The sequence below is a fragment of the Simplicispira hankyongi genome (genome assembly GCF_003570885.1).
GTDB classification, from domain to species: domain Bacteria; phylum Pseudomonadota; class Gammaproteobacteria; order Burkholderiales; family Burkholderiaceae_C; genus Simplicispira; species Simplicispira hankyongi.
The window spans coordinates 227887-282945 of record NZ_QXJC01000003.1; the positions used below are offsets into that span (position 1 = coordinate 227887).

Consider the following 55059-nt stretch of genomic DNA (forward strand, 5'->3'; position numbering starts at 1 on the left):
ATCCCGTACTCGGCAACGATGTCTGGGATTGGCACGAGTCGCTCGCCCGCCATTCCGACCCCGGCTACGCCGAACAGGGCCAGCTCACCGTCACCTATTTGACCGATGCGCACCGCGCCTGCGCGCAGCGCATCAGCCACTGGATGCGCGACTGCGGCTTTGACGAAGTCGGCATCGACGCCGTGGGCAACGTGGTCGGCAAATACCACGCGGCCGTCGAAGCAAAAGCGGCCAAGACCCTGCTGACCGGCTCGCACTACGACACCGTGCGCAACGGCGGCAAGTACGACGGGCGCCTGGGTATCTTCGTGCCCATGGCCTGCGTGCGCGAGCTGCACCGCGCTGGCAAGCGCCTGCCCTTTGCCATCGAAGTGGTGGGCTTTGCCGAGGAGGAAGGCCAGCGCTACAAGGCCACCTTCCTGGGTTCGGGCGCGCTCATCGGCCACTTCAACCCAGCGTGGCTGGAGCAGCAGGATGCGGACGGCGTCAGCATGCGTGCCGCCATGGAACATGCCGGCCTGTGCATTGCCGACATCCCCAAGCTGCAACGCGACCCGGCGCAGTACCTGGGCTTCATCGAAGTCCACATCGAGCAGGGCCCGGTGCTCAATGAGCTCGATTTGCCGCTGGGCGTCGTCACCTCCATCAACGGTGGCGTGCGCTACGTCGGCGAGATGCTGGGCATGGCCAGCCATGCGGGTACTACCCCCATGGACCGCCGGCGCGACGCTGCAGCGGGCGTGGCCGAGCTGCTGCTGTATGTGGAGCAGCGGGCCGCGCAGGACGGGAACTCGGTGGGCACTATCGGCGTGCTGAACGTGCCCAGTGGGTCGATTAACGTCGTGCCCGGCCGCTGCCAGTTCACCCTGGATCTGCGCGCGCCGAATGACACGCAGCGCGACGCGCTGAGCAAGGATGTGCTGGCCCAGCTCGCCGCCATCGCCACTCGCCGCGGCCTGCACTATCGGCTGGAGGAATCCATGCGCGCCGCCGCCGCGCCCAGCGCAGCGCCCTGGCAACAGCGCTGGGAGCGCGCCGTGGCGGCCTCTGGCATCCCCGTGCACCGCATGCCGAGCGGCGCCGGCCACGACGCCATGAAGCTGCACGAAGTCATGCCCCAGGCCATGCTGTTCGTGCGCGGCGAGAACGCCGGCATCAGCCACAACCCGCTGGAATCGACCACCAACGACGACATGGAGCTGGCCGTGCAGGCCTTCGGCCATGTGCTGCACCAACTTGCCAAGGAACCCACATGACCGCCACGACCGCCGCCGCCCCCTACCAAGCGCTTGACGCCTGGATCGACCAGCATTTCGACGAGGAAGTGGCTTTCTTGCAGGCCCTGGTGCGCGTGCCCACCGACACGCCCCCCGGCAACAACGCGCCGCACGCCGAGCGCACGGCCGAGCTGCTAGCGCCCATGGGCTTCGAGGTGGAGCGCCACGCCGTACCGCAGGCCGAGGTGCAGGCGTATGGCATGCAGAGCATCACCAACCTGATCGTGCGCCGCCCCTACGGCCCTGCAGGCAGTGGCCGCACCGTGGCGCTGAACGCCCATGGCGACGTGGTGCCGCCGGGCGAGGGCTGGACGCACGACCCCTATGGCGCCGAGATCGTGGACGGCAAGATGTACGGCCGCGCCACCGCGGTCAGCAAGGGCGATTTCGCCAGCTTCACGTTCGCGGTGCGCGCGCTCGAAGCGGTGGCCAGGCCCACGCAAGGCGCGGTGGAGCTGCACTTCACCTACGACGAAGAATTTGGCGGTCTGCTCGGCCCGGGCTGGCTGCTCAAGCACGGCCTGACGCATCCTGACTTGCTGCTGGCGGCCGGCTTCTCGTACGAGGTGGTCACCGCGCACAACGGCTGCCTGCAAATGGAAGTGACGGTGCACGGCAAGATGGCGCACGCGGCCGTGCCCGACACCGGTGTCGATGCCCTGCAGGGTGCCGTGCATATCCTCAACGCCCTGTACGCCCTCAACATCGAAAACCGCAAAGTGCTTTCCGAGGTTCCCGGCATCACCCACCCGTACCTGAACGTGGGCCGCATCGAGGGCGGAACCAATACCAACGTCGTCCCCGGCAAAGTCACTTTCAAGCTCGACCGGCGCATGATTCCCGAAGAAAACCCCGCTGAGGTCGAGGCTGGCATCCGCACCTGCATCGCCAAAGCGGCAGGCGAATGCCCCGGCATCACGGTGGACATCCGCCGGCTACTGCTGGCCAATGCCATGACGCCGCTGCCCGGCAACCAGCCGCTGGTCAAGGCCCTGCAAAAGCATGCGGGCGAGGTGTTTGGCGAAGTGCCACCGGCCGTGGGCACCCCGCTCTACACCGACGTGCGCCTGTACGCCGAGCAGGGCATTCCGGGCGTGATCTACGGCGCCGGCCCGCGCACGGTGCTCGAATCCCACGCCAAGCGCGCTGACGAGCGCCTTGACCTGGAAGACCTGCGGCGCGCGACCAAGGTGGTGGCCCGCGCGCTGCATGACCTGCTGGCGCAATCGGCATAACGGCCTTCTGCACGCGGGGCCGCACCGCCCTACACTGGCCGGCGCCTTCTGGCATCCCGCCTGCTCCGCGCATCCGGTGTCCCTCGAAGGTCCGATCCAACCCGAGGAGACACCCCTATGAAACTCCGTCAGACCCTGCTGGCCAGCAGCCTTGCGCTCACGCTGCTCAATTTGGCCGCCTGCGGCTCCGCGCCGCAGGCGGCCGCGCCAACCGCTCCCACCGTTCAGCAAACCACTGCCGCCCAGGACGCGAGCGCCGCCTACGACTTCGACATGGACGTGTTCCACCCCGTGGTGGCGCACCACGGCATGGTGGCGACCGAGCAGGCACTGGCCTCACAGATTGGGCTCGACATCCTCAAGGGCGGCGGCAATGCCGTAGACGCGGCCGTCGGCATCGGCTTTGCCCTGGCCGTGGCCTTGCCCAACGCCGGCAACCTGGGCGGCGGCGGTTTCATGGTGGTGTATGACGCCAAGACCGGCAAAAGCGTGGCGCTCGACTTTCGCGAAATGGCGCCACGCGCGGCCACGCGCGACATGTACCTCGATGCCAAGGGCAATGTGGTGGACGGCAAATCGCTCTTCACGCACTATGCGGTTGGCGTGCCGGGCACGGTGGCCGGCATGGAACACGCCCTGAAGACCTGGGGCACGATGCCGCTGGCCAAGGTGGTGGCACCGGCCGCCGCACTGGCCGAGCAGGGCTACCCGGTCAGCGAAACCCTGGCCAAGGTGCTGCTGCAGACCAGGAAGACCATGGGCCAGTGGCCCGCCACGCAGGCGATCTTCTGGAAGAACGGCGAGCCGCTCAAGTCCGGCGACTTGCTGGTGCAAAAAGACCTGGCCGCCTCCATCCGCCTGATTGGCAGCGAAGGCGCCAAGGCGTTCTACGAGGGCGCGATCGCCACGAGAATCGCCGCCGAAATGGCATCCCACCCAGGCGCCCTCACGCTGGACGACCTGCGCAGCTACAAGGTGGTGGAGCGCGAACCCACGCGCGGCACCTACCGGGGCTATGAGATCGTCACCATGCCGCCGCCCTCCTCCGGTGGCCCACACCTGGTGCAGATGCTCAACATGCTCGAACCCCTGCCGCTGGGCGAGTGGGGGCCCAATAGCGCGCAGACCATCCACTACATGGCCGAGAGCATGAAGCTGGCCTACGCCGACCGCGCGCAATACCTGGGCGACCCCGATTTCGTCAAGATTCCGCTCAAGGGGCTGACGTCCAAGCGCTACGCCGCGCAGCTCGCCGCGGGCATCGACCCCCACCATGCACGCCCCAGCAAGAGCATCCAACCCGGCAAGCCCCAGCCCTACGAAAGCGACCAGACCACGCACTTCTCGGTCGTGGACCAGGCCGGCAATGCGGTGGCCGTCACCTACACGCTGAACACCAATTTCGGCAGCGGCATTGTGGCTGCCGGCACCGGCATCACGCTCAACAACGAAATGGACGATTTCTCCGCCAAGCCCGGCGTGGCCAACGCCTATGGATTGGTGGGGGGCGAGGCCAATGCGGTAGCGGCTGGCAAGCGTCCGCTCTCGTCGATGACGCCGACCTTGGTGCTCAAGGACGGCAAGCCGGTGCTGGTGACCGGCAGCCCGGGCGGCGCGCGCATCATCACCACCGTGCTGCAAACCGTGGTCAACACCATTGACTTTGGCATGAACCCGGCCGAAGCGGCCTCCACGCCGCGCGTGCACCACCAATGGACGCCCGACGAACTGCGCGTGGAAAAGGGCCTCTCCCCCGACACGATGGCCCTGCTGCGCCAGCGCGGGCACAAGGTCGTGGTCAAGGCCTCGATGGGGCGCACGCAGACCATTGGCCTGCGCGGCGGGGTGCTCTACGGCTATTCGGACCCACGCAATCCGGATGGCAAGACGCTGGGCTATTGAGGCGCTCTCATTCCCTTCACAAGCCGCCCCGCGCCGGGCGGCTTTTTTTGGGGTCATGGCAGTTGTGCGCGCGGCATGCAGAATCCGCACTTGCTATTGAATATATAGCTGCATGCGCTTTACCAGTAAGCGATAGAGGCATTTTTTACTAAAACTTTTTCCTCTTTTCAGGTGAGGAAGATCCGCAGCCAGAACCCAGATCGCGCGGGAGCGCAGGGTTTCTCTCTAGTCGAATCTTCTTATGGTTTGTATACACTTTTTGTATGGACTCAGCCGCCATGCACGGCTGAGCGTTGGCGGCCACCCTTTTTCTTCGCACCCCGCAAGGAATGTTTCATGCAAGCGACTGTTCACCCTGTTGACGAACACCTGCCGCTGGGCAGGCTGACTGCGCTGGGACTCCAGCATGTGCTGGTGATGTATGCGGGCGCCATTGCCGTGCCGCTCATCGTCGGGCGCGCCCTCAACCTCACGCCCGACCAGGTGGCCAAGCTGATCTCGGCCGACCTGTTCTGCTGCGGCCTGGTCACGCTGATCCAGGCGCTCGGCGCCACCCAATGGTTCGGCATCAAGCTGCCGGTGATGATGGGGGTGACCTTTGCCTCCGTCGCCCCCATGGTGTCGATGGCGCAGACCACGGGGGGCACCGCCGGCGCCGGGCTGATCTTTGGCTCCATCATCGGCGCGGGAGTCATATCGATCCTGATCGCGCCAGCGGTCAGCCGCATGCTGCGCTTCTTTCCGCCGGTGGTCACCGGCACCATCATTGCCGTGATCGGCATCAGCCTGATGCGGGTCGGTATCAACTGGATTTTTGGCAACCCGGTGGGCCCTACGGCGCCCGCCGTGGTCAACCCGGACTACGTCAAGTGGCTCAGCGAGGTGCAGGCCGCCGTCGGCGCGCCGGGCAGTTCGCTGCCGCCCGTCCCCAAGGGGTTTGCCGTGGTGCCGACCATTCCCAACCCCCGCTATGCCGACTTGACCGGCGTGGGGATTTCGGGGCTGGTGCTGGCAGCCATTTTGCTGATCGCCCGCTTTGCCAAGGGCTTTCTGGCCAACATTTCGGTGCTGCTGGGCATCGTCATTGGAGCGGTCGCCGCCGCTGCCATGGGGCTGATGAACTTTGACAAGGTCGCCAAGGCCGCCTGGTTCGACCTCATCCTGCCCTTCGAGATCGCCACGCCCATCTTCGACCCCATCCTGATCCTCACCATGACGCTCATCATGATCGTGGTGATGATCGAATCGACCGGCATGTTCCTGGCGCTGGGCGAAATGACCGACCGGAAGATCAGCCAGGCGGACCTGGCACGGGGCCTGCGCACCGACGGCCTGGGCACGCTGATTGGCGGCATCTTCAACACCTTCCCCTACACCAGTTTTTCGCAAAACGTGGGCTTGGTGGCGGTCACCGGCGTCAAGAGCCGCTTTGTCTGCGTGGCCGGCGGCGTGATTCTGATCATCCTGGGCGTACTGCCCAAGATGGGCGCGCTGGTGGAATCCCTTCCCACCGTGGTGCTGGGCGGCGCGGGGCTGGTGATGTTCGGCATGGTGGCCGCCACCGGCATCCGCATCCTGGGCGGCGTCGATTTCCGCGACAACCGGGCCAACGCCATGATCGTCGCCGTCTCCATTGGCGTGGGCATGATCCCGCTGGTGGCGCCCAACTTCCGCCAGTGGATGCCGCACGCCATCCACCCGCTGATCGAGTCGGGCATCCTGCTGGCGTCGGTCACGGCCGTTCTGCTCAACGTGTTCTTCAACGGCACCAACGGGGACACCTCGGCTGCCGTCCACGCTGCTCGCCAGGCCCAAGCCCACTGACTGGCGGCGGTGACAAGGCGCGGCCCCGGCAAGCCCGGCGCCGCGCTTTTTTACATCATGGGAAGCGGCCATCCGCAAACCATTGCTCTATGCTTGTAAGGCCTTTGCCTTCTGGAACCTGATATGACCGAACCCCTCAGCAACGCCGAAATGACCCTGCGCGACGCCGCGCGTGAATACCACCGCAACCCGACGCGTGGGAAGATTTCCGTCACTCCTACCAAGACGCTGTCCAACCAGCGCGATCTGGCGCTGGCCTATTCGCCCGGCGTCGCCTACCCGTGCCTGGACATCCAGGCCGACCCGTCGCTCGCCTTTGAATTCACCGCCCGCGGCAACCTGGTAGGCGTGGTCACCAACGGCACCGCCGTGCTCGGCCTGGGCAACATCGGCCCGCTGGCGTCCAAGCCGGTGATGGAAGGCAAGGGGTGTTTGTTCAAGAAGTTCGCCGGTGTCGACGTGTTCGACATCGAACTGGCCGAAAACGACCCGGACAAGCTGGTTGACATGATTGCCGCGCTCGAACCCACGCTGGGCGGCGTCAACCTCGAAGACATCAAGGCGCCCGAGTGCTTCTACATCGAAGAAAAGCTGCGCGAGCGCATGAACATTCCGGTGTTCCACGACGACCAGCACGGCACGGCCATCATTTCATCGGCGGCGCTGCTCAACGGCCTGGAACTGGTGGGCAAGGACATTGCGGCAGTGAAAATCGCCGTCTCGGGCGCCGGTGCCGCAGCGCTCGCCTGCGTGAACGTGATGGTGGGCTTGGGTGTGACGCGCTCCAATGTCTTCATGGTGGACTCCAAGGGCGTCATTTACGAAGGCCGCCCCGGTGGCTACGACGCCTCCAAGGCCCGCTACGCGCAAAAAACCGAGGCGCGCACGCTGGCCGACGTGGTGAGCGGCGCCGATGTGTTCCTGGGCTGCTCGGCCCCCGGCGTGCTCACGGCCGAGATGGTCAAAACCATGGCCGACAAGCCCATCATCCTGGCGCTGGCCAACCCAGAGCCCGAAATCCGCCCCGAACTGGCCAAGGCCGTGCGGCCCGATTGCATCATCGCCACCGGGCGTTCGGACTACCCGAACCAGGTCAACAACGTTCTGTGCTTTCCGTACATCTTCCGCGGCGCGCTCGACTGCGGCGCGACCAAGATCACCGAGGCCATGAAGCTCGCCTGCGTGCGCGAGATCGCCGACTTGGCGAAGGCGGAAATGAGCGACGAAGTGGCGGCTGCCTACGCCGGCCAGGAACTGCGCTTTGGGCCTGACTACCTGATTCCCACGCCGTTTGATGCACGTCTTATCTTGCGCATCGCCCCGGCAGTGGCGCGCGCAGCGCAGGAATCAGGCGTCGCCACACGCCCGATTGAAGACCTGGAAGCCTACCGCCAAAGCCTCACGCGCTTCGTCTACCAGACCAGCATGTTCATGCGCCCGGTCTTTGCCATCGCCAAGGCCCAGCCGCAGCGCGTGGCCTATGCCGAAGGCGAGGACGAGCGCGTGCTGCGCGCCGCGCAGTTTGCTGTGGACGACGGCCTGGCGCGCCCGATTCTGATTGGCCGCCCGGCCGTGATCGAAGCGCGCATCGCCCGCGCCGGTCTGCGCATCCAGCCGGGGCACGACGTCGAGGTCTGCAACCCCGAGGACGACCCGCGCTTTCGCACCTATTGGGAGAGCTACCACGCACTGATGGGCCGCAATGGCGCGACGCCCGAAGCGGCCAAAGCGGCGGTGCGCCGCTCGAACACGCTGATTGCCTCGCTCATGGTGCACCTGGGCGACGCCGACGCCATGCTCTGCGGCCTGGTGGGCAAGTTCGACAGCCATTTGCAGCACATCCGCGACATCTTTGGCGTGGAGCCCGGCGCCCATTGCCTGGCCACCGTCAACGCACTCATGCTGGACAAGCACACGCTGTTCATTGCCGACACCTACATCAATGACAACCCGGATGCCCTGCAGCTCTCGGAAATCGCCCAGATGGCCGCCAAGGTTGTGCACCGCTTTGGCCTTCCGCCCAAGGTGGCTTTCCTGTCGCACTCGAACTACGGCTCGTCGAGCCGGCCTTCGGCGCGAAAAATGCGTGAGGCGCGTGATCTGTTTGCCGCCGCTGCGCCCGACATCGAATGCGACGGCGAGCTGCATGGCGATGCCGCCCTGTCCGAGAGCATCCGCGCGCACAGCTTGCTGGATTCAACGCTGCACGGCTCGGCCAACGTGCTGATCTGCCCCAACTTGGATGCCGCGAACATTCTGTTCAATGTGCTCAAGACCACGGGCGGCCATGGCACCACTATCGGCCCCATTCTGCTGGGCGCAGCCGGCGCGGCCCATGTGCTGACACCCTCGTCCACGGTGCGCCGGGTGGTCAATATGACGGCGCTGGCTGCTGCGCACGCATTGGCAAGAAAGGGCTGAGCGCCCACATCGCCCGGCAACTGCGGGCGATCACGCCGCAAAAGCGCAGCTAGCCGCCTTCTGCGGTCGGCTCGCGCTCCATGAGCGCAGCGACGGCTTCTGCCGGCGAGAGCGTGCCGTCCAACAGCGCCACCACGCCCTCGCTGATCGGCATTTCCACCCCCAGAGCGCGCGCACGTTGCACCACGGTGCGGGCGCAGTACACGCCCTCGGCCACATGACCGAGCGAATCCACCGCTTGGGCCAGTGTCTGGCCCTGCGCCAGGAGCAATCCGACACGCCGGTTGCGGGAGAGGTCTCCCGTGGCGGTCAGCACCAGGTCGCCCAGGCCCGAGAGGCCCATGAAGGTTTCTGCGCGCGCACCCAGCGCGACGCCCAGGCGCGTCATTTCCGCAAGCCCGCGGGTGATGAGCGCCGCACGGGCATTCAAGCCCAGCGCCAGCCCGTCGCACAGGCCGGTGGCGATGGCGAGCACGTTCTTCACCGCACCGCCCACCTCCACGCCGACGATGTCGTCGTTGGCATAGACGCGCACACTCGGGCCGTGGAAGGCGCGCACCAGCGCATCGCGCACGGCCGCATATTCGCTGGCGGCCACCAGTGCTGTAGGCCGACCGGCCGCGACCTCTTGTGCAAAGCTCGGGCCACTCAGCACACCAGCTATTAAATCAGGAGCTACTTGCGCCTGTATTTCATGCCCTAGAAGCCCAAAAGACTGCGAATCCTGGCTGCTCGCCTCGAAGCCTTTGCACAACCAGGCGACCGGCGCGCGGCAGTCGCGCAAGCCGTGCAGCAACCCGCGCAGCGCCGCCATGGGCGCGGCGAGCACCACCAGGTCGGAGGCCTGTGCGCGTGCCAGCAAGTCGGCAGCGTCGCCGCTGGCCAGCCCAAGAGACGGGGGGAAGGCCACGTCGGGCAGATAGCGCGCGTTGCTGCGTGCGGCCTGCATGGCCTGCTCCTGCGCCCTGCTGTGCGCCCACAGCGTGACGGCGTGGCCATCGGGATGGGCGGCCGCACTGATGGCCACCGCCGTCCCCCATGCTCCAGCGCCACAAACTATTATTTTCATAGCTGTCTACACAAGAGAGGAAAGCGCTGGAGGCAAAAAAACCTAAGGCGATGCTGAATAAGTCACCGCGATGGTGCGCGCCGTGCATCGGGATGGGATGCAAGGCGCAAACCGCAGCCATAGCCGCAGCTATGGCGAGGATTTGCAACGCGGCAGACCGCCCGAGGTACGGATGCGCGGCGCGTGAGGGACTTGTTCAGCATTGCCCTAAATTACTGTGGCAGCGGAGGCGTCTCGCCGGCGCCAGCCGCCTGCGCCTGCTGCTGCTCGTACATGGCCTGAAAGTTGATTTCGGCCAGGTGCACAGGCGGAAAGCCGGCGCGATTCACGATGTCCGCCACGTTGCCACGCAGGTAGGGGTAGACGATCTGCGGGCAGGCGATGCGCATGATGGCGCCCATTTGCTCTTCCGGGACGTTGCGGATTTCAAAGATGCCGGCCTGCTTGGCCTCGACCAGAAACACCGTCTTGTCCTTGATCTTGGTCTGCACCGTGGCCGTGACCGCCACTTCGTAGATGCCGTCGGCGACTGGGCTGGCTTCCACGCCGAGCTGAATGTCCACGCTGGGCTGCTCGGCTTCGAGCAGGATGCCCGGCGAATTGGGCTGCTCAAGCGACATGTCCTTGAGGTAGACGCGCTGGATCTGGAAGATGGGGGTGTCGTTGTCGGCCATGGTGTGCTTGCTTTCAGCTCAAACCGGGCCTGGCCAGGAGCGGCAGGCCCAAAAACAAACCCGCTGCAGGAGCAACTCCCGCAGCAGGCACATAGGGCAGGATTATGCCGCGCCCAGCAAGGGCATCAGCTCGCCTCGGCTATCGAGCGCCACCAGGTCGTCGTGGCCCCCCACATGGGTGTCGCCGATAAAGATTTGCGGTACGGTGCGCCGGCCGGTGATCTCCATCATGTGCATGCGGGCTTGCGGGTCGGTGTCGATGCGGATTTCCTCAATCGTCTCGACACCCTTGGCCTTGAGCATCTGCTTGGCCCGGATGCAGTAAGGGCAAACGCCGGTGGTGTACATCTTCACGGCTTGCATGGAAGTCCTTTCATTTTTCAGGATTTTTCAACCGGCAGGTTGGCAGCACGCCAGGCGTTGAGCCCCCCGGCGAGCACTTGCACGTTGGAGTACCCCAGTTTGCGCGCCACCGCTGCGGCGCGATTGGCGCGGGCACCGCTGGCGCACAGCAGCACGACCGGCAGCGCCTTGTTCTTGACCATCGCCGGCAAGCGCGCCTCCAGATCGGCCAGCGGAGCGTTGCGCGCCCCTACGGCGTGGCCAGCGGCGTATTCGTCGGCACTGCAGACGTCGATCAGCACGCCTTTCTCCCGGTTGACGAGCTGCACGGCGCCCGCAGGCGCGAGCCCGCCGGGCATGCCACCCTTGAACATCGGCACCAGCAGCATGCCCCCCGAGGCGATGGCCATTACGAACAGATACCAGTTATCGAGAAAGAAAGTCACAGGAATCCTTGGGTTGCAAACCTGTCAATTTTAGAATGTATGGTTTTGACCCGCTCGCACCCAGGCCATCCATGCACAAGCTCGTACTCATTCGCCACGGTGAATCCACCTGGAATCTCGACAACCGCTTTACTGGCTGGACCGATGTGGACCTGACGGACACCGGCATCGAGCAGGCCAAAAACGCCGGCCGGCTGCTGCGTGAAGAAGGCTACGAGTTCGACCTCACCTGCACCAGCGTGCTCAAGCGCGCCATCCACACGCTGTGGCATTGCCTGGACGCCATGGAGCGCCAATGGCTGCCCGTGACCAAGAGCTGGCGCCTGAACGAGCGCCACTATGGCGCGCTGCAGGGCCTGAACAAGGGCGAAACCGCCAAAAAATACGGCGACGACCAAGTCCTCATCTGGCGCCGCAGCTACGACACGCCGCCGCCCGCGCTGGACGCCGCCGACGAGCGCAGCGAGCGCTCCGACCTGCGCTATGCAGGCTTGGCCGAGGGCGAAGTGCCGCTCACCGAATGCCTCAAGGACACGGTGGCACGGGTGATGCCATTCTGGAACGACACGCTGGCGCCCGCCATTCGGTCGGGCCAGCGCGTAATGGTGGCCGCGCACGGCAATTCGATTCGCGCGCTGGTCAAGTACCTCGATGGCATCTCCGACGCCGACATCGTGGGGCTGAACATCCCCAACGGCATCCCGCTGGTCTACGAACTGGACGCGAATCTCAAGCCCCTGCGCAGCTACTACCTGGGCGACGCCGAGGCCGCAGCCAAGGCCGCCGCCGCCGTGGCGTCTCAGGGCAAGGGCTGAGCGGGTTTTCCCGCACGCTGGTCGGGAACCCTGGCGACTCAGGCGCTTCCAAGGCAGCACGGTGTATATTGAATCGGTTAAAGGGGCTGTATGGGTCAAAAACTGAAAATCACGAGTTGGGTGGCGATTGGCGTATTGGCAGGGGCACTCACGACGGTGTCTTTGCAGACGGTGGCACGTGGAGCCATGTCGCCGCTGCCGCTGGAGGAAATCCAGCAGCTGTCCGCCGTGTTCGGCCTGATCAAGACCGACTACGTGGAGCCGGTGGACGACAAAAAGCTGATTACCGACGCCATCTCGGGCATGGTTTCCAGCCTGGACCCGCATTCGCAGTACTTCGACAAGAAGTCGTTTGCCGAATTCCGCGAAGGCACAACGGGCCGCTTTGTCGGGCTGGGCATCGAGATCACCCAGGAAGATGGGCTGATCAAGATCGTCTCGCCCATTGAAGGCTCCCCCGCTTTCCGCGCCGGCCTCAAGACCAATGACCTGATCACCAAGATTGAGGACACGCCCGTCAAGACCCTGACCTTGAGCGAAGCCGTCAAGCGCATGCGTGGCCAGCCCAACACCCAGGTGACGCTGACCATCCTGCGCAAGAACGAAAGCCGCACGTTCCCGGTAACCATCACGCGCGAGGAGATCAAGACACAGTCGGTCAAGGGCAAGATCATGGAACCTGGCTACGGATGGATCCGGGTGTCGCAGTTCCAGGACCGCACCGTCGAAGACTTCGTTCAGAAGGCGCAAGAGCTCTACAAGCAAGACCCGAAGATGAAAGGCATGGTGCTGGACCTGCGCAATGACCCGGGCGGCCTGCTGGATGGCGCCGTCGCCATTGCCTCGGCCTTCCTGCCTGCTGACACCACGATCGTCTCCACCAATGGCCAGTTGGCCGAAAGCAAGGCTACCTACAAGGCCGCCCCCGAGTTTTACGCACGCCAGGGCGACCCGTTGCGGGGACTGCCGGCCGGACTCAAGACCGTCCCCCTGGTGGTGCTGGTGAACGAGGGCTCTGCCTCGGCCAGCGAAATCGTAGCTGGCGCGCTGCAGGACAACAAGCGCGCCATCGTCATGGGCAGCCAGACCTTTGGCAAAGGCTCGGTGCAAACGGTGCGGCCACTGGGCCCGGACACCGGCATCAAGCTCACCACCGCACGCTACTACACGCCCAGCGGCAAATCCATCCAGGCCAAGGGCATCGTGCCCGACGTGCTGATCGACGAAACCGCCGAAGGCAACCTGTTCGCCGCCCTGCGCATGCGCGAAGCCGATCTGGCCAAGCATTTGAGCAGCGGTCAGGGCGCCGAAGTCGAAGACAAGGCCCGTGAAGAAGCACGCGAAGAAGCGCGCAAGCGGCTGGAAGAAGAATCCAAGAAACCACTTGCCGAGCGCCGCGTACCCGAATTCGGCGCCGACAAGGATTTCCCGCTGCAGCAAGCTCTGAACCAATTGCGTGGCAAGCCGGTGCTGGTGAGCAAGACGCAAACCGAGCGCAAGGAAGAGGCCAAGGCCAACTGACTCCTCTAGGGACGTCTCGCAGGCTGGCGGCCTCTGGGCTGACCAGCCTTTGCTTTGCCCTTGGAAGCCTCGCAGCACTGCCATGACCGACGACCAACTCCTGCGCTATTCGCGCCACATTCTTCTCGATGACATCGGCATTGAGGGACAGGAGCGGATCATGGCCAGCCACGCACTGGTGATCGGCGCCGGCGGACTGGGCTCCCCCGCCTTGCTCTACCTCGCAGCCGCAGGCGTGGGACGCATCACGCTGGTGGACGACGACACGGTCGATCTCACCAACCTGCAGCGACAGATCGCGCACACCAGTGCCCGCGTGGGCCTGCCCAAGGTGGTATCGGCGGCCCAAGCCATGCAGGAGATCAACCCGGACGTGCAGGTCACGCCCCTGCAGCAGCGCGTGGACGCCAACCTGCTGGACGACCTGGTCCCCGGCGCCGACGTAGTCCTCGATTGCAGCGACAACTACACGACACGCCAGGCGGTCAACGCCGCCTGCGTGCGGCATGCGCGCCCGCTGGTGGCCGGCGCGGCGATACGGTTTGACGCCCAGATCACGGTAGTGGACCAACGCGTGGCCGACACGGCCTGCTACGCCTGCCTGTTTCCTCCAGCCGCGCGCTTCGAGGAAGAAGCGTGCTCCACACTCGGCGTGTTTGCCCCCCTTGTGGGCGTGGTGGGTGCTCTGCAAGCGGCAGAAGCGCTGAAGCTTCTGGTGGGTACCGGCCAATCTCTGGCGGGGCGCTTGTGGATGCTGGACGGGCGCTCCATGGAGTGGAGCAGCATGCGCACCCAGCGCGACCCAGCGTGCCCCGTATGCGCAGGTTGCACGTAGGAGCTTGCCTACGGCAGGCACGTGCGTGTGCTGGCAGAATCATCGCCACTCGCTACGTACACTGCCCCCACGGGTCATGCGCTCCCGCCTCACCGGACTGGCCGACAGTGAAATTAAAAACCTACATCGTCGAAGACAACGCCACCATTCGGGAGAACCTGATCGGGACGCTGGAAGAGCTTGCAGCCATTGAACCGGTCGGAGTGGCCGAGACGGAAGACGACGGCAAAGCCTGGCTCACGCACCACAGCTCCGAGTGGGATTTGGCCATCATCGACCTTTTCCTGCGCCAGGGCAGCGGTTTGGGAATATTGGCGGCCTGCCACGAGCGCAAGCCGCACCAGCGGGTGGTCGTGCTGAGCAACTACGCCACGCCCGACGTGCGCATGCGCTGCGCACAACTGGGTGTCGACGCAGTGTTCGACAAATCAAACGAAATAGACGCTCTGGTGGATTACTGCATCTCGCAGGCCGACAGCCTTGACGCTGACACTGCGCACCCTCATTCCTGAGTGCTCGGCACCGCGGCGCAGCTGTCTGTGCACCATGCACCGGCACCAGCGCTTTTCAGTCGATCAAACGATTTTTCAGTGCGTAATAGGTCAGATCGCTGTTGGAGCTGAGCGCCATTTTTTCCATCAGGCGCGTGCGGTAGGTGCTCACGGTTTTCACGCTGAGCGACAAATCCTTGGCGATGTCTCCCGCCGTCTCTCCACGCGCCAACTTCAAGAACACCTGGAACTCGCGCTCCGAGAGTTGTTCATGCGGCGGTGCATCGTCCTTGCGGTTGAGTTGCTGCGCCAGCAGTTCGGCCACGGCGGGGGTCAGGTAGCGGCGGCCAAGGGCAATGGTGCGAATCGCCTCGACAATCTCCTTGGGCTCGCATTCCTTGTTCAGATAGCCGCTCGCACCCTGGCGAATGAGCGAAATGGCGTAGTGCTCCTCGGGATAGCCGCTGAGTATCAGAATCCCCATCTCCGGGGCCTTGGCGCGCAGCATGGCCAGCGCATCCAGGCCGCTCTGTCCGGGCATGGCAAGGTCCATCAGCAACACATCGATTTCGTGGTTGCGCACCAGATCGATAGCCTCGCGCCCGTTGCCCGCCTCGCCCACGACGCGCAGATCTACATGTTCCGAGAGGAACTGGCGCAAGCCCGAGCGAACAATTGCGTGGTCATCGACAATGCCGATATTGATCATGCTGCGTCTTTCTGCCCACCTGCTGGCGGCCTGTTTTTTGGTTTGAATGACAACCATCTGGAGCTGACTGCCCTCAGGGTGCGCATGCAGATCATTATCCGGAATTTGGCATTGTGACCACCGTCTTTAGGACATTTTCCATGCAATGGTCTCAATTGAAGAAATTTGCCTTCAGCCTGCCGATTGCGATAGCGGCCACCCTGGCGCTCTTGGCCATCAACGAAATCGGGTTTCGCAGCTCGGTCGCCGCACTCGAACAGGTGGAACGCACCCAGGCCCTGCGCGATTCGGTCATGCAATTGCTGCAAAGCATGCTGGACGCAGAAACAGGGCACCGGGGCTATCTTCTGACAGGCGACGAGCGCTACCTGGCACCCTACGACCAGGCGATCTCCACGGTCAATACCAACCTGGACCAATTGCGGATCATGGTGATCGGCTCACAGGCCGATCTTGCGGAGTTCGCACAACTCTCGCGCCAGGTCTCACGCAAGCTGTCGGAAATGAACCTGAGCCTGCGCCTGCGCCGCGAGGGCAACGAAGATGCCTGGAAGTTTGTGCTCTCGACCGACGTCGGACTGGAAAACATGGAGGCCATTCGCCAACACGCCAAAGCCCTCATCGATTTCACCACGCTGGCCACGTTGCAGGACCGAGGCAAGATTCGCCAGTCGCTGCTGCTCTCGCGCCTGGGAATTTCTGCGGTGAGTGCCATTGGCCTGCTGGCGTTTGCCATGTATTTGCGCCAGACCACGGCGCTGCAAAAGGCGACGGAACGCGAACAGGTGTTGCTGGAAGCCGAGCGTGCACGGCTCGAAGGATTGGTACGCGCGCGCACCGAAACGCTCTCCGAGCTCGCCAGGCACTTGCAGGTCGTGCGCGAGGAAGAGCGCGGGCACCTTGCGCGCGAACTCCACGATGAACTTGGCGCACTCCTGACAGCGGCAAAACTCGACGTGGCACGCCTCAAGTCCCGCACGGCGACCGCGGGCCCCGAAGTGGCAGAACGGCTCCAGCATTTGACCGACACCCTGAATGGGGTGATTGCCCTCAAGCGCCGCATCATCGAAGACCTGCGCCCTTCCTCGCTCTCGAACCTGGGCTTGACGGCGGCGCTCGAAATTCTCACGCGTGAATTCGCCGAGCGTGCCAACCTTGATGTGCAAATCAACGTGGAGCCGGTCACGCTGCCCGATGCAACGAATCTCACGATCTACCGCATGGTCCAGGAATCGCTCAACAACATTGCCAAGTACGCCCGTGCACAGCATGTGCTGGTCACGGTGCACAACCACCCCGCGCACATCGCCGTACAGATTCGCGACGACGGCATTGGCTTTGCGGAGGAAAACGTCCGGCGCAACGCCCATGGCCTCCTGGGCATGCGCCACCGGGTCGAAGCGGCAGGCGGGCGGTTGACCATTACCTCGTCGCCGGACACAGGGACACTGGTTTCTGCAGTGATTCCCATTGTCCCTACGGCCCCTGCGGCCCCTGCGCTGGCCACAGCCATCTGAGCTGCGGCGCCACCCCGGCGGCTTCACATCCTGCGGCAGCCGTGCGATTTTTGTAGGCCTATGCCTACACAACCACCCCCCTGCAAACTGACGGTGCGTGGCGACCGCACCTTGCAGCCCGCTGGTGGCAGCACGCTTAGAGTACCGACAACTGTGTTGAAACCTTCAACGCACACCCGCTCAATCGCACCGCGACACTGAAACAGGAGCTAAAAAATGCTGCACTACGCCGTTGTCTTTCTTGTCATTGCGCTCATCGCCGCCTTGTTCGGCTTTGGTGGCATCGCTGCCGGCGCTGTGGGCATTGCCAAGATATTGTTCTTCATCTTTGTCGTACTCGCAGTGCTCACGTTCGTGGCAAGCTTGTTTCGGCGCGGATAACGGTATTTCGCCCTACTCCAGCGCCACCCCCTATAGGAAACCGACATGAACCCGCAACAGGTCACCGAAAAAATCAACCAGGCCACGGATCGCACGGCTGACGCCCTACGCAACACCGCAGACGCCACCTTGCAGAGCGCACAGCACGCCGTGAACGCAACGCGCAATGCAGCAAACACCCAGTTGGACCGGGCTGCGGCCGCCGTGGACTCCATGCGGGACGACATCGACCCCACGATCAACGAGCTTGCCGCCAAGGCCCAGGCCCTGGCAGAACGCAGCATCAACTACTGCGCGCACACCAGCGAGCGCCTGCGCCAGCAGGTAGACCACTACAGCCAGGCGACCACGCGCTACGTGGTGGGCCAACCTGCCAAATCCATGCTGATTGCCTTCGGCAGCGGCGCGGCGCTTGCCACGCTGCTCATTCTCGCCACGCGCGGCCGACGCGACTGACAGCCCACAACCGCCGCGGCCAAGTCCGACTTGCCCGCCCCATGACCAGCCAAGAAGGGACCCCATGAGCAAGAAGACCAACAGCACCACCTTGGAACTCGACCACACCGCCTTGCGCGCCGCCGCTACCCAGGAGCTTGACCGCGGCGCAGTGACGCCCGCTTCAAGCCCGTACCGCGAATCCATCGTCAAATTGCTCAACGGTGCGCTGGCGACCGAGCTGGTCTGTGTGCTGCGCTACAAGCGCCACCATTTCACCGCCCATGGCCTGGCATCGCCCGCCATTGCCGACGAATTGCTGGTGCATGCCGATGAAGAATCCGGCCACGCGGACCTGCTCGCCCGGCGCATCGTGCAGCTGGGTGGCGAACCCGACTTCTCGCCCAAGGGCATTGAGGAGCGCAGCCATGCCGACTACGACGATTCCACCGATCTGAAAACCATGCTGCGCGCCGACCTGGTGGCCGAGCGCATTGCCGTCGAGGCTTACCGCCAGATGATCAACCTGATCGGCGACAAAGACCCCACCACGCGGCGCATGCTCGAAGAAATCCTCAGCGACGAGGAAGAGCACGCCGACGAAATCCGCGATTGGCTCGACCAGTAAGCCCTCGCTTTTCCCTTCTCCCTTTCCCCCCACAGTCGGTCCGATCCGGGAGGTGCAACAGATCGACCGGCTGCATGTTTCCCAGCACCAGTGTTCCCCCACCAACTTCCAAGGAAAAACCATGAAATACGCACGCGCCCTCGCCTTTGCCGCCATTGCCGGCATCACCGTCCTCTCCACCGGCTGCTCGGTGGCGCGCCACCAGCAAACGGTTGGCTCCTACGTGGACGACGCCGGCATCACCACGGCCGTGAAGGCCAAGATGGCGGAAGACAAGTCTGTCTCGGCCACCTCCATCAGCGTGGAAACGCTGAACGGCACGGTGCAGCTCTCGGGCTTTGCCAAGTCGCAACATGAGAAAGACACTGCAGCCGAAATCGCCCGCACCACCAAGAACGTGCGCGACGTGCGCAACAACATCGTGGTTCGTCCGTAATTTTTTCGGATCAGAATCCAAAACCCGCTTCGGCGGGTTTTTTTACGTCTGCCCGTTTCGGTAGGTTTTTTGCGTTTGCCCGCTTCGGCAGGTTTTTTTACGCAAGGTTCGGCGACGTCTGATCTCGCTTCTTTTGCATCAGGCGCGCCAGCACGCCGGGCGAGACGAACTTTTCGACCTCGCCGCCCAGCAGCGCAATCTCGCGCACGAAGGTACTGCTGATGAACTGGAACTTGTCGCCCGGTGTGAGGAACACCGTTTCGACCTCGGGCATCAGCGCCCGGTTCATGCCGGCGAGCTGGAACTCGTAATCAAAATCGGTCACGGCGCGCAGGCCGCGCACCATGGCCTTGCCGCCGTTGTTCACGACAAAGTCGCGCACCAAGCCGTCGAAGCTCGCCACGCTCACCTGCGGATAGGGTGCCACGGCCTCACGCACCATGGCCAGGCGGTCTTCCAGGCTGAACAGCGTTTTTTTGTGGTGGCCGGCCGCCACCGCCACAATCACCGTGCCAAAGAGCTGCGTCGCCCGGTACACGATGTCTTCATGGCCGAGCGTGATGGGGTCAAAGGTGCCTGGGTAAACGGCGATGACGTTTTTCTGGGTCATGGGCTTCTTTCAGCGGCTGCGCACCGCAGCCTGCGTGCGACACACCATTATGGACGCCAAGCGGCGACCGGATGCAGCGTCGAATTTCAAGCAAAATTAGGCTGTAGCGCTTATTCTATAAGCGCAAGCAGCTATATTTTTCGGAGCAAATGCGCATGCACCGCGCCGGCACGCAAGTGGCGGTGAACCGCAAGGCCCAGGTCCGCCAGGGTTTCGTCGCTCCAGCGCTCGGGGGCTTCCAGGTAAATGAACCCCTGCGGCGCCAGCGCGGCAACCGCCGCGCGCAAGGCCGGCTCGAAGAGCGCGCTGCCAAAAGGCGGGTCGAGGAAGACCGCATCCAGACTGGCCGGCGCGCTCTGGCGCAGCGCAGACACGCCGTCGCCGCGCTGCACGCGCACGGCACCCGCTTGCAGGCGCTGCTGCCAGGCGTGCAACTGCGCCACCAGCGCCGGCTCACTTTCCACCAACTGGACCGAGGCCGCACCGCGCGAGGCGGCCTCAAAGCCGAGCGCGCCAGTGCCGGCAAACGCATCCAGACAGCGCCAGCCGCCCAGATCCTGGCCCAGCCAGTTGAACAACGTCTCGCGCACGCGGTCGGGCGTGGGGCGCAGGCCTTCGAGTTTTGCCACCGGCAAACGCGTGCGCTTCCATTGGCCACCAATGATGCGCACTTCACCCGGCGCTGCGGCGGGCTTGGCGCGCACGGCGCCCGGTGCGGGGCGCTTCAAGGCTGCGCCCCCAGCACCACGGTGACCATGCGATCGGGCTGGAGCTTGCGCGCCATGGCGGCGCGCACGTCGGCCACGGTGAGTGCGGCCACGCGGTCGGTCCAGCCGTCGAGGTAGTCGAGCGGCAAGCCATTGGTGGCAATGTTCACCACGTTGCCCAGGAGCTTGCGGTTGCTGTCGATGCGCAGGGCAAAGCCGCCAATCAGGTTGTCCTTGGCGGCTTTGAGCTCGGCCTCGGTGGGGCCCTCGGCGACGAAACGCTCAAGCACCGCGCGCGACACCTTGAGCGCTTCGGCCGCCTGGTCGGGGCGCGTCTGCAGGCTCACGACAAAGGCGCCGGCGTTCAAGCCCGGCGCAAACTGGCTGGAGACGCTGTAGCTCAGGCCGCGCTTTTCACGCACCTGCTCCGTCAGGCGCGACGTGAAGCCCCCGCCTCCCAGAATGTGGTTGCCCACCAGCAGCGCGAGAAAATCCGGGTCGCTGCGCTTGAAGCCAGGCTGGCCGATGAGCACATAGGCCTGTGCCGACTGGAAGGGAATGTTGATTTCCTCGGCCTTTGCAAGCGGCTGCACCGCCGGCACGGCAGGCAGCGCAGCGCAGGGCGCACCGCTGGGCAGGTGGGCCAGCAAGGTGCCCACCAGCGTCTGCGCTTGCGGGCGCGAGACCGCGCCGACGATGGACACCTTGGCGCGGCAGGCCTGCAGGCTGCGCTCGGCATAGGCGCGCAGGTCGGCCACTTCGATCTTAGAGACGGTCTCTGCCGTCACCTGCTGGCCATAGGGATGCGTGCCATACACCGCCTTGGCAAACGCCTTGCCCGCCACGGTGCCAGGGCGGGTGTCGGATTCGCGGATCGCCGCACTCCAGCGCGAGCGTTCGCGCTGCCAGACGTCTTCAGGCCAGGCAGGCTGGCCGATCTGGCGCGAGGCAAGCTCTGCGGCGCGCGCCAGCAGGGGTGCGTCGGTCAGGGAACGCAGCGAAAAGCTGAAGGCGTCTCTATCGGCCCCGGCGCCAAACGAGGCACCGAGGTCTGCCCAGGCCTCGCCGAGCGCGTTTTCGTCAATCGCCGGGGCATCGCCCGCAGCGCGTACACCCTTGGTGACCATGTCGGCCGCAGCGCTGGCGAGGCCCGCCTGCGCCGCCGGGTCGCGCCGGCTGCCGGCGTCGAAATCGACCTGCACGTCCACCATGGGCAGCGCCGGGCTTTGCACCAGCCAGACCTGCGCACCGCTGGGCTCGACCCAATGCTCGATCGGCAGCAAAGCCCAGGCAGATTGAGAGTAAAAAACCACTCCAGCGCTTATTGCACAAGCGCGAGCAGCTATTTTTTTAATAGCGTTCATGGAAACCATCCTGAAAATGCGGGTAGCGGCGTGGGCTTAGCGAATGGCGCCGCCGGCGTCGCCCGCTGGGCGCTTGCGCGTTCCGGGTGCCACCGGCTGGGGCAGCAGCGTCGCCACCGTCAGCTGGTCGTCCCCAAAGTAGCGCTGCGCCACGCTTTGCACCTCGCTGGGCTGTACGCCGCGCAGCAGGGTCAGCAGCCGGTCTTCCGCATCGAGCGGCAGGCCTTGCACCCAGTTGCTGCCCAACTCGCTGGCCTGGTTTTGCAGCGAGTCACGGTCGTACACGCGGCTGGCAATCCATTGGGTCTTGACGCGGGTGAGTTCCGCCTCGCTCACACCCTCCTTGGCCACGCGTGCAACCTCCGCACGCAGCGCGGCTTCGACTTGCGCGGCCGTCTTGCCAGTGGCCGGCACGCCGGAGAGGTAGAACTGCGACGGCCCCCGGCCAAACACCGAGGCACCGCTGTTGGCGCTATCGGCTACGCGGTCCGGCCCCTGGGTAAGGCCACGCTCCAGGCGCGCTCCGTCGTAGCCCGAGAGCACGCCCGAGAGCAGCAGCAGCGCCAGCGCGTCGCGATCGTTGGCAGTGGGTTCCGTGAGGGAACGAAGCGACGGCGCCCGGTACGCGAGCGCCACATAGGCCTGGTCGGCCGGGGCCTTGACATCGATGCGCCGCATGCCCATCTGCGGCGGCTCGGCGCGCGGCTTGCGCGTGGGCACGGCCCGCGCCGGAATGGCGCCATAGGTTTTTTGCGCCAGCGCCAACACCTGCTGCGGGTCTACGTCGCCCGCGACCACCACCACGGCGTTGGCCGGCACGTACCACTTGCGGTAGAAGGCGCGGACGTCGTCGGGCGTCATGGCGTCGAGGTCGCTCATCCAGCCTATCACCGGTCGGTGGTAGGGCGAGGCGATAAAGGCCGCCGCATAGAGCTGCTCGGACAGCAGGGCCCGTGGCTGGTCTTCGGTGCGCATGCGGCGCTCTTCCTTCACCACTTCAAGCTCGTGCCTGAATTCCTTGTCTGGCCACTGGTTGTGCGCGAAACGGTCGGATTCAAGGCGCATCACGTCTTCAAGCTTGTTCGCCGGAATCTGCTGGTAGTAGCCGGTGTAGTCGCGGCTGGTAAAGGCGTTTTCCTGCCCGCCCAGAGCCGCCACGCGGCGCGAGAACTCGCCCGGCGCCAACTTTTCGCTGCCCTTGAACATCATGTGCTCGATCACATGCGCGACGCCGCTGACGCCATCGACTTCGTCCATCGACCCCACCCGCACCCAGACCATGTGCACCGCCGTGGGCGCGCGCCGGTCGGGCTGCACGATGAGCTGCATGCCATTGGCCAGCGTGAATTGTGAGGGGGCTACTGCCTGCGCCACCGCAGGAGTGGCTTGCGTGGTGGCAGCGTGCGCGGGAAGGAAACCTGCGGCGCACAGCGCCAGGCCCAAAGCAGTGAAGATGCGTTTCATAGAATGGCTGATTCTAAGAAGCGGCGAAATGTTCAGTTTTTTCAAGAAAAAGCCGGTCCCCCCGGCCACTACCGCCGAAGCCCCCAAGCTTGCGGCGACACCCAATGCCGCTGTGGACGCTGCGCAGGTCGCGGCGTCTGACCCAGGCCCGGAAGCGCGCGCGAGCGATTCTGTGCCAGTGGCAGCGCCACACGTTGCGGCGGACAGGCCCATGGCAACCGATGCAACCGACGCTGCCGAGGCGCAACCCCGGCCGCCAGAGGCGCCTCCCGCCCTGCCCGGCAAAGACAAGGACGAGGCCCCCGCACCGGCTGGCCCTCGCGGCTGGCTGCGCAATCCGTTTGCCCGCCCGCCCGCTGTGCCCGCGCCCGCGCCTGCACCCGAAGAACCAACTCCTGGCTTCGCGCCTGCCCCTGAACAGGCCCCGGCGGTTGCAGCACCCGCCTTCGCGCCCGAAGCGACGACCGGTCTATTCGCCGAAAGTGCAATCCCCCACATTACGGCCATTACGGCCGCCCAAACGCCTGAATCGCCCCATGCCGCGCCCCCGGCCTCCGCTCCCCGGATGGGTTGGATGGACAGGTTGCGCGGCGGCCTGCGCAAAACCAGTGCCAGCATCGCCACCGTCTTTACGGGAACCCGCATCGACGAGGCGCTGTACGAGGAGCTCGAAGAAGCCCTGCTGATGGCCGATACCGGCGTCAAGGCAACCGAGCGCCTGCTGACCGACCTCAAGCGCCGGGTGAAGGACACCCGCACCACCGACCCCGCCGCCGTCAAAGGGCTGCTGGTCGATGCGCTCACCGAACTGCTGCGCCCGCTGGAGAAACCCCTGGTCATTGGCGAATTCACGCCGACGGTCATCATGGTGGCAGGCGTCAACGGCGCGGGCAAGACGACCTCCATCGGCAAGCTCACGCGCCATCTGGCGCAGGCCGGCGCCAGCGTGCTGCTGGCGGCAGCCGACACCTTCCGCGCGGCAGCGCGCGAGCAGCTCGGCGTCTGGGCCGACCGCAACACGGTGGAAATCATCAGCCAGGAAGGCGGCGACCCCGCCGCCGTGAGCTACGACGCCGTCACCGCCGGCCGCGCGCGCCGCAAGGATGTGGTGCTGATCGACACGGCCGGGCGCCTACCCACCCAGTTGCACCTGATGGAAGAGCTGCGCAAGATCAAGCGCACCATCGTCAAGGCGGGCAACGCACCGGGCGCCGCGGGAATGGGCCAGCCACCGCACGAGGTGCTGCTGGTGATTGACGGCAACACCGGCCAGAACGCGCTGGCCCAGGTGCGCGCGTTCGACGACGCGCTGCAGCTGACCGGCCTCATCGTCACCAAGCTCGACGGCACCGCCAAGGGCGGCGTGCTGGCGGCGATCGCGCAGGAGCGCCCGCTGCCGGTGTACTTTATCGGCGTAGGCGAGAAGCTCGAAGACCTGGAGACCTTCAGCGCGCGCGAGTTTGCGCTGGCACTGCTGACCTGAAGGCCCAGGAGGCCCAGCAGGCCCAGGAAGCCTCTACGCAGCAACCTCCCGCCGCACCCAGTCTGCATATTCCACCGTAGCCAGCAGCCTCTGCACCACCAGTTCGGGCAAGTCGTACGGGTGCAGGGCGCGCAGCAAACCCAGCAGTTGCGGCACTGCTGCCGGCAGCGTCTTGCACACCAGCCGGTGCTCGCCTTCTTCCCGCAGCACGCCCGCCCAGCGGTAGTGCGAAACCACGGCCTCCACCTGCACGCAAGCAGCCAGGCGCTGCGCCAGTACCGCCTGCGCCAATCGCCGAGCGTCTTCGGCGCTGGCGACGGTGGTGGTCACGGCACACAACTCGGCTGTGGCGTCGATCGGGTTCATTCCAGGCTCTTTGTGCGGGCCGAGGCTGACACCGCAAGGCCAGTGATTCGGGTGGGCGACACTATCGTATTTATAGCTATCATCGCAATACCATCAAGCGGAAGGCTGTATTTTTAACATAATTCCAACTATCGGTTTTGTCCCACACCAATTTGGGGAACTTGGCGGTTAGCAGTCCCTCCAAGAGAGTGCTAATATTTATCCATGGACGAAAGGAATTCTCAAATGAAACTCCCCTCTGGATCCGCAACAACCGCGCTGGCCCCGGCCAACCCGTGGGCGCTGGTGCCGCCACTGGGGAATCTGGACGCCTACATTTCCGCCACCAACCGTCTGCCGTTGCTGACGCTCGAAGAGGAGCAGGCCGCTGCGCGTAGCCTGCGCGAGAACAACGACCTGGACGCCGCGGGTCGGTTGGTGTTGTCGCACCTGCGTCTGGTGGTGTCTATCTCGCGCCAGTACCTGGGCTATGGCCTGCCGCACGGCGACCTGATCCAGGAAGGCAACGTGGGGCTGATGAAAGCCGTGAAACGCTTCGACCCCGACCAGGGCGTGCGCCTGGTGAGCTACGCCATGCACTGGATCAAAGCCGAAATTCATGAGTACATCCTGAAGAACTGGCGCATGGTCAAGGTGGCGACCACCAAGGCGCAGCGCAAGTTGTTCTTCAATCTGCGCTCGATGAAGCAAGGTTTCAAGGCCGACGCAGAAGACGCCGACACGCACCGCAATACCTTGTCGGAGCGCGAGATCGACCAGATGGCGTCGCAGCTGAACGTGAAACGCGAAGAGGTGATGGAGATGGAAACCCGCATGTCGGGCGGCGACGTGCTGCTCGACCCGGCGCCATCGGACGATAGTGAGCAGGCTTTCGGCCCGATCGCCTACCTGGCGGACGCCGCGCACGAGCCCACCGCCATGATCGAATCGCGCCAGCGCGACGCCCTGGCAAGCGATGGCATTGCCACTGCGCTGATTGGTCTGGACGAGCGCAGCCGGCGCATCGTAGAAGAGCGCTGGCTGAATGTGAACGACGACGGCTCAGGCGGCATGACACTGCACGAACTGGCGGCCGAATACGGCGTCAGCGCCGAGCGCATTCGCCAGATTGAAGTCGCAGCCATGAAGAAAATGAAGAAAAGCCTGGCCGAGTACGCCTGAGCCCATTCGACTTGGGTCAGAAGGCGCGCAACCCTCACCGGTTGCGCGCCTTTTTCATGTGGTGGGGGCTTTTGATGTCTGCATGCCCTTCGCGCCGCGCCGCGCTCACCTCTGGCGCGGGAGCTCTGCTCGCGGCCGTACTGCCCCTGGCCCGCGCTGCGGACGCCAGCACCGCACCGCACCGCACTGGGCTGGCCGAGCCGCACGCTCAAGCAAGCTGTTCCAGCAAAACTGGCAGGTCGCCGGCACCACCGCCGAAGGTCTGGCACGGCGCGTGCAGGCGGATGCTTAGTTGCTCGGCAACGTGATTCGTACGCGCCATACCACCGCCCAATAGCCGCTCGTCGCGGCCTTTAGCGGTCCATCGGTAAAACCTGACTTTCCTTTACCTCCTCCATCACCACGTAGCTGTGGGACTGGGCCGTGACGGGGAGCTTTTTCAGCATATCGCCGAGCAGATGGCGGTACTCGTTCATGCCGCCGAGCCGGGCCTTGACAAGGTAGTCAAAGCTGCCGGACACCAGGTGGCATTCCATCACTTCGGGCAGGTGCAAGAGCTCTTGGCGCACCTTGTCGAACACGTCACCCGATTTGGACGACAGCGTGATTTCCACAAACACCAGCAGCGTTTTGCCGAGCGCGGCGGGGTCCACGCGGGCGTGGTAGCCGGTGATGACCTTGTCGCGCTCCATGCGCCGAACCCGCTCGGAACACGGCGACGTAGACAGGCCGATCTGCTCGGCCAGATCGGTCATGGAAATGCGCCCCTGGCGCTGGAGGATGTCGAGGATTTTCCGGTCAATGCGATCGAGTTCGGCCATTTGAAGCGTCCGGCAACAAAACAGCCCTCTATTTCAGCCGAAATTCTGGCCAATGGCACATTTTTAAGTGAAATTTATGGCGCTGCCATCCATAAACTTCCTATAAATCTTGTTGATTTTGGAGTGCGCGATGAAAGTCATAGTTCTCGGTGGCGGCGTGATCGGTACCACGACTGCGTATTACCTGGCCCGTTCGGGCGCCGAGGTGGTGGTGCTCGACCGCCAGAGCAGCGTGGCGCAAGAAACCAGCTTCGCCAACGCTGGCCAGGTTTCGCCTGGCTATTCCACGCCTTGGGCTGCGCCCGGCATTCCGTTCAAGGCGATGAAGTGGATGTTTCAGAAGCACGCGCCACTGTCCATCCGCCCAGACGGCAGCCTGTTCCAGCTGCGCTGGATGGCCGCCATGCTGAAAAACTGCTCCGCCGATCGTTACGGGATCAACAAGGAACGCATGATGCGCGTCGCCGAGTACAGCCGCACGTGCCTGCGCCAGTTGCGTGCGGATACCGGCATTGCCTACGAGCACCGCAGCCAGGGCACGCTGCAGCTCTTTCGCACGCAGGCCCAACTCGATGCCGTGCAGCGCGACGTGGCTGTGCTGAAGGAATGCGGCGTGCCGTACGAATTGCTGGACCGCGACCAGCTCACCACCGTTGAGCCTGCATTGGCACAGGCACGCGAGCGCCTGACCGGTGGGCTTCGCCTGCCCAATGACGAGACAGGCGACTGCCACATGTTCACGCAGGCGCTGGCCAAACTGGCGCGCGGCCTGGGAGTCGATTTCCGCTTCGATCAAACGGTCGAGGGGCTGGTCACCGAAGGCAATCGCATCACCGGCGTGCGGGTGGGCGGCGAAGTGCTCACGGCCGACCGCTACGTGCTGGCCTTTGGCAGCTATTCACGCGGCTTCTTGGAGCCACTGGGGCTCAAGCTGCCGGTGTACCCGGTGAAGGGCTATTCGCTGACGGTTCCATTGCTGAACCCCGAACTGGCGCCGCAGTCCACCGTACTGGACGAGACCTACAAGGTCGCGGTTACGCGCTTCGACAACCGCATCCGCGTCGGCGGAATGGCGGAGCTGGCGGGCTTTGACCTCTCGCTCAACCCGCGCCGGCGCGCCACGCTGGAGATGGTGGTGAGCGACCTGTTCCCCGGCGGCGACTTGCCCAAAGCCGAATTCTGGACGGGTCTTCGGCCCATGACCCCCGACAGCACCCCGATTGTCGGCGCCACGCCGTATTCCAACCTGCTGCTCAATACCGGGCACGGAACCCTTGGATGGACCATGGCCTGCGGCTCGGGCAAGCTGGTGGCCGACCTGGCCATGGACCACACGCCGGAAATTCGTACCGACGGCCTGGGTCTGTCGCGCTACCTGCCCTCGGCCCGTGCCCGCTCAGCGCACGCGCACTCGGCCGGCGCTGCGGCTTGAAGCGCCCGAGCGCGGCGGATTTCACTTCAAGGCCGAGGCACTGAGCGCCGGTGCACACGCGCTGTGGCGCTCTCCCGTTGGGTGCAGCGAAGAAGCGCGAAGCACCTCCTTCAATCCCTGACGAACACCGTCATCTCAACACCCTCTGTCGCCTCATAGGCCAGCATCCGCTCGATCAGCTTGGCGCTGAGCACCTGTTCGCTCCCTAGAAGCAACACACCTCCCGTGCGCATGAACTCCCGTGCCAGGACCATGCCCGGCTTCAGTTCCGACAGCCTGCATTCGCGCTGGCGCACTGGGGGCTTGGGCGGCGCTGCCAGCACGGCTGTCAAGGCATCAAGCACCTGGGGATCGTACCGCTTGCCACGGTCCTTCTCCAACGTCTGGCGCGCCTCCTCAGGCGTGAAGTGCAAGGCTGAAAACGTTCCAATTTGGAGACTGTCGTAGTCATTGGCTACCGCCAGCAGGCGTGCACCCAGCGGAATATCGTGCCCCGTCAGGCTGTCCGGAAACCCCAGGCCATCGAAACGCTCGTGGTGGTGGCGCACCAGCTTGGAGACTGCCGCAAGTTCGTCCAGCGCCATCAAGGCGTTCTCCCCGTCCTGCGGGTGCTTGCGGTAGACATCCAGGTCCTCCGGACCCATGGTCCGTACCGGGCGGGTTAGCAACGCGTCGTTGAAGCCGATCTTTCCAATGTCGTGCAGCATGCCTGCCACGAACACGTTCTGCACCCCCATGTTATTCATGCCCATGCGGATGGCCATGGAGCGGGCCAGGGCTGCCACCCGGCGCGAGTGGCCAGCCAATATCGGATGCCGCATCTCCATCAGCGTAGAGTAAATTTTTACCGCCGTAAGAAAACTCTGCTTGACCCTTTCATTCGCCTTCTGCAGATCGGCCGTCCTCTCCTGTACCTTGGCCTCCAGAGATTCGTTCAGCTGACGCAACGCTTCGTTCTGTTCGAGCGCAAGGGCCTCCAGGCGCTCCTTCTCGCGCTCCAATGCCTTTCTCTCGAGGGCCTGCCGCACAGTAAGCGCCATGTCTTCGTCGGTCCATGGCTTGGTGATATAGCGATAAATTTCACCCTGGTTGATGGCCTCGATGGTGGAGCCGATGTCGGCATAGCCCGTGAGAAGAATGCGTACCACATCCGGCCACTCTTGTTTGACCACCTTGAGAAACTGAGCGCCATCCATGTGCGGCATGCGCATGTCGGAGATGACCAGATCCACCGGCTCGCTGCGCAGGATTTCCAGCCCTTGCGCGCCGCCTTCGGCCACCAGCACCCGGTACCCACAGGGACGGAAAAGACGCCGCAGCGCTGACAGAATATTGGGCTCGTCATCGACACACAGCAAGGTGCCAGGTATCTCTGGGCCGTTCTGCTCAGACATTCACCGTCCCCGCCGCGGCTGCAGGCTGAACAATGGGTAGTTCAATACGGAAAACCGTGCCCTTGCCCACCTGGCTCTGCACCGTGATCCGGCCATGGTGCTTTTGAAGGATGCCGTAGGTGAGCGACAGCCCCAGGCCAGTTCCCTTGCCCACCGGCTTGGTGGTAAAGAAAGGATCGAAAATCTTCTGCTGGATTTCAGGCGGCATCCCGCCACCATTGTCCGCAAACTCCAGCCAGGCGAAATCGCCCACAGTGCCCGAGCGGATGGTGATGCAGCCGCGCTCCTGGCCCATGGCATGCGCGGCATTGACCAGCAGATTCATGAACACCTGGTTGAGTTGCGACGGCAGGCATTCAACCGGCGGCACAACCCCATACTCCTTCACCACGTCGGCCTTGTATTTAATCTCGTTGTTGACGATATTCAGCGTGGAGTCGATCCCGTGGTGCAGATCGGCGGTCTGCCATTCCTGGCTGCTGTCCACACGGGAAAAATCCTTCAAGTCCTGGACAATCTTCTTGACACGGGTGATACCCTCCTGCGACTCGCTGATCAGCGACGGAATGTCCTCTCGCAAAAACTCCACGTCGATTTTTCTTCGTAGTGCGTCGATGTCGGCCGTACTCGGCAACTGCTCGTAGGCCGTCAACAGTGCCATGAGATCGCCAAGATAGTTCCGCAGCGAGCCGATATTCGAGTGCACATACCCGATAGGGTTGTTGATCTCATGGGCCACCCCCGCAGCCAGCTGACCGATGGAAGCGAGCTTTTCCGACTGCGCCAACTGCGCCTGTGCTTGTGTGAGCTGCTCGTTGAGTTTCTCTAGAGCTTCATTGTGCTGACGCAACTGCACCTCGGCCCTGCGGCGCTCGGCATTGTCCTGAGCCAGCTGGGCGTTGGCGGAGGCCAATTGGCCCGTGCGTTCCTTCACCTGCTGCTCCAGATCATCGTGCGCCTTCTGCAGGGCAAGCTCGGAGGTTTTGAGCCGGGTTACATCCACCAGGGTTTCGATAGCGCCCACGATGCGCCCTTTACCGTCGCGCAGCGGGGAGGCCGTAAAAACAAACCACACCCCCGCCAGCCTGGCGGTCGAAAAGAACCCTTCCGCCTCCCAAGCGTCCGGTATCACCTCCGAAGGCCTGTACCTGTCCTGATAGTGCTCCCGCACCCGCGCAGCTTGCGCATCGTCCACGATCAGATCGGCCAGAACGGGGCGTGGTGCGTCATAGAACGGCTTCCACTGGTCGCGCGTACCCACCATGTCGGTTGCGGAAATAGACGTCACCTTTTCGACCGCCCGGTTCCAGTGGGTCACGACATGGTGTTCATCGATGACCATCGTGGGAACAGGACTTCCATCGATGATTTGCGCCAGCACTTGGCGCATATGCAGTTGCAGAGCCTCGCTCTTGCGCTGCTCGTTCAGGTTGATATAGGTATCGATCAGAGTAGCCCGTCCGTCCACGGGCAACATTCCTACGGCCTGCTCCACCCAGCAACGTTGCCCGGTGGCGGATTGCAGGCAGCTCTCGAACCGGGTTTGCGTGGTCTCACCACGCAGACGTGCGGCGAGCCGCTCGCGCAGCCGCTCGCGGCTTTCGGGATGGGTCAGCTCTTCGTAGGGTAGGCCCTGCAGGGCCGCCAGGGAATACCCGGTCAGCGACAACATCGCCTGGTTGGCATACAGAATGCTGCCTTGGCGGTGCAGCAGGACAGGCGTGGCCAACCCCTCCAGCATGGAATAAAAGCTATCCTGGACATCAGCCACCAGCGGCGGAAAATCCTGCTGCCGTGCCGCAGAGGTGGCCAAGATCAACACCCTATCGATCTGGCCAGCGTCGTCTTTGAGCGGCACCATGGTGGCTTGGACCAGCAAGGACTGTCCATCGGCCTTGCGCAGCGAAAGTTTGCCCAGCCAGCAGCGGCAATGCGCCAGAAATCCCAGGACATCCGACGGATTGAATCCCTGACCGCTCTCGGGAACGATGGTGGCGAGTTGCTGCCCTTGCAGCGCTTGCTGAGCATGGCCAAGCGCCCGGGCCAAGTGGGTATTGACCATCACCAGATACCCGTTGCGGTGTACCACCGCCAGCATGAACCCCTCCATCAGGGCAGGAAAAAGGCCGCTCAGTGCGACGTCGTGGGGGGGTGGCAATGGGGTCATGGCGGTAAGGGAAAGCGCTTTAGTGCATCAATTGCTGGCACGCAATCTGGTAACGCTCTTCAATTTCCGACAGCAGCTTGTTGCTGCCAGACCAGTCCAGTTGCAGTCCATCCCAGGCGACTACCTGAATATCGGGCACCTGGTCCTGCGGCTCCTGCAGCAGGTCAAGCGCATGGGCCAGCGCATGGGACACATGGACCAGCCAGACCATGGCATCGGCCTCCGGATGATCGCACTGGTGGTGCAGCGCCATGCAGCGGCGCAGCATGGCGGGAAGCTGCCACTGCCGCGCCAACTGCTCGCCCACTTGACAATGATCAAACCCCCACACGGTGCGTTCCGCTTCTAGTAGGCGGTACGCCACCGAGGCAGATGACCCGTCCGAATCCGCTTCTGCCAAGGATTGCCATACAAGTTCCTGCACCTGCCGGTATCGCTCCGGGTCAATGGCCAGCATCACCAGCCGCCCCAGATCACTCAGCAGACCAGCGGTGAAAGCCGCATCCACTGCCAGCCGGGCCCTGCGCGCCAGGGCCTGGGTGCACACGGCGACGGCAACACTGTGGCGCCAGTGGGCCTGATAGGCAGACTGCAGGGCAGGAATGCTGGTCTTGAACTGCTCCATCACGGCTGCGGCCAGCGCCATCGCTTGCAGGCTGCGCAGTCCCACCAACGAGACGGCATGGGCAATCGATTCCACCTGATGGGCCAGGCCAAAAAACGGTGAATTCGCCACCCGCAGCGTACGAGCAGCGATCACGGGATCGCTTTCTATCAGCTCTGTCAGTGTCGCAATCTCAGGGCTTTCCTGGGCCAGACACTGCAACATGCGCGTCCGTATGGGCGACATGGTCACCAACTTGCCTATGCGCAAGGCGAGCTCATCCTGCCCCATTGGCTTGCTCATGATGGCACCTTGAGACGGTAGCGCTGCACGATCTCGCGCAGTTGCTCCATGGGATAGGTGGGCGCCGTTCCTCGAAAGAGCCAGTCAACTCGCTGCGCTATCACCGCAGGATCCGATGCAGCACAAGCTGGCGGAGGACTGCGCGTTGCAGCAACAGGGCTGCTGTGGGCTACGTCTTTCGGGATCATGGCGCGGCTCCTACAGGAATAAAAGTCAGCAGTCCACCTTGCCCCAGCGAGCCACGGCCCACGCGGGTGTAACACACCGTCCAGTCGGGCATGTACAAGGTCTGACTGGCTTCTTCCCTGACAGCAGGAAAATCACTGAAGAGTTGCGCCAATCCGGCCACCTCCTGTAGCGCAACACCGGGAACTGCCCCGGCAAAGAAGCGCTGCGATGCAGCATTGATCAGTACCAGCATACCGCTGTCGTCGACACCCATCACCGGAATGGCCACAGCATCAAAGATTTCATGCGAAACGCCGATGGCAACCTCATCCTGCAGCAGACGGCGCTGTTGCTGGCGCACCATACCTGCCAATTGGGCATGCGCCTGTACCAGCGATGCATGGGCACTTTCCAGCTCATCATGCAGGCGCTGGTTCTCGTCCTCCAGCGACTTCTGGCGAAAGGCCTCGGCGATGTTGGCACGCAGGTGTTCATCGTCCCAAGGCTTGGTCATGAATTTGTAGACCGCCCCCTCATTGATGGCATCGGTGACCGATTGCAGCTCGGTATACCCTGAAAGCACCATCCGGATGGTTTTTGGGTAGCGCCTGCGGGCCTCACGCAGAAACTCAACCCCGGTCATGCCCGGCATGCGCTGGTCGGACACAATCACATCCACAGGTGTCTCTGCGAGCACCTCAAGCCCCTCCTTCCCTCCGCTGGCAGTCAGTAACTGGTATCCGTCTCGACGGAGCACGCGCTTGAGGGCCGTGAGTATGAATGCCTCATCGTCCACAAGCAGCAGGGTCTGGGATGCTTGTTCCATGATGAAACCCATGCTATCGGCATTTGCCCAATAGGGGAACTGGCACCCCATCCCACCCGTGCAGATATTGACATTTGTCGAGTGGCTTACGTTGCTTCCTTGAGCAAACTGCGCACGTCCGCCGCTACGGCGTCCGGGCCACTGCCATACCGGCTGTAAATGCGCAGGCGCCCTGCCGGATCGAAAAGGTAGCTGCCCGCCGAATGGTCCATGGTGTAGCTCGTCGGCGTCTGACCATCAACCTTCTTGTAGTAGATCTTGAATTCCTTGGCGATGGCCGCCGTTTGCGCGTCACTGCCGCGCAGTGCTATAAAGCTCGGGTCAAAATTGGCCATGTAGGCCTTGAGCAGTTCCGGCGTGTCACGCGCCGGGTCGATGGTGACAAACACTGCCTGGAGCTTGTCGCCATCCGCACCCAGCGACTGCTTGACCTGGGCGAGTTCCTGCAGGGTCGTTGGGCAGACATCCGGGCACTGGGTGTAGCCAAAGAACACCACCACCACCTTGCCGGCGAAATCCTTGAGACTGCGCATCTGACCATTCTGATCCGGCAAGGCAAAGTCGCGCGCATAGTCGGCACCGGTGATGTCCACACCGCGAAACTCGGGTGCGCTCTTGGAGCAAGCAGAAAAAAGCCCACCAGCGCTTATGCTGATTGCGCTTAAAGCTATCATTCGGAGAGCAGTTCTTCGGAGCATGAGGCGTCACAATACATAGTGATCCACCAACAACGCAGCAAACAGCGCACTGAGGTGAATGAGTGAAAAGCGGAAGGTGCGGCGAGCCAAAGCGTCCGAATAGTGCCGCCACAAGGCAAATCCGTAGGCGCAGAAACCGGTGCTTAGCACGATCGCCGCAACCAGGTAGATCCACGAACTCATGCCGTAGATATAGGGCATGAGGCAGCCCGCAAACAAAATCAGTGTATACAAGAACACCTGCAGCCGCGTGAAGGCATTGCCGTGCGTCACTGGCAACATCGGCAGGCCCGCCTTGCGGTAGTCCTCGACGCGGTACAACGCCAGCGCCCAGAAGTGCGGCGGCGTCCAGAGGAAGATGATGAGAAACAGGATCAGCGCCTCAGGCCCCACGTCGCCGCGCATCGCCGCCCAGCCCAGTACCGGCGGCATGGCGCCCGAGGCCCCACCAATGACGATGTTCTGCGGCGTCATCGGTTTGAGCACCAGGGTGTAGATCACCGCATAGCCGACAAAGGTGGCAAACGTCAGCCACATGGTCAGCGGGTTGACCCAGAGGTAGAGCACCAGAGAGCCCATGCTGCCCAAGGCAGCCGAAAAGAGCAGCGCCTGCCTGTCCGACAACTCACCTTTCGCAGTGGGCCGCCAGGAGGTGCGCTTCATGCGCGAATCAATGCCTTTTTCCACCAGGCAGTTGAACGCTGCGGCGGCACCGGCCACCAGCCAGATGCCAAAACACGCCACGACCATGGTGCCCAGTTGCGCCAGCGTGGGCAGGCCGGGCACGGCCAGCGCCATGCCGATCAGCGCGCAAAAAACGATAAGCTGAATGACACGCGGCTTGGCCAGCGCGTAGTACTGGGCCATGCGCGAAGGCGCACGCAGGATGCTGGAGGCGGCGGTGTTCATGCGCGGCTCCCCTGGGGAACGGCATACAAACCGGGCACCATTCCCGTTGCCGAGCTTCGCCGCTGGGTCTGGACAATCCAGGTCAGCACCAGCACCAGCGCTGCCGCCCCCCCGGTGTGCAGCACCGCCGCTGGCAGCGGCCAATCGAGCACCACATTGCTCAGCCCCGTCGCAAATTGCAGCAGCAGCAGTCCGGCCAGCCAGCGGCCCTGGACAGCCAAAAGACCGGCTCCTGCGCGATGCAGACGCAGCGCCAGCACGCCAAGCACCACGAACACAGCGTAGGCAAATAGGCGGTGCGTGTAGTGAATGGCGGTAAGAGCCGGGAAGCCCATCAGCTGTCCATCGACTGTCATGCCCAGGGGCCGCCACAGGGTAAAGCCTTGGGAAAAATTCATTTCAGGCCACCAACTGCCCTGGCAAGTGGGAAAACTGCTGCACGCCAACACCGCGTAGTTGGTGCTCACCCAACCACCCAATAGCACCTGCACCGCCAGCATGCCCAGCGACCACCAGGCGAGGATCCGCACCTGGGGCACGGGCACTGAAACAGACACGCCATTCGGCATGGCACCTTGACGCACCGCCTGTACGCACAGCAGCGCCAGCAGCAGCACCCCGCCAACCAAATGCAGCGTGACGATGGCCGGGAATAACTTCATCGTCACCGTCAGCGCGCCAAAGGCACCCTGCACGCAGACCCACAGCAGAGTAAGCGTCGCCCAAAAGGGACTGGGCGCATTCATCGCAAGGGCTTTGCCTGCACGGCGAGACCGCCAACGCGCCAGCCATGCACCGACGGCCAGCACCGTGATCAAGGCCCCCACGGTGGTGGCCAGATAGCGGTGCACCATTTCAACCCAGGCCTTGCTATGGGTGACCGGGCCACTGGGCAGCGCCGCCTGCGCGGCAGCAATATCGGCATGGGCACCCACAGGGCTTGCATTGCCGTAACAGCCGGGCCAATCGGGACACCCCAGACCAGAATCGGTCAAACGGGTAAAGGCCCCAAACAGCACCAGATCAAACGTCAGAAACAGCGTGAGCACCGCCAATGCCTGCCAGCGCCCCGCCTTGCGCGCTCCCCGATTGCGCCACAGCACCCAGCAGAGCGGCAGCAGTGCGATGGCCGCCCCCACGGCCAGCATGCGCAGCAGCGGCGCCAAATCGTACAGAGGCGTCGAAACGTTCATGGCTGCTCCGGGCGCCCCGGCGTGTCCCAGCTTTCGGAAGCGCGCAGCAGGCGGTCGATGTCACGTTTGGCATGTGCTGCAGCCGGCGCATCCATGTTGGGGGGAAAGCGCATCATCCAATTGCCCATGGGGTCGACCACATAGAGGTGCTCCTCCAGGGCATGGCCCGTTTGTGGCGCCAGCCAAGCCGAAAGTGCTGCTTTATCCACGCGGCGTACCTCTGCAGCGGCAATCCCGTCGTGCAGCGGCTCAGGTATGGCTGCACCATCGGTGACCAGCCACACCCAGTCAACCCGGTCCTTTTCCTTGCCCAGGCTTTCGCGGAGTTGGCGCTGCAGGTACAGACGCTGCTGGCAGTCCTTGGGACATGCAGCCGGTGCCACACTCACCAATAACCACTGGTGGCGCAAGTCGGTGAGAGTGCCGGTATGGCCTTGCAGATCGGTCGTCGCGAGGGCGGGCATCGGTTTCTGCGGGTTAATCAGCATGCCGAAGTTGCGCCGACCTTCGGGCCGCACGACGTAGTAGGTGAAATAGGAGGCCGCCACCGGGGCCACGCACACCAGCAGCAGTGCCAGCAGCTTCCAGCGGGCATGGCGGTCCCCCTCGAACTGGCGCACGGCGTCTCCCGCTGCGGGCAGGTTGTGCACGGTCAGGCCCAGCGGATGCGCACTGCTGCGCTCAAGCACGGCGGCGGGGTCGGACGAATTGGAACCAGACATATAAACCCAGAATCAGTCCGCTCAGGACGAACCATTGAAAGGCGTAGCCGTAATTCTTCTCTACGCCGGTGGAAATAGGCGCCCAGTCGCGCAGCAGGCCCTGCGAAGCCGCCCCCTCCTGCACCACTGTCAGCGCCGCAAGCGGCAAGCCGGTTTCTGTCCGCAGCTCCCCAAGCGTAAGATTTTGCCGGATACGCAGAAACCCCTGTTCCGTCTGGTCACTGCCAAGCGAATAGGCTTGTTCGGGTTCGAGTGCCAAATGCCCCGTCACCTCGACCTCCCCGACCGGCGTTTCTATGGGCGCAAGCGCCGTACGGTTCTCAAAATTGCGCGGAATCCAGCCACGCTGCACGAGCACGACCAGAGGCCCAGGCGCCAATTGCAGGGGCGTCAGCACATAAAAACCCCGGCGACCATCCATGGGGCGATTGTCCAGGTACACCGTGTACTGGGGCAGCCAGCGCCCACGCAGATGCACTTGCCGATACAGCACGGCATCGTGGTCCTTGCTGGTGCGCACTGGTGCAAGTGCCTGCAGCAGGGGCTCGCCTTCGAGCGCGGCAGCGCCAGTGCGGGCTGTCATTTCTGCCGCCAGCGATTCTTTCTGCTCCACGCGCGAGAGCTGCCAACGACCCAGGGCCGCTGTGACCAGTACCCCCACACAGGTGGCTAGGGTGATGATCCAGAACGTAGCGCGCGTACGCCGCAAATTTTTCGCGCTCACTGGATAATTGCTTCCATGAAGATACTTGTTGCTTTGGGTTTTCTCGCCATTCTCGCCAGCCTTGGGACAGCGCTGTTCTTCATGATGCGCAACGGCAAAGACAACAAGCAACGCGGGCAACGCATGGTCTGGGCCCTGGCACTGCGCGTGGCTTTGTCGATACTGCTGTTTGTCTGCCTGCTGCTGGCATGGAAACTGGGGTACATCCAACCGACTGGAATACCTCTCCAGTGACGAGAAAGGCGCCACGAGGCGCCTTTCTTAGAAATACCGACGCCTACATCCAGTAAACCAGCGCATACAGCCCCAGCCACACCACGTCCACGAAGTGCCAGTACCAGGCTGCGCCCTCAAATCCAAAATGGCGTTCGGCCGTGAAATGTCCATTCTGCAGACGCAGCGTGATGAACAGCAGCATCAGCATACCGAGAAACACGTGAAAACCGTGGAACCCCGTCAACATGAAGAAAGTGGAGCCATAAACACCTGAGGTGAGCTTGAGATTGAGCTCGGTGTACAGGTGATGGTACTCATAGCCTTGGATGCACAGGAAAGCAAAGCCCAGTACCACGGTGACCCACATAAAGGCAATCGTGCGGCCGCGGTGGTTCGCACGCAGCGCATGGTGGGCAATGGTCAATGTGACGCCGGAGCTCAACAGCAGTGCGGTGTTGATGGTCGGGAGCCAGAAAGGGCCCACCGTCTGGAAGGGCTCGACGATACCGGCTGGCGACGCCGTGACACCGGCAGCCAGCGAGGGCCAGACGGCCTTGAAATCGGGCCACAGCAAGGCGTTGTCCAGGTTTCCCAATGCGGGAACCGAGTGCGCACGCGCCCACCACAAGGCGGTAAAAAACGCACCAAAAAACATCACCTCTGAGAAGATGAACCAGCTCATGCTCCAGCGGTACGACAGGTCCACCTTGTAGCCATAAAGGCCGCGCTCACTCTCGTGCGCCGCCTGCCGGAACCACTGGAAAAGCACCGCCAACCACCAAACCAGTCCCAGAATCAGAGAATACTTGCCCCAATCGTGGCCATTGATCCATTGGCTGGCGCCCAGAATCACAAAGAACAGCCCGGCAGCCGCCATGATGGGGTGGCGCGATTCTGCGGGGACAAAGTAGTACGGGACTGCGCCCTGCGTGCTTGCACTCATTTCAGCTCCTGCTCTCTCTATTGATCTTGTAACGCGTATCGAATGCGGCCACGCCGCCTCACACCACCCAATGCACCAACGCAACCAGCGATAGGATCAGAAGGAGAAAACCCAAAATTCCCACCGCGATGACATGCAGCGGGTTGATGCTCTCGAGGTCCCGTTGGTACTCGGTGCGCTTGCGCAGTCCCAGGAACGCCCAGGCAACCGTTTTCACACTCCGTAAAAACGAACGCTCACGCGCCAATGGAGGCACTTCCTGGCCGATGTTCTCACTCATGACCCCCCCTTCGTACCGCTGTCTGGACCCAACGAGGCAGTGGGCGGTTGCGGCACTCCAGCACCCACCTCGAAGAAGGTGTAGGACAAGGTAATCGTCTTCACATCCTTGGACAAGCGCGGATCAATGACGAAGGCCACGGGCCATTGCTTCTTTTCACCTGGGTCAAGCGTGTACTGGTTGAAGCAGAAGCACTCCACCTTGTTGAAGAAGGGCGCCGCCTGCCGTGGCGCATAGCTGGGTATTGCCTGCGCCGACATGCGTCGGTTCTGCGTATTCTGAAACTCATACATCACGGTGGTGAGCTCCCCGGGATGGACTTCCAGCGAGCGCTTCGCCGGGTGGAAACTCCACGGCCCATGGGCATTGGCATCAAACTCGACGGTAATGGTGCGGCTCTTGTCGATTTGCGTATTGTTGGGAACGCGCGCGTCACGGCCGCTGGGGGCGTTGCCCGGGACCTGGCTCTCAGACAACGCCAGTATGTTGATACCCGTCACTTCGCAAATATGCTTGTACACAGGAATCAACCCATACCCAAAGCCAAACATGCCAAGCGCCACAACGGCCAGCTTGCCCACCATGCGGACATTTTCACGGCGCGAGCCCATGGTCTGACGCTCAGTGCGACAGGAGCGTCATCTTCACGATGAAGCCTGCCAAGAATGCCGCCGCAATCGACGCCAGGATCAGCCCCAGGCGGCGGTTGCTTTTTTTCTGCTCAGGGGTCTGTGCCATAGTCAAGCGATCACACGGGTAGCGGTTTCGTCCAGCTTCGGGGGGGTTTCGAAAGTGTGGAAAGGTGCGGGAGATGGCACCTCCCACTCAAGCCCTTCCGCTCCATCCCAGGGGCGCTGCGGCGCTGGCGCGCCACGTCCGCGCATCGCGGGCAAGACGACGGCCAGGAAGAAATACAGTTGAGCAAAACCAAAGCCAAACGCCCCAATGCTGACAATCATGTTGAAGTCAGCAAACTGCATGGGGTAGTCGGCATAGCGACGCGGCATACCCGCCAGCCCCAGGAAGTGCATCGGGAAGAAGGTGATGTTGAAGGAAATCATCGACCACCAGAAGTGGATCTGGCCGCGACGCTCCGAATACATGACGCCTGTCCATTTCGGCAGCCAGTAGTAGGCGCCGGCAAACATGGCAAACAGCGACCCCGCCACCAGCACATAGTGAAAGTGCGCCACGATGTAGTAGGTGTCCTGCAATTGGATGTCAATCGGCGCCACGGCAGGAATAAGACCCGTGAAGCCACCAATGGCAAACACGAAAATAAACCCGATCGCGAACAGCATGGGCGTCTCGAAGGTCATCGAGCCGCGCCACATCGTGGCCACCCAGTTGAAAATCTTCACCGCGGTGGGCACCGAGATCAGCATGGTGGCGTACATGAAGAACAACTGTCCCGTGACCGGCATGCCTGTCGTGAACATGTGGTGCGCCCAGACGATGAACGACAGGATGGCAATAGCCGCCACCGCGTACACCATGGAGGCGTAGCCGAACAGCTTCTTGCGGGCAAACGCAGGCACCACCTGGCTGATGATGCCGAAGGCCGGCAAGATCATGATGTACACCTCGGGGTGGCCAAAGAACCAGAAGATGTGCTGAAACATCACTGGGTCGCCGCCGCCGGCGGGGTTGAAGAAGTTGGTGCCGAAATGGCGGTCGGTCAGCGTCATGGTGATCGCGCCGGCAAACACAGGCATCACGGCAATCAGCAGGTACGCCGTGACCAGCCAGGTCCAGCAGAACATGGGCATCTTCATTAGCGTCATGCCGGGCGCACGCATGTTCAGAATGGTGACAATGACGTTGATCGCTCCCATGATGGACGACGCCCCCATGATGTGCAGGGCGAAGATGCTCGAATCCATCGACATGCCCATCTGCAGCGACAAGGGCGCGTACAGCGTCCAGCCGGCAGCAGGCGCACCGCCGGGCATGAAGAATCCGGCCACCAGCATCACGGCAGCGGGCACCAGCAACCAGAAACTGAAGTTGTTCATCCGCGCAAACGCCATGTCGGAGGCGCCAATTTGCAGCGGAATCATCCAGTTTGCGAAGCCCACGAAGGCCGGCATGATGGCGCCGAACACCATGATGAGGCCGTGCATGGTGGTGAGCTGATTGAACAACTCGGGGTTGACCAACTGCAGACCCGGCTTGAACAACTCGGCACGGATCAGCAGCGCCAAAATGCCACCTACCATCAGCATGGTGGACGAGAACAGCAGGTAGAGCGTGCCGATGTCCTTGTGGTTGGTGGCAAACAGCCAGCGCCGCCAGCCGGTCGGGTGGTGGCCGTGGGTGTCCGCTGCGTGGCCGGCGACATGCCCGGTGGGGTCGAGAACTGCACTCATGTTGGATTCCTCAAAACTCTTTGCGGGCGCGCGAACTATTTGCTGCGCTGGGCGACGATCTCAGCAGGCTGCACGAGCTGCCCGGTCTTGTTGGACCAGGCATTCTTGGTGTAGCTGATCACCGCCGCAAGATCTGTGTCGCTAAGCTGCTTCCACGACGGCATGGCCCCGTTGGCTGCGCCATGGAGCACGGTCTGGATTTGGCGTGCATGGTCAGGATCGCGCACGATCGCCGAGCCATCAAGCGGCTTGACCGGGCCTGCACCCTTTCCGTTGGCCTGATGGCAGGCCGCGCAGTTGGATCCATAGACCTTTTCACCCCGTTTCAGAATGTCATCAAGCGTCCAGACCTTGTTCGGGTCGTCCAGCTTGGCTGCCATTTTCTTCATCTCGCCACCCACCCACGCGGTGTAGTCTGCCGCCGAAACCACCTTCACGTGGATCGGCATATACGCATGCTCCTTGCCACAAAGTTCGGAGCACTGGCCGTAAAAATCCCCCACCCGTTCGGCGCGGAACCATGTATCGCGCACGAACCCTGGGATGGCGTCTTGCTTGATGCCAAAGGCAGGCACCGCGAACGAATGGATCACATCATTGGCCGTGGTAATGATGCGAATTTTCTTGCCCACAGGGACCACAAGCGGGTTGTCCACACGGAACAGGTAGTCGTCAGACGCCTTGGAGACATCGCCGCTGTTGGACATGGCACGCTGCGAGCTGTCGAGCGTGGAGATGAAACCAATGCCTTCGCCTTCACCCTTGATGTAGTCGTAACCCCATTTCCACTGGTAGCCGGTGGTTTTGATGGTCAGGTCGGCATTGGTGGTGTCTTTCTGCGCCACCAACACCTTGGTGGCCGGCAACGCCATGCCAATGATGATCAGAAAGGGCACCACCGTCCAGGCAATTTCCACGGTGACGGACTCATGGAAATTTGCCGCTTTGGCGCCCTGCGACTTGCGGTGCTTCCAGATCGAATAGAACATCACCCCGAAAACGGCGATGAAAATCACCGTACAGATGACGAGCATCATCCAGTGCAGGTCGATCAGCTCCTGGGCGATCCGCGTCGCCGCCGGAGTCAAATTGAGCTGGTGAACAGCAGGACCGCCCGACAGGTCACCAATGGCGTAGGCGGAACCTGCCGCCCAGGTACCCGTCAGCAACAGGGCGTGGGCCAACCTATTGAAATTGCGCTTCATAGTTCTCACTTGCTTCTAAGCCTTAGTTGACCCGGTCCGCCCAAACGCACCCACTTCATGCAAGCGGTGCACGGCGACTCCCCCACGCGGGTTCACGCTCCAACAACGACACAACCGGTCCTGCGACCGGGCAGATTCGCCCACCGCGTTGGCCTGCCGCCTGGGCATTCCAATGGGCGTCCAAATACGCTTGGCGATTGTAGCGCGGGTTGTTTCAGATCAGAAAAGCAAGGGAAAACCCCCAGATTAGTTCTTGAGCTTGCTTTATGTCAAGGACAAGACCCTCCTCTGGCAATTAAGGCGGCTATTTCCTATTTCTTACTGCGCAGCATGGAGCGCATTTTTGTCAGCGAGAAGGCGCTGTGCGCGGCAACCTGCACACGGGGCATGGCCTTGAAAGCGTGTCCATAAACGATTTCAAAGCTCAGCGAAAGCTGGCCGTCCTGGGGGTCAGCAAGATCGCGGGCGAGCGCCGCATGCAGCGCATCGCGCCAGCGCCGTCCACGCAGCGCGGGGAAGCGCGCTGGATGGAGGTTGGCGCCCAGTTCACGCAATTCCTGAAGCAAGCGCTGCGGGCTGGCAAACGTCAGCGTGATGCGCTCCATGTCCATCACCGGTTCAGCGAACCCGGCATCGATCAACATATCGCCCCAGTCGTGCATGTCGGTAAAGGCATGGCTGGGTGCGGGCCAGCCATGCTGGGCGTAGACCGCCCGCAATTCACGCAAGGTGTCGGGGCCGAAGCACGAGAACATGACATGGCCATCGACATCCAGGGCCCGCTGCCAGTCGGCGAACAGTGCGCGCGGATCGGCGGTGTGGTGCAGCACCATGTTGGCCCACAGCATTTGCATGGAGCCTGGCTCTGGCGCTCCGAAGGTAACGGCGGCGCGGCCCCAGCGCTCACCGCGCCACCAGGCTGGTGACAACGCTTCAAGGGCACGCGATTGCAAATGTGCAGCGGTCTCGTACACCGTGCAGCGGGCATCGGGATAGCGTTCGCGCAGCAACGCATGCGCGGCCAAGCCACCTCGCACCGGATCCCAATGGCACCAGGCGGATGGCGTCTGGCGAAGCCAGTCAAGACGCTGCTCCATGCGGCGCGCCACTTCCTCATGCAGCCACGGGGAGACGGCTGGGGCCCGGGCACGCCAAAAGGCAGCAGCAACGGGGTCAATGGTGGGAGGAAGTTCCGAAGCCATAGGTAAAAATGTCTGTAGCGCCCCACCGCACCCCAACGACAAGGTGCAAACCCGCGGCGCGCTGGCCTATATTGGACACCATCGTGCTGCACCGCTTTTTCACAAAACCCTGGCGGGCGCTGGCGCACGCGCACCTTCCCAGCCAGTGCGCCATCTGCGGCGGCTGGCCGGCGCAGCGGGTGTGCGAGCACTGCGCTGCCAGCTTTGCCCAACCCCGCCCACGTTGCCGCAGTTGCGCATTGCCACTGCCCGGCGGAGCGACGCAGTGCGGGCAATGCCTGCTGCATCCGCCACCGCTCGATACCTGCATTGCCGCAGTCGACTACGACTACCCCTGGGCCGGTGTGCTTGCCGACTTCAAATTCCATGGCGATCCAAGTTGGGCGGCTCCACTCGCGGCGCTCCTGCGCAGCACGCCCTGGGCAGAGCCCGCCATCGAAGCGGCCGACTGGCTGGTGCCCATACCGCTGACCCGCGAGCGCCTGGGCGAGCGCGGCTTCAACCAAGCCCAACGTATCGCCCTTGCGCTGGCCAGCGGCAAGACGCGGGACGATCTGCTGCTGCGGGTGCGGGCCACGCCCGATCAGCACGCACTGGGGCGGGCCCAGCGCCTGGCCAACCTGCAAGCGGTCTTCGCCGTCGATCCGCTGCGAGCCCAGGAGCTGTCAGGTGGCACGGTATTGCTGGTCGACGATGTGATGACCACCGGAGCCACTTTGCACACTGCCGCACAGGTGCTGCGGCGCGCTGGCGCCGCCCATGTCAGCGCATTGGTCGTCGCGCGGGCCGACCTTCGCGAACGATAAGACCGGATACGCACTTTTACGCCCACACCAAGCTGGAAACAAAGGGGATCGCGCAAAATAGGGCCATGTTTCATATTGTTCTTGTCGAACCCGAAATCCCCCCGAATACCGGCAACGTGATTCGCCTGGCCGCTAACACAGGCTGCGCACTGCACTTGATCGAGCCCCTGGGTTTTTCGATGGAAGACCGCCTGCTGCGGCGCGCCGGACTGGATTACCACGAGTTTGTCCAGGTACGGCGCCATGCAGGCTGGACCACTTTCCTGCGCGACATGCAACCGTCGCCGCAGCGCATGTTTGCGCTGACGACCCACGCAAGCAGCGAGGTGCACGACACTTGTTTCCTACCGGGCGACTGGCTGGTGTTTGGCGCCGAGACACGCGGCCTGCCGCCCGAGCTGTACGAAACCTTTGCACCGGCGCAACAACTGCGCCTGCCCATGGTGGCCGGCCAGCGCAGCCTCAACCTGTCGAACGCTGTCGCCGTAACGGTCTTCGAAGCCTGGCGGCAGAACAGCTTTGGCAGAGCGCACGCCCCTGCCCCTGCGGACGCCCTGCAGGCTTGAAGCCTAGGCCTCTTGTGCCGCCAGCGCCTCGGCGACCTGGTCGCTCACGAAATCCAGAAACGCCCGTGTGCGAGCAGGCAGCATGCGCTGCGTGGGCAGGGCGGCATAGACGGTGTAGCGCGACAGAATCCAATCCGGCAGCACGTGGACCAGCGCCCCTGTGGCAAGGAAGCGCTGCGCCAGCAGGCGCGGGATAACGGCAATGCCGGTGCCGTCAAGTACTGCGCGCAGCAGCACATCGGTGCTGGTGGACTGCAACACCACCGGCGGGGTGAGTTCGTGCGCCTCCCCTTCACCCGACACGGGGAACAAACAGAGTTTGCGCGTGCCACTGCGTGCCGCAAGACCGGCATCGCGCAGAAAATCGTGCCGCTCCAGGTCAGGCGGCTGGCGCGGCGTGCCGCGGCGCAGCAGGTAGCCAGGCGACGCCACCACGATGGCCTCGCCCTGAAACAGCTTGCGCGCCACGATGTTGCCGTCAAAACCATCGGGCACCACCAGCAGCGTGGCGTCAAACTCATCCACCCGCCCGGCAACGAAGTTATCGGTCGCAATGTCGAGCATGAGCCTCGGATGGCGCACGCGCCAGCGCGGAATCAGGGGCGCCAGAAAGTAGGTCGCCAGTGCCGGCGGTGCCAGCACGTGTACCGCGCCCTGCAAGTCGCGCGTGCTGGCGGTCGCCGCTGCTTCCGCATCGTCCACTTCGTGCAGGATGCCGCGCACGCGGCGCAGGTAGGTATCTCCGGCGTCCGTCAAAGTCACCTTGCGCGTGGTGCGGTTCAGCAGACGGGTATTGAGATGCTGCTCCAGCTCGGCGACGACGCGCGTCACCACCGGCGGCGACATATCGAGCGCACGCGCAGCAGCCGCAAAGCCTCCTTCGTCAGCGACGCGGGCAAATACCGTCATGGCTTGCAGGCGGTCCATGCGTCACACCCGCCCTTCGCGGCAACCCGTCAGGCTGCCGCGCCGTAACTGCGCGAGAGCGATTCGGCCACGCAGGCAGGCTTGTCGCCGCCCTCGCGTTCGACCGTCACCAGCCAGGTCATTTGCAGCCCATCGGGTGCCAGCGGCTCGGTGGCCTGCAGGGTCATGCGGGCACGCAGGCGGCTGCCCACCGGCACCGGCGACGTAAAGCGCACCCGGTTGAGCCCGTAGTTCACCCCCATGCGCGCACCCGCGATGGCAATGCCGGTTTCGAAGAAGCGCGGTATCAGCGACAGCGTCAGAAAGCCATGCGCAATGGGCGCCCCAAACGGCCCCTGGCGCGCGCGCTCCGGGTCCACATGAATCCACTGGTGGTCGCCGGTGGCCTGCGCAAACTGGTTGACCTGCTCCTGCGTGATGGTGATCCAGTCGGTCACGCAGACCTCCTGGCCCACGCAAGCGGCGACTTCCGAGTACGAGTGAAAGGTTTTCATGGCGCCAATGTAGCGCCCGCCTTCGCGCCCAGCTGTCGGCCATGGGACAGGCCCGGTTCACGCCGCATCCAGCCACTGGCAAATGCTCTGCCATTGCTCCAGGTCGCGGGCCACCCGGCCGGGCGCCACGTCGAACAGCGTCAGCCCATGTGCCGCCAGATGCAGGTAGTTTTGCGTCGCGCGCAGGTGGCCCAGCACCGGCATGCCGAGCTCGTCGACGAAATGCTGCAACTGCTCGGCTGAGCGCGTACGCGGGTCCACGCGCATGCCGACGAGGCCCACCGGCGTTTGCGCGCTGGCGCGGTGCGCGGTGAGCTGGTCGAGAAATTCGCGCGTGGCGAAGATGTCGAAAACACTGGGCTGCAGCGGCACCACGATGCGGTCGGCCAGCTTGAGCACATCCGAGAGGCGCCAGCCCGCCAGCCCCGCCGGCGTGTCAATCACCACATGCGTGCTGCCGCGCGGCGGGCGCGCCATGACATCCGCGCCCATGTCCCAGGTGCCAATCGCCCGGGCCTCGGGCGGGCGCAAGCCCAGCCACAAGCGGGCCGACTGCTGGCGGTCGGCATCGCCCAGCAGCACCGGGTGGCCCTGGCTGGCGAAATAGCCGGCAATGTGGGTGGCAAGCGTCGATTTGCCGACGCCGCCCTTGGGATTGGCAACCACGATCACGGGCATGGCAGAGTCCTCAAATAATACAAAATAGGCCTTTTACGCTTTACCTATAAGGGTATAAAGCTATCATTTTGATAAAAATCAGGTACCCTGGCTGCCACGCCGCACGAAGAACAGCCCGGCACCCACGGCCATGAGCACGCCACCGAACACGCGGTTCTGGTTGCGCTGTGCGCGCTGGCTTTGCATCCAGTGGCGCAGGCTGCTGGCGCCCAGCGCATAGCTGTGCATCACCGTCATGTCGATGGCAACCGACGTGGCAGCCATCACCAGCAACTGTTGCCACAGCGGGCGGGCATCGGTCATGAACTGCGGCAGCACCGCCACCATGAAGACGATGCCCTTGGGGTTGGTGGCATTGGTCAGGAAACCCGTGGCAAAGCGCCGCTGCCAGCGCCCCGGCGGCTCGGCCGCCACGCCCGCCAGCGCATTGCCCGTACCAGCGCGCCATTGGCTCCAGCCCACGTAGATCAGGTAGCAGGCCCCAGCGACCTTGACCACGGCAAACGCGATTTCCGAAGCCAGCAGCAGCGAGCCCACGCCCGCGCCGGCCACCAGCAACAGCAGCAGCAGGCCCAGCTGCAGACCCAGAATGGTCGCCGTGGTCTTGCGCACCCCGTACGACAGGCCGTGGCTCATCGAGAGCACGGCGCCCGAGCCCGGTGAGAGCGCAATCAGGCAGGTGGCAGCGACGAAGGCGATCCAGGTATGCAGGTCCATGGTGGAGCAACGCGGTCAATAGGAACAGGGTTGGCATCTTACGTCGCCCGCCTGAGCAGGGCTGCACACGCGGTGGCGCCGAAATGCCAAAATCAACCGCCTACTGCAAACGCCTCGATGCCCCACGCTCCCGCCTGGCTGAACTATGCCTTTCTCTACCTCAGCGCTGCCGTGCTCACAGTGCCGATAGCGCGCGCCCTGGGCCTGGGCGCCATCATTGGCTATCTGGCCGCGGGCATTGCCATTGGGCCCTGGGGCTTCGGCCTGGTGAGCAATGTGCAGGACATCCTGCACTTCGCCGAGTTCGGCGTGGTGCTGATGCTGTTCCTCGTCGGCCTGGAACTGCAACCCACGCGGCTGTGGAGCCTGCGACGCCCCATCTTTGGCCTCGGCAGCGCCCAGGTGCTGGGCTGCGCGCTGCTGCTGTGCGGGGCAGCGCTGCTCGCCGGCCTCTCCTGGCGTGTGGCGCTGGTGGGCGGCCTGGGGCTGGCGCTCTCGTCCACGGCGATTGCGCTGCAGTCGCTCGCCGAGCGCAACGTGCTGCGCACCACGAGCGGCGAGTCGGCGTTTTCCATCCTGCTGTTCCAGGACATTGCGGCCATTCCCATCCTGGCCCTGGTGGCGGTGCTGGGCACGGCGAGCGGATCGGGCGCAGGCCATTCGCCTGACGCAGCCGCACTGGAGGCGCTCAAGCTGGTGGGCGTCATCGCCGCCATCGTGCTGGGCGGGCGCCTGCTGCTGCGCCCGCTGTTGCGCTGGATTGCCCGCAGCCGCACACCGGAGATCTTCACCGCCGCGGCGCTGCTGCTTGTCATCGGCATTGCCTACCTGATGGTGCTTGTCGGCCTGTCGATGGCGCTGGGGGCCTTTCTGGCCGGGGTGCTGCTGGCCGAGAGCGAGTTCCGCCGCGAGCTGGAAACCGACATCGAGCCCTTCAAGGGCCTGCTGCTGGGCCTGTTCTTCATCGCCGTGGGCATGAGCATCGACTTTGGCGCCATGCTGCGCGCGCCGCTCACCGTGGCCCTGCTGCTGGTCGGCTTTGTGCTGATCAAGAGCGTGGTGATCTACGCGCTGGCGCGGGGCGTGAAGATTCCGTACCAGGAGCGCCCCGTCTTCACGCTGCTGCTGGCACAGGGCGGCGAGTTCGCCTTCGTCGTCTTCCAGGCTGCGGCTGGCGCAGGGGCACTGCCGGGCGAGATGGCCTCACTGCTGATCGGCGCCGTGGCACTGTCGATGCTGTGCACGCCGGTCCTTCTGGTGGTGCTTGACCGCTTCGTGCTGCCGCGCTACGCCGCCACGCTGCGCGCGCCGCCCGAAGGTGAAATCTCCGAGCCGCAAACCGCGCCCGTACTGATCGCAGGGTTTGGCCGCTATGGTCAGATCGTCGCGCGGGTGCTGCTGGCCCAGGGCATTCCAGCCACGGTGCTGGACCACAGCGTGGACATCCTGGAGGTGGCGCGCACCTTTGGCTACCGCGTGTACTACGGCGATGCCACGCGGCTCGACCTGCTGCGCATGGCGGGCGCCGCGCAGGCACGCGTGCTGGTGCTGGCGGTGGACGCGCCCGGGCCTTCGCTGAAGATCGCCACGCTGGCACGCGAGCATTTCCCGCACCTGAAAATCGTGGCACGGGCCCGCGACCTCACGCATTGGAACGAGCTGCGCGACCTGGGCGTCACCCAGGTGCAGCGCGAGCTGTTCGAGTCCAGCCTGGCGAGCGCGCGCAGCGTACTGGAACACATGGGCCTGGAAGAAGCCGAGGCCGACGCCCTGGTGGTGCGCTTTCGCCTGCACAACATTGCGCTGGCCGACCGCATGTACCCGCACCACAAGGACCAGGCCCGCATGATCGCCGTAGCCCGCGAAGGCCGCAACCAACTGGCCGAGCAACTGGCCAAGGAGCGCGAGGAACGCACCCTGCGCAACGCGGCAGGCGCTGACTACCCAGGCTACGGGCAGGACGCACAGGCCCCAGGCCCGGAAGGTACGTCCGAGCCAAAAAATATAAGCAAAAATGGCCTCTAGCGCTTTATGGATAAGCGCAAGCAGCTATCTTTTTATTAGCATCTGCACTGCTGGGAAAAGACAGCCTGGACCATGAACTGGCGGAAAAATCACACCCGCTCCAGCAGCAGCGCAATCCCCTGCCCCACGCCAATGCACATGGTGCACAGCGCGTAGCGCCCGCCGCTGGCGTGCAGGCGGTTGACGGCCGTAGTCGCCAGGCGCGCGCCGCTGGCGCCCAGCGGGTGGCCCAGCGCAATCGCGCCGCCCCAGGCATTGACACGCGGGTCGTCGTCCGCCAGGCCCAGCAGGCGCAGCACCGCCAGGCCTTGCGCGGCAAACGCCTCGTTCAATTCGATGACATCGATCTGGGCAAGCGTGACCCCGGTTTGCGCCAGCAGCTTTTGCGTCGCCGGCGCCGGACCAATGCCCATCACACGTGGCGCCACGCCCGCCACCGCCATGCCGACCACACGGGCACGGGGCGTGAGGCCGTGGCGCGCGGCAGCCGCGCCGCTGGCCAGCAGCAGCGCGCAGGCGCCGTCGTTCACGCCGCTGGCGTTGCCAGCCGTCACCGTGCCGTCGGGGCGCACGATGGGTTTGAGCCGCGCCAGCGCCTCCAGGCTGGTCTCACGCGGATGTTCGTCGGCGCTGACCAGCAGCGGCGCGCCCTTCTTCTGTGCCAGCGCCACCGGTACGATTTCGCGCGCCAGATGCCCCGCCTGTTGCGCTGCCAGTGCACGCTGCTGGCTGGCCAGCGCCATGCGGTCCTGGGCTTCGCGCGAGATGCCGTACTCCTGCGCGACGTTCTCGGCCGTCTCGGGCATGGAATCAGTGCCGTACTGCGCCTGCATCCGCTTGTTGACGAAGCGCCAGCCGATGGTGGTGTCATAGACCGCATTGCTGCGGCCAAAGGCGGTGTCCATTTTGGGCATGACGAAGGGCGCGCGGCTCATGCTCTCGACTCCGCCCGCAATCACCAAGTCGGACTCACCGGCCTTGATCGCACGCGCTGCCGTGCCAATGGCATCCAGGCCGGAGCCGCACAGGCGGTTGAGCGTGGCGCCGGGCACCTCCACCGGCAGGCCGGCGAGCAGCACCGCCATGCGCGCGACGTTGCGGTTGTCCTCGCCCGCCTGGTTGGCACAGCCGAGCAGCACATCGGACAGCTGCGCCCAGTCCACACCGGCGTTGCGCTCCATGAGCGCACGAATCGGCAGCGCGGCAAGATCGTCGGGGCGCACGCTGGCAAGCAGCCCGCCATAGCGGCCGAAAGGCGTGCGGATGGCATCGCAAAGGAAGGCGTCTTGCATGGCAGCAATCTCCAGGAAATCAGCCCACCACTCTAACCAGCGCGGCAGCACGGGCATGCCGCCTGCGGGACAATGGCGCCATGTTCAACCCGACCCAAGCCGACGTACGCCGCTTTCTCTGCGCCGTGCACGCCAAGACGGCCGCCCAGGCGCCGATGGAAGCCATTGAAACACTCGCCAGCCTGTGGATTGCCGAACACCCCGAATACCACGCCGATCTACAGGACGCAGATGCAGCCGTAGCGCGCAACTACGACGAAACGCCCGAACGCAGCAACCCGTTTCTGCACCTGTCCATGCACCTTTCGGTCAGCGAGCAGTGCAGCATCGACCAGCCGCGCGGCATCCGCCAGGCGGTGGAGCTGCTGGCGCACCGGCTCGATTCGCTACACGACGCACACCATGTGGCGATGGAGTGCCTGGGCGAGATGCTGTGGGAGAGCCAGCGCTCGGGCCGCCCGCCCGACGGCGAAGCCTATGTGGCGCGCGTGCAGCGCAAGGCGACCAAGGATTGATGCTCCCGGTTCAATAGCATCAAATCCACTATAAATAAGCGCTACAGGCCAAATCAGCCATAAAAAAACCCGCCATGGGGCGGGTTGCAGGGCGGCGCTGTGAAGATCAGCGAAAGCGCGACTCCGCCACCGTCTTGACGTTGCCATCGAGCGAGCCGATGTAGCCGGCCAGCGACTTGAGCTCGTCGTTGGTGAACTGCTTGGCAACACCACCCATGATGGGGTTGGCGCGGCCGACGTAGGGGGTGACGCCAGCTTTGTAGGCTTTGAGCGCTACAAACAGATAGTCGGCATTCTGCCCAGCCAATTGCGGGTAGGACGGGTCAATCGGCTTGGCAAAATTGCTGCCGTGGCAGGCCACGCAACCGCCCTTTTGCAGCAGCGCAGCGACTTCAATGGACGGCTCGCGCGCCGGCTTCTCGGGCAGCGCCGTTGCGCCTGCCTGGCCCAGTTGGGCGTAGTAGGCCGAAATGTCGGCAATGTCCTGCTCGGAGAGCGCCACCGCTACAGCGTGCATGGTGGGGAAGCGCCGCTCGCCCTTGGCGTAGGCATGCAGGGCCGATTCAATGTAGCCCGCGCCTTGCCCGGCGATTTTTGGCACCTTGTAGACCTCGGGGAAGCTGGCCTTGTAGTCCACGATACCGTGGCAGCCGATGCACATGGCGATCTTGCCCTCCCCAGCTTTCACATCGCCCTTGACTTCAGCGTGAGCCGCTATCGCCGTCCCGAAAGCGACAGCCAGTGCGAATATCGACGTCATCGTTTTGTTCATTTTGCGCGCACAATCGTAGGAAAGTTCCGCCCCCAGGGCCTCAATTTACGGGCGATTATAGCCAGCGCTGTCAAGCCCGATAGTCAACTCTTTTTCACATGTCCACGAAATTCCAAGGCTCCAAGAACTACGTCGCCACCCAGGACTTGATGCTTGCCGTCAATGCCGCCGCCACGCTCCAGCGCCCGCTGCTGGTCAAGGGCGAGCCGGGCACCGGCAAGACCATGCTGGCCGAAGAAGTGGCACAGGCGCTTTCCATGCCGCTCCTGCAATGGCACATCAAGTCCACCACCAAGGCCCAGCAAGGTCTGTATGAGTACGACGCTGTGAGCCGGTTGCGCGACAGCCAGCTGGGCGGGGCCGAAAACGGCGACAAGGTAAAGGACATCCGCAACTACATCGTGCAAGGCGTGCTCTGGCAGGCGTTCACCGCCGACCAGCCTGTGGCGCTCTTGATCGACGAGATCGACAAGGCCGACATCGAATTTCCGAACGACCTGCTGCGCGAGATCGACCGCATGGAGTTCTATTGCTACGAGACGCGCGAGCTCATCCGTGCCAAGCACCGCCCACTGGTCTTCATCACCTCGAACAACGAAAAAGAGCTGCCCGACGCCTTCCTGCGCCGCTGCTTCTTCCACTACATCAAGTTCCCGGAAGCCGACACCATGCGCCAGATCGTGGCGGTGCACTTCCCCACGCTCAAGAGCGAGCTGCTGACCTCGGCGATGAAAACGTTTTACGACGTGCGCAACCTGCCGGGCCTGAAGAAGAAGCCCTCGACCAGCGAATTGCTCGATTGGCTCAAGCTCTTGGTGGCCGAAGACATTCCTCTCTCTGCGCTGCAGAGCCAGGACAACAAAGTCGCTGTACCGCCGCTGGTGGGCGCCCTCTTGAAGAATGAGCAGGACGTGAGCCTGTTTGAAAAACTGGTCTTCATGAACCAAAGGAACAGATAGAGAGCATCCCCCTGTGTCGCTTCGCTCCTTCCCCCTTCTCTCGAATTGCTGCGCAATTCGGGATGGGGGACGCTCCCTGCGCGGCGGGGCGGCCCTTGCGCGAGAGCCCTGGCGGGGAAGCGCCCCTTTCATGCACAACGACTAACCGAAATGACCTTCGTTCAACCCATCACACTGCGTGATCGCGGCGTGCGCCTAGAGCCCCTTTCCCTTGAACACGAATCCGGCCTGCGCGCGGCCGCCGCCGACGGCGAACTGTGGAAGCTGCGCGTCACCTCGGTGCCCGAGCCGCAGGACACCCGCGCCTACATCGAAACCGCGCTGAAGATGCGCGCCGACGGCAACCGCTTTGCCTTTGCCGTACTCGACGACGCTACCGGCCAGGTGCTGGGCAGCACCAGCTACCACGACATCCTCCCAGCGGTGAAACGCGTCGAGATTGGCTACACCTGGTACCGCAAGAGCGTGCAGCGCAGCCACGTCAACACCACCTGCAAACTGCTGATGATGGGCCACGCGTTTGACGGCCTGGGCTGCCATGTGGTGGGCTGGCGCACCGACAACTTCAACTTCGCCTCGCAGCGCGCCATCGAGCGCCTGGGCGCCCGCAAAGACGGCGTCATCCGTGGCCATGCCCTGCGCCGCGACGGCACCATCCGCGACACCGTGATGTACAGCCTGCGCGCCGGTGAATGGCCCGAAGCGCGTGCTCAGTTGCTATACCTTTTAGAGCTGCGTGCGCATACTGCATAAGCGCTAGAGGCCAATAACACCCTTAAAACATGCTGATTGACTTCTTCTACACGCTGCGCTCCGCCAAGCTGCCGGTCTCGGTCAAGGAATACCTGAGCCTGCTTGAAGCGCTGGAAGCCGGCGTGGTAGGGCCGAAGTCCGAGGGCGCCTGGAGCCTGGACGACTTCTATTTCCTCTCGCGCCTGGTGCTGGTCAAGGACGAGAAGCACTACGACAAGTTCGACCGCGCCTTTGCCGCCTACTTCAAGGGCGTGGAGCTGGTGGCC

At 63.7% G+C, this 55059-nt stretch carries 58 protein-coding genes (2 of these 58 cut by a window edge); 25 read left to right on the forward strand and 33 right to left on the reverse strand.

The features are described from left to right. The 5 genes from uraD to D3F03_RS07785 all read left to right on the forward strand — a co-directional run. Positions 1 to 1256: the 3' portion of a 2-oxo-4-hydroxy-4-carboxy-5-ureidoimidazoline decarboxylase gene (uraD, locus tag D3F03_RS07765; RefSeq protein WP_119108822.1), read on the forward strand. It extends 526 nt beyond the left edge of the window; 1256 of the gene's 1782 nt are visible here — the last part of the coding sequence; its start codon lies beyond the left edge, outside the window; the stop codon is at positions 1254 to 1256. Next, on the forward strand, positions 1253 to 2512 hold the full coding sequence (locus D3F03_RS07770; protein ID WP_119108823.1) for a M20 family metallopeptidase: 1260 nt from the start codon (positions 1253 to 1255) through the stop codon (positions 2510 to 2512). The genes uraD and D3F03_RS07770 overlap by 4 nt, the downstream gene beginning before the upstream one ends. Positions 2513 to 2629: 117 nt before the next feature. Further along, positions 2630 to 4414, forward strand: a complete 1785-nt coding sequence (gene ggt, locus D3F03_RS07775; protein ID WP_119108824.1) for a gamma-glutamyltransferase — start codon at positions 2630 to 2632, stop codon at positions 4412 to 4414. Between the two features lie 336 nt (positions 4415 to 4750). Next, positions 4751 to 6238 carry a nucleobase:cation symporter-2 family protein gene (locus D3F03_RS07780; RefSeq protein ID WP_119108825.1) on the forward strand — a complete coding sequence of 496 codons (1488 nt, stop codon included), beginning with the start codon at positions 4751 to 4753 and terminating at the stop codon, positions 6236 to 6238. Between the two features lie 123 nt (positions 6239 to 6361). Continuing rightward, positions 6362 to 8659 carry an NADP-dependent malic enzyme gene (locus D3F03_RS07785; RefSeq protein WP_119108826.1) on the forward strand — a complete coding sequence of 766 codons (2298 nt, stop codon included), beginning with the start codon at positions 6362 to 6364 and terminating at the stop codon, positions 8657 to 8659. Between the two features lie 49 nt (positions 8660 to 8708). Here D3F03_RS07785 and D3F03_RS07790 read toward each other — a convergent pair whose 3' ends face one another. The 4 genes from D3F03_RS07790 to D3F03_RS07805 all read right to left on the reverse strand — a co-directional run bounded on the left by D3F03_RS07790 (position 8709) and on the right by D3F03_RS07805 (position 11190). Further along, positions 8709 to 9728: an NAD(P)H-dependent glycerol-3-phosphate dehydrogenase gene (locus tag D3F03_RS07790; RefSeq protein WP_119108827.1), complete on the reverse strand. Its 1020-nt coding sequence runs from the start codon at positions 9726 to 9728 to the stop codon at positions 8709 to 8711. 212 nt (positions 9729 to 9940) lie between these two features. Continuing rightward, entirely contained in the window at positions 9941 to 10402 is a 462-nt protein-coding gene (gene secB, locus D3F03_RS07795; RefSeq protein WP_119108828.1) for a protein-export chaperone SecB, read from the reverse strand. Positions 10403 to 10504: 102 nt separating this feature from the next. Then, complete coding sequence (gene grxC, locus D3F03_RS07800; protein ID WP_119108829.1) at positions 10505 to 10765, reverse strand: glutaredoxin 3; 261 nt, start codon at positions 10763 to 10765, stop codon at positions 10505 to 10507. 17 nt (positions 10766 to 10782) lie between these two features. Further along, positions 10783 to 11190 (reverse strand): rhodanese-like domain-containing protein, encoded by a 408-nt coding sequence (locus D3F03_RS07805; RefSeq protein ID WP_119108830.1) that lies wholly within the window; start codon positions 11188 to 11190, stop codon positions 10783 to 10785. A 71-nt stretch (positions 11191 to 11261) separates the two neighbouring features. Between D3F03_RS07805 and gpmA the strand changes: the two genes are divergently transcribed. The 4 genes from gpmA to D3F03_RS07825 all read left to right on the forward strand — a co-directional run bounded on the left by gpmA (position 11262) and on the right by D3F03_RS07825 (position 14873). Continuing rightward, on the forward strand, positions 11262 to 12005 hold the full coding sequence (gene gpmA, locus D3F03_RS07810) for a 2,3-diphosphoglycerate-dependent phosphoglycerate mutase (RefSeq protein WP_119108831.1): 744 nt from the start codon (positions 11262 to 11264) through the stop codon (positions 12003 to 12005). A gap of 90 nt (positions 12006 to 12095) precedes the next feature. Next, entirely contained in the window at positions 12096 to 13526 is a 1431-nt protein-coding gene (locus tag D3F03_RS07815) for a S41 family peptidase (protein ID WP_119108832.1), read from the forward strand. A gap of 82 nt (positions 13527 to 13608) precedes the next feature. Next, positions 13609 to 14361 carry a HesA/MoeB/ThiF family protein gene (locus D3F03_RS07820; RefSeq protein WP_119108833.1) on the forward strand — a complete coding sequence of 251 codons (753 nt, stop codon included), beginning with the start codon at positions 13609 to 13611 and terminating at the stop codon, positions 14359 to 14361. 107 nt (positions 14362 to 14468) lie between these two features. Continuing rightward, a complete protein-coding gene (locus D3F03_RS07825) occupies positions 14469 to 14873 on the forward strand; it encodes a response regulator (protein ID WP_119108834.1) in 405 nt (134 codons plus the stop codon). Positions 14874 to 14928: 55 nt separating this feature from the next. Here the strand turns inward: D3F03_RS07825 and D3F03_RS07830 are convergent, their stop codons facing one another. Beyond that, positions 14929 to 15561 carry a response regulator gene (locus D3F03_RS07830; RefSeq protein WP_119109445.1) on the reverse strand — a complete coding sequence of 211 codons (633 nt, stop codon included), beginning with the start codon at positions 15559 to 15561 and terminating at the stop codon, positions 14929 to 14931. Between the two features lie 140 nt (positions 15562 to 15701). Between D3F03_RS07830 and D3F03_RS07835 the strand changes: the two genes are divergently transcribed. The 5 genes from D3F03_RS07835 (at position 15702) to D3F03_RS07855 (ending at position 18958) form a co-directional block, all read left to right on the forward strand. Then, the gene (locus D3F03_RS07835; RefSeq protein ID WP_119108835.1) at positions 15702 to 17078 is read left to right on the forward strand and encodes a sensor histidine kinase; all 1377 of its coding nucleotides are present in this window, start codon (positions 15702 to 15704) and stop codon (positions 17076 to 17078) included. Positions 17079 to 17294: 216 nt separating this feature from the next. Then, entirely contained in the window at positions 17295 to 17459 is a 165-nt protein-coding gene (locus D3F03_RS07840) for a DUF1328 domain-containing protein (protein WP_119108836.1), read from the forward strand. Between the two features lie 45 nt (positions 17460 to 17504). Continuing rightward, entirely contained in the window at positions 17505 to 17915 is a 411-nt protein-coding gene (locus D3F03_RS07845) for a hypothetical protein (protein ID WP_119108837.1), read from the forward strand. A 64-nt stretch (positions 17916 to 17979) separates the two neighbouring features. After that, positions 17980 to 18522 (forward strand): ferritin-like domain-containing protein, encoded by a 543-nt coding sequence (locus tag D3F03_RS07850; protein WP_119108838.1) that lies wholly within the window; start codon positions 17980 to 17982, stop codon positions 18520 to 18522. A 121-nt stretch (positions 18523 to 18643) separates the two neighbouring features. Next, on the forward strand, positions 18644 to 18958 hold the full coding sequence (locus D3F03_RS07855) for a BON domain-containing protein (protein ID WP_119109446.1): 315 nt from the start codon (positions 18644 to 18646) through the stop codon (positions 18956 to 18958). Between the two features lie 97 nt (positions 18959 to 19055). Here D3F03_RS07855 and coaD read toward each other — a convergent pair whose 3' ends face one another. From coaD to D3F03_RS07875, 4 genes are all read right to left on the reverse strand, one after another. Beyond that, positions 19056 to 19568 (reverse strand): pantetheine-phosphate adenylyltransferase, encoded by a 513-nt coding sequence (gene coaD / locus D3F03_RS07860; protein WP_119108839.1) that lies wholly within the window; start codon positions 19566 to 19568, stop codon positions 19056 to 19058. Between the two features lie 131 nt (positions 19569 to 19699). Then, positions 19700 to 20296 (reverse strand): 16S rRNA (guanine(966)-N(2))-methyltransferase RsmD, encoded by a 597-nt coding sequence (gene rsmD / locus D3F03_RS07865; protein ID WP_245960542.1) that lies wholly within the window; start codon positions 20294 to 20296, stop codon positions 19700 to 19702. Next, the gene (locus D3F03_RS07870) at positions 20293 to 21639 is read right to left on the reverse strand and encodes a M16 family metallopeptidase (protein ID WP_119108840.1); all 1347 of its coding nucleotides are present in this window, start codon (positions 21637 to 21639) and stop codon (positions 20293 to 20295) included. Before D3F03_RS07870 ends, rsmD begins: the two co-directional genes overlap by 4 nt. A gap of 36 nt (positions 21640 to 21675) precedes the next feature. Next, positions 21676 to 23103, reverse strand: coding sequence for a M16 family metallopeptidase (locus D3F03_RS07875; protein ID WP_119108841.1), 1428 nt, complete (start codon positions 23101 to 23103; stop codon positions 21676 to 21678). Between the two features lie 211 nt (positions 23104 to 23314). On the opposite strand from D3F03_RS07875, the gene ftsY reads away from it, so the two are divergent. Then, entirely contained in the window at positions 23315 to 24586 is a 1272-nt protein-coding gene (gene ftsY / locus D3F03_RS07880) for a signal recognition particle-docking protein FtsY (RefSeq protein WP_119109448.1), read from the forward strand. A 33-nt stretch (positions 24587 to 24619) separates the two neighbouring features. Here ftsY and cutA read toward each other — a convergent pair whose 3' ends face one another. Beyond that, on the reverse strand, positions 24620 to 24952 hold the full coding sequence (gene cutA, locus D3F03_RS07885; RefSeq protein ID WP_119108842.1) for a divalent-cation tolerance protein CutA: 333 nt from the start codon (positions 24950 to 24952) through the stop codon (positions 24620 to 24622). Positions 24953 to 25177: 225 nt separating this feature from the next. Between cutA and rpoH the strand changes: the two genes are divergently transcribed. Next, on the forward strand, positions 25178 to 26113 hold the full coding sequence (gene rpoH / locus D3F03_RS07890) for an RNA polymerase sigma factor RpoH (protein ID WP_119108843.1): 936 nt from the start codon (positions 25178 to 25180) through the stop codon (positions 26111 to 26113). 353 nt (positions 26114 to 26466) lie between these two features. Here rpoH and D3F03_RS07900 read toward each other — a convergent pair whose 3' ends face one another. Further along, positions 26467 to 26934: a winged helix-turn-helix transcriptional regulator gene (locus tag D3F03_RS07900; protein WP_119108845.1), complete on the reverse strand. Its 468-nt coding sequence runs from the start codon at positions 26932 to 26934 to the stop codon at positions 26467 to 26469. Positions 26935 to 27064: 130 nt separating this feature from the next. Between D3F03_RS07900 and D3F03_RS07905 the strand changes: the two genes are divergently transcribed. Continuing rightward, complete coding sequence (locus D3F03_RS07905) at positions 27065 to 28366, forward strand: D-amino acid dehydrogenase (RefSeq protein WP_119108846.1); 1302 nt, start codon at positions 27065 to 27067, stop codon at positions 28364 to 28366. A gap of 110 nt (positions 28367 to 28476) precedes the next feature. On the opposite strand, the gene nosR is transcribed toward D3F03_RS07905, so the two are convergent. The 9 genes from nosR to D3F03_RS07950 form a co-directional block, all read right to left on the reverse strand. After that, positions 28477 to 29760, reverse strand: coding sequence for a response regulator c-di-GMP phosphodiesterase, NosR family (gene nosR / locus D3F03_RS07910; RefSeq protein ID WP_119108847.1), 1284 nt, complete (start codon positions 29758 to 29760; stop codon positions 28477 to 28479). After that, on the reverse strand, positions 29753 to 31858 hold the full coding sequence (locus D3F03_RS07915; RefSeq protein WP_158606147.1) for a PAS domain S-box protein: 2106 nt from the start codon (positions 31856 to 31858) through the stop codon (positions 29753 to 29755). The genes nosR and D3F03_RS07915 overlap by 8 nt, the downstream gene beginning before the upstream one ends. Before the next feature lie 88 nt (positions 31859 to 31946). Beyond that, entirely contained in the window at positions 31947 to 32834 is an 888-nt protein-coding gene (locus D3F03_RS07920; RefSeq protein WP_119108849.1) for an HDOD domain-containing protein, read from the reverse strand. 184 nt (positions 32835 to 33018) lie between these two features. Beyond that, positions 33019 to 33840 (reverse strand): response regulator, encoded by an 822-nt coding sequence (locus D3F03_RS07925; protein WP_245960544.1) that lies wholly within the window; start codon positions 33838 to 33840, stop codon positions 33019 to 33021. Positions 33841 to 33914: 74 nt separating this feature from the next. Continuing rightward, positions 33915 to 34526, reverse strand: a complete 612-nt coding sequence (locus D3F03_RS07930) for an SCO family protein (RefSeq protein WP_199665430.1) — start codon at positions 34524 to 34526, stop codon at positions 33915 to 33917. A gap of 6 nt (positions 34527 to 34532) precedes the next feature. After that, a complete protein-coding gene (cyoE, locus tag D3F03_RS07935) occupies positions 34533 to 35435 on the reverse strand; it encodes a heme o synthase (protein WP_119108850.1) in 903 nt (300 codons plus the stop codon). Then, entirely contained in the window at positions 35432 to 36628 is a 1197-nt protein-coding gene (locus D3F03_RS07940) for a COX15/CtaA family protein (protein WP_119108851.1), read from the reverse strand. Before D3F03_RS07940 ends, cyoE begins: the two co-directional genes overlap by 4 nt. Next, entirely contained in the window at positions 36625 to 37350 is a 726-nt protein-coding gene (locus D3F03_RS07945) for a hypothetical protein (RefSeq protein WP_119108852.1), read from the reverse strand. The genes D3F03_RS07940 and D3F03_RS07945 overlap by 4 nt, the downstream gene beginning before the upstream one ends. Further along, on the reverse strand, positions 37310 to 38074 hold the full coding sequence (locus tag D3F03_RS07950; protein WP_245960545.1) for an SURF1 family protein: 765 nt from the start codon (positions 38072 to 38074) through the stop codon (positions 37310 to 37312). The genes D3F03_RS07945 and D3F03_RS07950 overlap by 41 nt, the downstream gene beginning before the upstream one ends. A gap of 15 nt (positions 38075 to 38089) precedes the next feature. Between D3F03_RS07950 and D3F03_RS07955 the strand changes: the two genes are divergently transcribed. Then, positions 38090 to 38308: a twin transmembrane helix small protein gene (locus tag D3F03_RS07955; protein WP_199665431.1), complete on the forward strand. Its 219-nt coding sequence runs from the start codon at positions 38090 to 38092 to the stop codon at positions 38306 to 38308. A 43-nt stretch (positions 38309 to 38351) separates the two neighbouring features. On the opposite strand, the gene D3F03_RS07960 is transcribed toward D3F03_RS07955, so the two are convergent. From D3F03_RS07960 to D3F03_RS07985, 7 genes are all read right to left on the reverse strand, one after another. After that, positions 38352 to 39233: a cytochrome c oxidase subunit 3 gene (locus D3F03_RS07960; protein ID WP_119108854.1), complete on the reverse strand. Its 882-nt coding sequence runs from the start codon at positions 39231 to 39233 to the stop codon at positions 38352 to 38354. A gap of 58 nt (positions 39234 to 39291) precedes the next feature. Further along, positions 39292 to 39513, reverse strand: coding sequence for a DUF2970 domain-containing protein (locus tag D3F03_RS07965; RefSeq protein ID WP_119108855.1), 222 nt, complete (start codon positions 39511 to 39513; stop codon positions 39292 to 39294). After that, on the reverse strand, positions 39510 to 40124 hold the full coding sequence (locus D3F03_RS07970) for a cytochrome c oxidase assembly protein (RefSeq protein ID WP_119108856.1): 615 nt from the start codon (positions 40122 to 40124) through the stop codon (positions 39510 to 39512). The genes D3F03_RS07965 and D3F03_RS07970 overlap by 4 nt, the downstream gene beginning before the upstream one ends. A 10-nt stretch (positions 40125 to 40134) precedes the next feature. Continuing rightward, positions 40135 to 40251, reverse strand: a complete 117-nt coding sequence (locus D3F03_RS17340; protein WP_212995038.1) for a cytochrome oxidase small assembly protein — start codon at positions 40249 to 40251, stop codon at positions 40135 to 40137. Positions 40252 to 40253: 2 nt separating this feature from the next. Then, positions 40254 to 41882, reverse strand: a complete 1629-nt coding sequence (gene ctaD, locus D3F03_RS07975) for a cytochrome c oxidase subunit I (RefSeq protein WP_119108857.1) — start codon at positions 41880 to 41882, stop codon at positions 40254 to 40256. Between the two features lie 35 nt (positions 41883 to 41917). Beyond that, complete coding sequence (gene coxB / locus D3F03_RS07980; protein WP_119108858.1) at positions 41918 to 43087, reverse strand: cytochrome c oxidase subunit II; 1170 nt, start codon at positions 43085 to 43087, stop codon at positions 41918 to 41920. A 311-nt stretch (positions 43088 to 43398) separates the two neighbouring features. Beyond that, positions 43399 to 44289: a class I SAM-dependent methyltransferase gene (locus D3F03_RS07985; RefSeq protein WP_119108859.1), complete on the reverse strand. Its 891-nt coding sequence runs from the start codon at positions 44287 to 44289 to the stop codon at positions 43399 to 43401. A gap of 83 nt (positions 44290 to 44372) precedes the next feature. Between D3F03_RS07985 and D3F03_RS07990 the strand changes: the two genes are divergently transcribed. Both D3F03_RS07990 and D3F03_RS07995 read left to right on the forward strand, forming a co-directional pair. Then, positions 44373 to 45095, forward strand: coding sequence for a ComF family protein (locus D3F03_RS07990; RefSeq protein WP_245960546.1), 723 nt, complete (start codon positions 44373 to 44375; stop codon positions 45093 to 45095). Positions 45096 to 45160: 65 nt separating this feature from the next. Then, complete coding sequence (locus D3F03_RS07995; protein ID WP_119108861.1) at positions 45161 to 45661, forward strand: tRNA (cytidine(34)-2'-O)-methyltransferase; 501 nt, start codon at positions 45161 to 45163, stop codon at positions 45659 to 45661. 3 nt (positions 45662 to 45664) lie between these two features. Here D3F03_RS07995 and D3F03_RS08000 read toward each other — a convergent pair whose 3' ends face one another. The 4 genes from D3F03_RS08000 to D3F03_RS08015 all read right to left on the reverse strand — a co-directional run bounded on the left by D3F03_RS08000 (position 45665) and on the right by D3F03_RS08015 (position 48477). Further along, positions 45665 to 46588: a LysR family transcriptional regulator gene (locus D3F03_RS08000; RefSeq protein ID WP_119108862.1), complete on the reverse strand. Its 924-nt coding sequence runs from the start codon at positions 46586 to 46588 to the stop codon at positions 45665 to 45667. 29 nt (positions 46589 to 46617) lie between these two features. After that, the gene (locus D3F03_RS08005) at positions 46618 to 47082 is read right to left on the reverse strand and encodes a MaoC family dehydratase (protein WP_119108863.1); all 465 of its coding nucleotides are present in this window, start codon (positions 47080 to 47082) and stop codon (positions 46618 to 46620) included. Between the two features lie 57 nt (positions 47083 to 47139). Then, positions 47140 to 47760: a ParA family protein gene (locus tag D3F03_RS08010; protein ID WP_119108864.1), complete on the reverse strand. Its 621-nt coding sequence runs from the start codon at positions 47758 to 47760 to the stop codon at positions 47140 to 47142. 78 nt (positions 47761 to 47838) lie between these two features. Continuing rightward, positions 47839 to 48477, reverse strand: a complete 639-nt coding sequence (locus D3F03_RS08015) for a LysE family translocator (RefSeq protein ID WP_119108865.1) — start codon at positions 48475 to 48477, stop codon at positions 47839 to 47841. Between the two features lie 117 nt (positions 48478 to 48594). Here D3F03_RS08015 and kefC point away from each other — a divergent pair, with 117 nt between their 5' ends. After that, positions 48595 to 50502: a glutathione-regulated potassium-efflux system protein KefC gene (kefC, locus tag D3F03_RS08020; RefSeq protein WP_119108866.1), complete on the forward strand. Its 1908-nt coding sequence runs from the start codon at positions 48595 to 48597 to the stop codon at positions 50500 to 50502. Positions 50503 to 50591: 89 nt separating this feature from the next. On the opposite strand, the gene pcaF is transcribed toward kefC, so the two are convergent. Beyond that, positions 50592 to 51794: a 3-oxoadipyl-CoA thiolase gene (pcaF, locus tag D3F03_RS08025; RefSeq protein WP_119109452.1), complete on the reverse strand. Its 1203-nt coding sequence runs from the start codon at positions 51792 to 51794 to the stop codon at positions 50592 to 50594. Positions 51795 to 51874: 80 nt separating this feature from the next. Between pcaF and D3F03_RS08030 the strand changes: the two genes are divergently transcribed. Continuing rightward, positions 51875 to 52309 (forward strand): DUF1841 family protein, encoded by a 435-nt coding sequence (locus D3F03_RS08030; RefSeq protein WP_119108867.1) that lies wholly within the window; start codon positions 51875 to 51877, stop codon positions 52307 to 52309. Positions 52310 to 52415: 106 nt separating this feature from the next. Here D3F03_RS08030 and D3F03_RS08035 read toward each other — a convergent pair whose 3' ends face one another. Continuing rightward, complete coding sequence (locus tag D3F03_RS08035; RefSeq protein WP_119108868.1) at positions 52416 to 53081, reverse strand: c-type cytochrome; 666 nt, start codon at positions 53079 to 53081, stop codon at positions 52416 to 52418. A gap of 98 nt (positions 53082 to 53179) precedes the next feature. Between D3F03_RS08035 and D3F03_RS08040 the strand changes: the two genes are divergently transcribed. From D3F03_RS08040 to D3F03_RS08050, 3 genes are all read left to right on the forward strand, one after another. After that, positions 53180 to 54040: an AAA family ATPase gene (locus D3F03_RS08040; RefSeq protein ID WP_119108869.1), complete on the forward strand. Its 861-nt coding sequence runs from the start codon at positions 53180 to 53182 to the stop codon at positions 54038 to 54040. 150 nt (positions 54041 to 54190) lie between these two features. Continuing rightward, entirely contained in the window at positions 54191 to 54793 is a 603-nt protein-coding gene (locus tag D3F03_RS08045; protein ID WP_119108870.1) for a GNAT family N-acetyltransferase, read from the forward strand. Positions 54794 to 54822: 29 nt separating this feature from the next. Then, on the forward strand, positions 54823 to 55059 hold the 5' portion of the coding sequence (locus D3F03_RS08050; protein WP_119108871.1) for a vWA domain-containing protein. 951 nt of this gene lie beyond the right edge of the window; 237 of the gene's 1188 nt are visible here — the first part of the coding sequence; its start codon is at positions 54823 to 54825; the stop codon falls past the right edge of the window.

Coding starts and splice junctions, on each gene's coding strand:
- D3F03_RS07960 (WP_119108854.1), bottom strand. CDS start 39,233: ATGAGTGCAAGCACGCAGGGCGCAGTCCCGTACTACTTTGTCCCCGCA.
- D3F03_RS07900 (WP_119108845.1), bottom strand. CDS start 26,934: ATGGCCGAACTCGATCGCATTGACCGGAAAATCCTCGACATCCTCCAG.
- D3F03_RS07875 (WP_119108841.1), bottom strand. CDS start 23,103: ATGAAACGCATCTTCACTGCTTTGGGCCTGGCGCTGTGCGCCGCAGGT.
- D3F03_RS08015 (WP_119108865.1), bottom strand. CDS start 48,477: ATGGACCTGCATACCTGGATCGCCTTCGTCGCTGCCACCTGCCTGATT.
- D3F03_RS08010 (WP_119108864.1), bottom strand. CDS start 47,760: ATGCCCGTGATCGTGGTTGCCAATCCCAAGGGCGGCGTCGGCAAATCG.
- D3F03_RS07955 (WP_199665431.1), top strand. CDS start 38,090: ATGAAGATACTTGTTGCTTTGGGTTTTCTCGCCATTCTCGCCAGCCTT.
- D3F03_RS07855 (WP_119109446.1), top strand. CDS start 18,644: ATGAAATACGCACGCGCCCTCGCCTTTGCCGCCATTGCCGGCATCACC.
- rpoH (WP_119108843.1), top strand. CDS start 25,178: ATGAAACTCCCCTCTGGATCCGCAACAACCGCGCTGGCCCCGGCCAAC.
- D3F03_RS07870 (WP_119108840.1), bottom strand. CDS start 21,639: ATGAACGCTATTAAAAAAATAGCTGCTCGCGCTTGTGCAATAAGCGCT.
- D3F03_RS07970 (WP_119108856.1), bottom strand. CDS start 40,124: ATGGGCTCGCGCCGTGAAAATGTCCGCATGGTGGGCAAGCTGGCCGTT.
- D3F03_RS07770 (WP_119108823.1), top strand. CDS start 1,253: ATGACCGCCACGACCGCCGCCGCCCCCTACCAAGCGCTTGACGCCTGG.
- D3F03_RS07965 (WP_119108855.1), bottom strand. CDS start 39,513: ATGAGTGAGAACATCGGCCAGGAAGTGCCTCCATTGGCGCGTGAGCGT.
- D3F03_RS07925 (WP_245960544.1), bottom strand. CDS start 33,840: ATGGGTTTCATCATGGAACAAGCATCCCAGACCCTGCTGCTTGTGGAC.
- ggt (WP_119108824.1), top strand. CDS start 2,630: ATGAAACTCCGTCAGACCCTGCTGGCCAGCAGCCTTGCGCTCACGCTG.
- D3F03_RS07815 (WP_119108832.1), top strand. CDS start 12,096: ATGGGTCAAAAACTGAAAATCACGAGTTGGGTGGCGATTGGCGTATTG.
- D3F03_RS08045 (WP_119108870.1), top strand. CDS start 54,191: ATGACCTTCGTTCAACCCATCACACTGCGTGATCGCGGCGTGCGCCTA.
- D3F03_RS07985 (WP_119108859.1), bottom strand. CDS start 44,289: ATGGCTTCGGAACTTCCTCCCACCATTGACCCCGTTGCTGCTGCCTTT.
- D3F03_RS08005 (WP_119108863.1), bottom strand. CDS start 47,082: ATGAAAACCTTTCACTCGTACTCGGAAGTCGCCGCTTGCGTGGGCCAG.
- D3F03_RS07845 (WP_119108837.1), top strand. CDS start 17,505: ATGAACCCGCAACAGGTCACCGAAAAAATCAACCAGGCCACGGATCGC.
- D3F03_RS07945 (WP_119108852.1), bottom strand. CDS start 37,350: ATGTCTGGTTCCAATTCGTCCGACCCCGCCGCCGTGCTTGAGCGCAGC.
- D3F03_RS08040 (WP_119108869.1), top strand. CDS start 53,180: ATGTCCACGAAATTCCAAGGCTCCAAGAACTACGTCGCCACCCAGGAC.
- D3F03_RS07785 (WP_119108826.1), top strand. CDS start 6,362: ATGACCGAACCCCTCAGCAACGCCGAAATGACCCTGCGCGACGCCGCG.
- D3F03_RS08030 (WP_119108867.1), top strand. CDS start 51,875: ATGTTCAACCCGACCCAAGCCGACGTACGCCGCTTTCTCTGCGCCGTG.
- gpmA (WP_119108831.1), top strand. CDS start 11,262: ATGCACAAGCTCGTACTCATTCGCCACGGTGAATCCACCTGGAATCTC.
- D3F03_RS07840 (WP_119108836.1), top strand. CDS start 17,295: ATGCTGCACTACGCCGTTGTCTTTCTTGTCATTGCGCTCATCGCCGCC.
- nosR (WP_119108847.1), bottom strand. CDS start 29,760: ATGTCTGAGCAGAACGGCCCAGAGATACCTGGCACCTTGCTGTGTGTC.
- grxC (WP_119108829.1), bottom strand. CDS start 10,765: ATGCAAGCCGTGAAGATGTACACCACCGGCGTTTGCCCTTACTGCATC.
- kefC (WP_119108866.1), top strand. CDS start 48,595: ATGCCCCACGCTCCCGCCTGGCTGAACTATGCCTTTCTCTACCTCAGC.
- D3F03_RS08035 (WP_119108868.1), bottom strand. CDS start 53,081: ATGAACAAAACGATGACGTCGATATTCGCACTGGCTGTCGCTTTCGGG.
- D3F03_RS07835 (WP_119108835.1), top strand. CDS start 15,702: ATGCAATGGTCTCAATTGAAGAAATTTGCCTTCAGCCTGCCGATTGCG.
- D3F03_RS17340 (WP_212995038.1), bottom strand. CDS start 40,251: ATGGCACAGACCCCTGAGCAGAAAAAAAGCAACCGCCGCCTGGGGCTG.
- D3F03_RS07790 (WP_119108827.1), bottom strand. CDS start 9,728: ATGAAAATAATAGTTTGTGGCGCTGGAGCATGGGGGACGGCGGTGGCC.
- coaD (WP_119108839.1), bottom strand. CDS start 19,568: ATGACCCAGAAAAACGTCATCGCCGTTTACCCAGGCACCTTTGACCCC.
- D3F03_RS07905 (WP_119108846.1), top strand. CDS start 27,065: ATGAAAGTCATAGTTCTCGGTGGCGGCGTGATCGGTACCACGACTGCG.
- D3F03_RS07820 (WP_119108833.1), top strand. CDS start 13,609: ATGACCGACGACCAACTCCTGCGCTATTCGCGCCACATTCTTCTCGAT.
- D3F03_RS07780 (WP_119108825.1), top strand. CDS start 4,751: ATGCAAGCGACTGTTCACCCTGTTGACGAACACCTGCCGCTGGGCAGG.
- cutA (WP_119108842.1), bottom strand. CDS start 24,952: ATGAACCCGATCGACGCCACAGCCGAGTTGTGTGCCGTGACCACCACC.
- ctaD (WP_119108857.1), bottom strand. CDS start 41,882: ATGAGTGCAGTTCTCGACCCCACCGGGCATGTCGCCGGCCACGCAGCG.
- D3F03_RS07850 (WP_119108838.1), top strand. CDS start 17,980: ATGAGCAAGAAGACCAACAGCACCACCTTGGAACTCGACCACACCGCC.
- cyoE (WP_119108850.1), bottom strand. CDS start 35,435: ATGAACACCGCCGCCTCCAGCATCCTGCGTGCGCCTTCGCGCATGGCC.
- pcaF (WP_119109452.1), bottom strand. CDS start 51,794: ATGCAAGACGCCTTCCTTTGCGATGCCATCCGCACGCCTTTCGGCCGC.
- coxB (WP_119108858.1), bottom strand. CDS start 43,087: ATGAAGCGCAATTTCAATAGGTTGGCCCACGCCCTGTTGCTGACGGGT.
- D3F03_RS07995 (WP_119108861.1), top strand. CDS start 45,161: ATGTTTCATATTGTTCTTGTCGAACCCGAAATCCCCCCGAATACCGGC.
- D3F03_RS07920 (WP_119108849.1), bottom strand. CDS start 32,834: ATGAGCAAGCCAATGGGGCAGGATGAGCTCGCCTTGCGCATAGGCAAG.
- D3F03_RS07940 (WP_119108851.1), bottom strand. CDS start 36,628: ATGAACGTTTCGACGCCTCTGTACGATTTGGCGCCGCTGCTGCGCATG.
- D3F03_RS07830 (WP_119109445.1), bottom strand. CDS start 15,561: ATGATCAATATCGGCATTGTCGATGACCACGCAATTGTTCGCTCGGGC.
- secB (WP_119108828.1), bottom strand. CDS start 10,402: ATGGCCGACAACGACACCCCCATCTTCCAGATCCAGCGCGTCTACCTC.
- D3F03_RS07930 (WP_199665430.1), bottom strand. CDS start 34,526: ATGCTCCGAAGAACTGCTCTCCGAATGATAGCTTTAAGCGCAATCAGC.
- D3F03_RS08000 (WP_119108862.1), bottom strand. CDS start 46,588: ATGGACCGCCTGCAAGCCATGACGGTATTTGCCCGCGTCGCTGACGAA.
- ftsY (WP_119109448.1), top strand. CDS start 23,315: ATGGCAACCGATGCAACCGACGCTGCCGAGGCGCAACCCCGGCCGCCA.
- D3F03_RS07915 (WP_158606147.1), bottom strand. CDS start 31,858: ATGCTGGCGGTGGTACACCGCAACGGGTATCTGGTGATGGTCAATACC.